Origin of the sequence: Luteimonas sp. 9C, from assembly GCF_902506295.1 — a bacterium.
Lineage (GTDB): Bacteria > Pseudomonadota > Gammaproteobacteria > Xanthomonadales > Xanthomonadaceae > Luteimonas.
This window is the reverse complement of sequence record NZ_LR733313.1, coordinates 55678-113348: the sequence shown is the minus strand read 5'-3', so window position 1 is coordinate 113348 and position 57671 is coordinate 55678. Positions and strand designations below refer to the sequence as shown.

At 65.3% G+C, this 57671-nt stretch carries 49 protein-coding genes and 2 tRNA genes (2 of these 51 only partly in view); 19 read left to right on the top strand and 32 right to left on the bottom strand.

The features are described from left to right. Positions 1-1209 carry the 3' end of an error-prone DNA polymerase gene (locus CURTO8I2_RS13545; RefSeq protein WP_159681788.1) on the top strand. The gene continues 2040 nt to the left of window position 1, outside the view, so only the last 1209 of its 3249 coding nucleotides appear in the window; its start codon lies beyond the left edge, outside the window; the stop codon is at positions 1207-1209. A 22-nt stretch (positions 1210-1231) separates the two neighbouring features. On the opposite strand, the gene CURTO8I2_RS13540 is transcribed toward CURTO8I2_RS13545, so the two are convergent. Continuing rightward, entirely contained in the window at positions 1232-2470 is a 1239-nt protein-coding gene (locus CURTO8I2_RS13540; protein WP_159681787.1) for an MFS transporter, read from the bottom strand. Positions 2471-2831: 361 nt separating this feature from the next. On the opposite strand from CURTO8I2_RS13540, the gene CURTO8I2_RS13535 reads away from it, so the two are divergent. Beyond that, positions 2832-3503, top strand: coding sequence for a class I SAM-dependent methyltransferase (locus tag CURTO8I2_RS13535; protein WP_159681786.1), 672 nt, complete (start codon positions 2832-2834; stop codon positions 3501-3503). Positions 3504-3953: 450 nt separating this feature from the next. Here CURTO8I2_RS13535 and CURTO8I2_RS13530 read toward each other — a convergent pair whose 3' ends face one another. From CURTO8I2_RS13530 to CURTO8I2_RS13510, 5 genes are all read right to left on the bottom strand, one after another. Then, a complete protein-coding gene (locus CURTO8I2_RS13530; RefSeq protein ID WP_159681785.1) occupies positions 3954-6080 on the bottom strand; it encodes a M3 family metallopeptidase in 2127 nt (708 codons plus the stop codon). 401 nt (positions 6081-6481) lie between these two features. After that, positions 6482-6557: transfer RNA gene (locus tag CURTO8I2_RS13525), tRNA-Glu, on the bottom strand. 51 nt (positions 6558-6608) lie between these two features. After that, positions 6609-6684: transfer RNA gene (locus CURTO8I2_RS13520), tRNA-Ala, on the bottom strand. Positions 6685-6779: 95 nt separating this feature from the next. Beyond that, a complete protein-coding gene (locus tag CURTO8I2_RS13515) occupies positions 6780-7289 on the bottom strand; it encodes a DUF1249 domain-containing protein (RefSeq protein WP_159681784.1) in 510 nt (169 codons plus the stop codon). Between the two features lie 100 nt (positions 7290-7389). Further along, positions 7390-8211: a pyruvate, water dikinase regulatory protein gene (locus CURTO8I2_RS13510; protein ID WP_159681783.1), complete on the bottom strand. Its 822-nt coding sequence runs from the start codon at positions 8209-8211 to the stop codon at positions 7390-7392. Between the two features lie 113 nt (positions 8212-8324). Between CURTO8I2_RS13510 and ppsA the strand changes: the two genes are divergently transcribed. Together ppsA and CURTO8I2_RS13500 are read left to right on the top strand one after the other, a co-directional pair. After that, entirely contained in the window at positions 8325-10706 is a 2382-nt protein-coding gene (gene ppsA, locus CURTO8I2_RS13505; RefSeq protein ID WP_159681782.1) for a phosphoenolpyruvate synthase, read from the top strand. Positions 10707-10842: 136 nt separating this feature from the next. After that, positions 10843-11679, top strand: a complete 837-nt coding sequence (locus tag CURTO8I2_RS13500; protein ID WP_159682121.1) for a mechanosensitive ion channel domain-containing protein — start codon at positions 10843-10845, stop codon at positions 11677-11679. A 45-nt stretch (positions 11680-11724) separates the two neighbouring features. Here the strand turns inward: CURTO8I2_RS13500 and orn are convergent, their stop codons facing one another. Beyond that, complete coding sequence (gene orn / locus CURTO8I2_RS13495; protein ID WP_159681781.1) at positions 11725-12288, bottom strand: oligoribonuclease; 564 nt, start codon at positions 12286-12288, stop codon at positions 11725-11727. Between the two features lie 98 nt (positions 12289-12386). On the opposite strand from orn, the gene CURTO8I2_RS13490 reads away from it, so the two are divergent. Then, positions 12387-12854, top strand: a complete 468-nt coding sequence (locus CURTO8I2_RS13490) for a DUF2721 domain-containing protein (RefSeq protein ID WP_236551161.1) — start codon at positions 12387-12389, stop codon at positions 12852-12854. Between the two features lie 183 nt (positions 12855-13037). Here CURTO8I2_RS13490 and tadA read toward each other — a convergent pair whose 3' ends face one another. The 5 genes from tadA to CURTO8I2_RS13465 all read right to left on the bottom strand — a co-directional run bounded on the left by tadA (position 13038) and on the right by CURTO8I2_RS13465 (position 16603). After that, positions 13038-13535 (bottom strand): tRNA adenosine(34) deaminase TadA, encoded by a 498-nt coding sequence (gene tadA, locus CURTO8I2_RS13485; RefSeq protein ID WP_159681780.1) that lies wholly within the window; start codon positions 13533-13535, stop codon positions 13038-13040. Between the two features lie 7 nt (positions 13536-13542). Further along, complete coding sequence (locus CURTO8I2_RS13480; protein WP_159681779.1) at positions 13543-13851, bottom strand: hypothetical protein; 309 nt, start codon at positions 13849-13851, stop codon at positions 13543-13545. Continuing rightward, the gene (locus tag CURTO8I2_RS13475) at positions 13830-15380 is read right to left on the bottom strand and encodes a cryptochrome/photolyase family protein (protein ID WP_159681778.1); all 1551 of its coding nucleotides are present in this window, start codon (positions 15378-15380) and stop codon (positions 13830-13832) included. The genes CURTO8I2_RS13480 and CURTO8I2_RS13475 overlap by 22 nt, the downstream gene beginning before the upstream one ends. After that, entirely contained in the window at positions 15373-15567 is a 195-nt protein-coding gene (locus tag CURTO8I2_RS13470; RefSeq protein WP_159681777.1) for a DUF2256 domain-containing protein, read from the bottom strand. The genes CURTO8I2_RS13475 and CURTO8I2_RS13470 overlap by 8 nt, the downstream gene beginning before the upstream one ends. Before the next feature lie 124 nt (positions 15568-15691). Then, positions 15692-16603 (bottom strand): LysR family transcriptional regulator, encoded by a 912-nt coding sequence (locus CURTO8I2_RS13465; RefSeq protein WP_159681776.1) that lies wholly within the window; start codon positions 16601-16603, stop codon positions 15692-15694. 333 nt (positions 16604-16936) lie between these two features. On the opposite strand from CURTO8I2_RS13465, the gene CURTO8I2_RS13460 reads away from it, so the two are divergent. From CURTO8I2_RS13460 to CURTO8I2_RS13435, 6 genes are all read left to right on the top strand, one after another. Next, complete coding sequence (locus tag CURTO8I2_RS13460; RefSeq protein WP_159681775.1) at positions 16937-18187, top strand: 3-methyl-2-oxobutanoate dehydrogenase (2-methylpropanoyl-transferring) subunit alpha; 1251 nt, start codon at positions 16937-16939, stop codon at positions 18185-18187. 2 nt (positions 18188-18189) lie between these two features. Beyond that, positions 18190-19227: an alpha-ketoacid dehydrogenase subunit beta gene (locus CURTO8I2_RS13455; RefSeq protein WP_159681774.1), complete on the top strand. Its 1038-nt coding sequence runs from the start codon at positions 18190-18192 to the stop codon at positions 19225-19227. 3 nt (positions 19228-19230) lie between these two features. Then, entirely contained in the window at positions 19231-20571 is a 1341-nt protein-coding gene (locus CURTO8I2_RS13450) for a dihydrolipoamide acetyltransferase family protein (protein ID WP_159681773.1), read from the top strand. Positions 20572-20574: 3 nt separating this feature from the next. Beyond that, entirely contained in the window at positions 20575-21987 is a 1413-nt protein-coding gene (gene lpdA / locus CURTO8I2_RS13445; RefSeq protein WP_159681772.1) for a dihydrolipoyl dehydrogenase, read from the top strand. A gap of 11 nt (positions 21988-21998) precedes the next feature. After that, complete coding sequence (locus CURTO8I2_RS13440; RefSeq protein WP_159681771.1) at positions 21999-23096, top strand: branched-chain amino acid aminotransferase; 1098 nt, start codon at positions 21999-22001, stop codon at positions 23094-23096. Positions 23097-23348: 252 nt separating this feature from the next. Next, positions 23349-23765, top strand: coding sequence for an H-NS histone family protein (locus tag CURTO8I2_RS13435; RefSeq protein WP_159681770.1), 417 nt, complete (start codon positions 23349-23351; stop codon positions 23763-23765). A gap of 32 nt (positions 23766-23797) precedes the next feature. On the opposite strand, the gene CURTO8I2_RS13430 is transcribed toward CURTO8I2_RS13435, so the two are convergent. From CURTO8I2_RS13430 to CURTO8I2_RS13410, 5 genes are read right to left on the bottom strand one after another with little or no spacing between them, the layout of a single operon-like run. Continuing rightward, entirely contained in the window at positions 23798-24700 is a 903-nt protein-coding gene (locus CURTO8I2_RS13430) for a hydroxymethylglutaryl-CoA lyase (protein WP_159681769.1), read from the bottom strand. Continuing rightward, complete coding sequence (locus CURTO8I2_RS13425; protein WP_201295558.1) at positions 24697-26721, bottom strand: acetyl/propionyl/methylcrotonyl-CoA carboxylase subunit alpha; 2025 nt, start codon at positions 26719-26721, stop codon at positions 24697-24699. The genes CURTO8I2_RS13430 and CURTO8I2_RS13425 overlap by 4 nt, the downstream gene beginning before the upstream one ends. Further along, on the bottom strand, positions 26718-27506 hold the full coding sequence (locus tag CURTO8I2_RS13420) for an enoyl-CoA hydratase-related protein (protein WP_159681768.1): 789 nt from the start codon (positions 27504-27506) through the stop codon (positions 26718-26720). Before CURTO8I2_RS13420 ends, CURTO8I2_RS13425 begins: the two co-directional genes overlap by 4 nt. Before the next feature lie 23 nt (positions 27507-27529). Further along, on the bottom strand, positions 27530-29137 hold the full coding sequence (locus CURTO8I2_RS13415) for a carboxyl transferase domain-containing protein (protein WP_159681767.1): 1608 nt from the start codon (positions 29135-29137) through the stop codon (positions 27530-27532). An 11-nt stretch (positions 29138-29148) separates the two neighbouring features. Then, on the bottom strand, positions 29149-30312 hold the full coding sequence (locus CURTO8I2_RS13410; RefSeq protein ID WP_159681766.1) for an isovaleryl-CoA dehydrogenase: 1164 nt from the start codon (positions 30310-30312) through the stop codon (positions 29149-29151). 132 nt (positions 30313-30444) lie between these two features. On the opposite strand from CURTO8I2_RS13410, the gene CURTO8I2_RS13405 reads away from it, so the two are divergent. Then, positions 30445-31056, top strand: a complete 612-nt coding sequence (locus tag CURTO8I2_RS13405; RefSeq protein ID WP_159681765.1) for a TetR/AcrR family transcriptional regulator — start codon at positions 30445-30447, stop codon at positions 31054-31056. A gap of 78 nt (positions 31057-31134) precedes the next feature. Here CURTO8I2_RS13405 and CURTO8I2_RS13400 read toward each other — a convergent pair whose 3' ends face one another. From CURTO8I2_RS13400 to CURTO8I2_RS13365, 8 genes are all read right to left on the bottom strand, one after another. Then, positions 31135-32433: a type II toxin-antitoxin system HipA family toxin gene (locus CURTO8I2_RS13400; RefSeq protein ID WP_159681764.1), complete on the bottom strand. Its 1299-nt coding sequence runs from the start codon at positions 32431-32433 to the stop codon at positions 31135-31137. Beyond that, positions 32430-32789 carry a helix-turn-helix domain-containing protein gene (locus CURTO8I2_RS13395; protein WP_159681763.1) on the bottom strand — a complete coding sequence of 120 codons (360 nt, stop codon included), beginning with the start codon at positions 32787-32789 and terminating at the stop codon, positions 32430-32432. The genes CURTO8I2_RS13400 and CURTO8I2_RS13395 overlap by 4 nt, the downstream gene beginning before the upstream one ends. A 519-nt stretch (positions 32790-33308) precedes the next feature. Beyond that, positions 33309-35102: an AIPR family protein gene (locus tag CURTO8I2_RS13390; protein WP_159681762.1), complete on the bottom strand. Its 1794-nt coding sequence runs from the start codon at positions 35100-35102 to the stop codon at positions 33309-33311. Positions 35103-35104: 2 nt separating this feature from the next. Further along, a complete protein-coding gene (locus tag CURTO8I2_RS13385; RefSeq protein ID WP_159681761.1) occupies positions 35105-36115 on the bottom strand; it encodes a PD-(D/E)XK motif protein in 1011 nt (336 codons plus the stop codon). Next, positions 36099-38972 carry a Z1 domain-containing protein gene (locus tag CURTO8I2_RS13380; protein WP_159681760.1) on the bottom strand — a complete coding sequence of 958 codons (2874 nt, stop codon included), beginning with the start codon at positions 38970-38972 and terminating at the stop codon, positions 36099-36101. Before CURTO8I2_RS13380 ends, CURTO8I2_RS13385 begins: the two co-directional genes overlap by 17 nt. After that, a complete protein-coding gene (locus tag CURTO8I2_RS13375; protein WP_159681759.1) occupies positions 38966-40441 on the bottom strand; it encodes an ATP-binding protein in 1476 nt (491 codons plus the stop codon). The genes CURTO8I2_RS13380 and CURTO8I2_RS13375 overlap by 7 nt, the downstream gene beginning before the upstream one ends. A 53-nt stretch (positions 40442-40494) precedes the next feature. Continuing rightward, the gene (locus CURTO8I2_RS13370) at positions 40495-42633 is read right to left on the bottom strand and encodes a sigma-70 family RNA polymerase sigma factor (RefSeq protein ID WP_159681758.1); all 2139 of its coding nucleotides are present in this window, start codon (positions 42631-42633) and stop codon (positions 40495-40497) included. Between the two features lie 99 nt (positions 42634-42732). Further along, on the bottom strand, positions 42733-44328 hold the full coding sequence (locus CURTO8I2_RS13365; RefSeq protein WP_159681757.1) for a DNA cytosine methyltransferase: 1596 nt from the start codon (positions 44326-44328) through the stop codon (positions 42733-42735). Here CURTO8I2_RS13365 and CURTO8I2_RS13360 point away from each other — a divergent pair. Then, on the top strand, positions 44279-44842 hold the full coding sequence (locus CURTO8I2_RS13360; protein ID WP_343161359.1) for a very short patch repair endonuclease: 564 nt from the start codon (positions 44279-44281) through the stop codon (positions 44840-44842). The two genes, CURTO8I2_RS13365 and CURTO8I2_RS13360, sit on opposite strands and share 50 nt — an antisense overlap. A gap of 214 nt (positions 44843-45056) precedes the next feature. On the opposite strand, the gene guaA is transcribed toward CURTO8I2_RS13360, so the two are convergent. From guaA to folD, 3 genes are all read right to left on the bottom strand, one after another. Next, on the bottom strand, positions 45057-46637 hold the full coding sequence (guaA, locus tag CURTO8I2_RS13355; protein WP_159681755.1) for a glutamine-hydrolyzing GMP synthase: 1581 nt from the start codon (positions 46635-46637) through the stop codon (positions 45057-45059). 120 nt (positions 46638-46757) lie between these two features. Continuing rightward, entirely contained in the window at positions 46758-48215 is a 1458-nt protein-coding gene (gene guaB / locus CURTO8I2_RS13350; RefSeq protein ID WP_159681754.1) for an IMP dehydrogenase, read from the bottom strand. 118 nt (positions 48216-48333) lie between these two features. Then, positions 48334-49209 carry a bifunctional methylenetetrahydrofolate dehydrogenase/methenyltetrahydrofolate cyclohydrolase FolD gene (folD, locus tag CURTO8I2_RS13345; RefSeq protein ID WP_159681753.1) on the bottom strand — a complete coding sequence of 292 codons (876 nt, stop codon included), beginning with the start codon at positions 49207-49209 and terminating at the stop codon, positions 48334-48336. Positions 49210-49444: 235 nt separating this feature from the next. On the opposite strand from folD, the gene CURTO8I2_RS13340 reads away from it, so the two are divergent. Beyond that, the gene (locus tag CURTO8I2_RS13340) at positions 49445-49774 is read left to right on the top strand and encodes a DUF1244 domain-containing protein (RefSeq protein WP_159681752.1); all 330 of its coding nucleotides are present in this window, start codon (positions 49445-49447) and stop codon (positions 49772-49774) included. Between the two features lie 231 nt (positions 49775-50005). Here the strand turns inward: CURTO8I2_RS13340 and htpX are convergent, their stop codons facing one another. Then, entirely contained in the window at positions 50006-50911 is a 906-nt protein-coding gene (htpX, locus tag CURTO8I2_RS13335) for a protease HtpX (protein WP_159681751.1), read from the bottom strand. Between the two features lie 133 nt (positions 50912-51044). On the opposite strand from htpX, the gene gluQRS reads away from it, so the two are divergent. The 4 genes from gluQRS (at position 51045) to phbB (CURTO8I2_RS13315) (ending at position 54223) form a co-directional block, all read left to right on the top strand. After that, the gene (gluQRS, locus tag CURTO8I2_RS13330; RefSeq protein ID WP_236551159.1) at positions 51045-51968 is read left to right on the top strand and encodes a tRNA glutamyl-Q(34) synthetase GluQRS; all 924 of its coding nucleotides are present in this window, start codon (positions 51045-51047) and stop codon (positions 51966-51968) included. 51 nt (positions 51969-52019) lie between these two features. Continuing rightward, complete coding sequence (phbB, locus tag CURTO8I2_RS13325) at positions 52020-52760, top strand: acetoacetyl-CoA reductase (RefSeq protein WP_159681749.1); 741 nt, start codon at positions 52020-52022, stop codon at positions 52758-52760. A gap of 157 nt (positions 52761-52917) precedes the next feature. After that, positions 52918-53409: a polyhydroxyalkanoate synthesis repressor PhaR gene (gene phaR, locus CURTO8I2_RS13320; protein ID WP_159681748.1), complete on the top strand. Its 492-nt coding sequence runs from the start codon at positions 52918-52920 to the stop codon at positions 53407-53409. A 67-nt stretch (positions 53410-53476) separates the two neighbouring features. Next, a complete protein-coding gene (gene phbB / locus CURTO8I2_RS13315) occupies positions 53477-54223 on the top strand; it encodes an acetoacetyl-CoA reductase (protein ID WP_159681747.1) in 747 nt (248 codons plus the stop codon). A gap of 25 nt (positions 54224-54248) precedes the next feature. Here the strand turns inward: phbB (CURTO8I2_RS13315) and CURTO8I2_RS13310 are convergent, their stop codons facing one another. The 3 genes from CURTO8I2_RS13310 to CURTO8I2_RS13300 form a co-directional block, all read right to left on the bottom strand. After that, positions 54249-54680, bottom strand: a complete 432-nt coding sequence (locus tag CURTO8I2_RS13310) for a hypothetical protein (RefSeq protein WP_159681746.1) — start codon at positions 54678-54680, stop codon at positions 54249-54251. A 48-nt stretch (positions 54681-54728) separates the two neighbouring features. Continuing rightward, on the bottom strand, positions 54729-55592 hold the full coding sequence (locus CURTO8I2_RS13305; protein ID WP_236551186.1) for a M48 family metallopeptidase: 864 nt from the start codon (positions 55590-55592) through the stop codon (positions 54729-54731). Positions 55593-55695: 103 nt separating this feature from the next. Then, entirely contained in the window at positions 55696-57522 is a 1827-nt protein-coding gene (locus CURTO8I2_RS13300) for a formylglycine-generating enzyme family protein (RefSeq protein WP_236551158.1), read from the bottom strand. Between the two features lie 109 nt (positions 57523-57631). Here CURTO8I2_RS13300 and rnd point away from each other — a divergent pair, with 109 nt between their 5' ends. Beyond that, positions 57632-57671 carry the start of a ribonuclease D gene (rnd, locus tag CURTO8I2_RS13295; protein WP_159681744.1) on the top strand. The gene runs 1088 nt beyond the window's last position, so 40 of the gene's 1128 nt are visible here — the first part of the coding sequence; it begins with the start codon at positions 57632-57634; the stop codon falls past the right edge of the window.

The following is a 57671-nucleotide window of genomic DNA, read 5'->3' as shown; positions in this document are numbered from 1 at the left end:
CTCGGGCCGACGCTCGGTGTGCCGCTGTTCCAGGAGCAGGTCATGGAACTGGTGATCCACGCGGGCTACAACGCCGACGAGGCCGATGGCCTGCGCCGTTCGATGGCGGCCTGGCGTCGCGGTGGCGACATGGAGCCGCATCGGCTACGCATCCGCGGACTCATGGAAGCCAAGGGTTACGCGTCGGAGTTCATCGACCAGATCTTCGAGCAGATCAAGGGCTTCGGTTCCTATGGATTCCCGCAGAGCCACGCCGCGTCGTTCGCGAAGCTGGTCTACGCCAGTTGCTGGCTCAAACGGCACGAACCGGCGGCCTTCTCCTGCGGCCTGCTCAACGCGCAGCCGATGGGCTTCTATTCGCCGAGTCAGATCGTGCAGGACGCGCGTCGTGGCAGCCCGCATCGTGCCGCGGTGGAAGTGTTGCCGGTCGACGTGATGGTCAGCGATCGCGACTGCACGCTGGTCGGCGGACGTCCGTGGCGCAGCGACGCCGATCCCGGCACGCAGCCCGACATCCGGCTGGGCCTGCGTCTGGTCGCCGGGTTGTCGGACACCATGGCCGAGGCGATCGTCGCTGCACGCGCGCGCCGTCCGTTTTCCAGCGTCCAGGACCTGTGCCTGCGCGCGGGGCTCGATGAAAAGGCACGCAGCGTCCTCGCCGAATCCGGTGCGCTCGCCTCGCTGGCCGGCCACCGCAATGCGGCGCGCTGGGCGGTCTCGGGCATCGAGCGGCAACGGCCGCTGCTGCCGGGCAGTCCGGACGAAGAGGTGGTCGAGTTGCCGATGCCGCGTGCGGGCGAGGAGATTTTGTCCGACTACCGCAGTACAGGTCTCACGCTCGGCCAGCATCCGATGGCCCTGCTGCGCGCGCAGATGGCGCGGCGCCGGATCATCGGCCTGCAGGATCTGCAGCAGCGACGGCACGGCAGCGGCGTACACGTCGCGGGCCTGGTCACCCAGCGTCAGCGACCGGCGACGGCCAAGGGCACGATCTTCGTCACGCTGGAAGACGAGACCGGCATGATCAACGTGATCGTCTGGCCGCATCTGGCGTTGCGACGTCGCCGCGCCCTGCTGGAATCGCGGCTGCTCGCGGTGCGCGGGCGCTGGGAGCGCGTCGATGGCGTGGCGCATCTGATCGCCGGAGATCTGGAGGATCTCAGTGGCATGCTCGGCGGCATGCAGCTGCCGTCGCGGGATTTCCACTGAGCCACGCATGCGCGCGGTGCGCTCAGTGGCGCTCCGTCCGCGGCAGCAGTGCGGTGGCGACACCGAGCAGGGGCAGGAAGGCGGTGAGCTGGTACACCCAGACGATGCCGCGCGCATCCGCCAGCTGGCCCAGCGCGGCCGCGCCGATGCCGCCGATGCCGAACATCAGGCCGAACATCACGCCCGACACCATGCCCACGCGACCGGGCACCGCTTCCTGCGCATAGACCACCAAGGCGGCGAACGCGGACGACATCACCAGGCCGATCACCACCGCGAGGATCGCGGTCATCGCCAGGCCGACATGGGGCAGGGCGAGCGCGAACGGTGCCACGCCGAGGAAGGAAATCCAGATCACCGCCTTGCGGCCGATGCGATCGCCGATCGGACCACCTGCGAACGTGCCCAGCGCGATCGCGCCCAGGAACAGGAACAGCACCACCTGGCTCTGCTGCACGCTCACGCCGAAGCGTTCGATCAGATAGAACGTGAAATAGCTGGTGAAGGAGGCGATGTAGACGAACTTCGCGAACATCAGCACCGCCACCACCGCGATCGCCTGCACCACCTTGCCGCGCGGCAGCCCTGTGCCGCGGTTGACCGCCAGACGCGTCAGCCGCGCCTGGCCGTGCACGACCGTCCAGTTCGTCAGCCGCAGCAGCACGAACACCGCGAGCGCCGCGACCAGCAGGAACCAGGCGATGGCGGACTGGCCGTGCGGAATCACGATCGCGGCGGCCAGCAGCGGTCCGATCGCCGAGCCGGTATTGCCGCCGACCTGGAACGTCGACTGCGCCGTGCCGAAGCGTCCGCCCGAGCCCATCCGCGCCACGCGCGAGGCTTCGGGATGGAAGGTGGCCGACCCCACGCCGACGATGGCCGCGGCGACGAGCAGCATCGCGTAGCTGTGCGCCATCGCCAGCACCCCGACGCCCACGAACGTCACCGCCATGCCGGTGGGCAACAGCCAGGGCAGGGGACGTCGGTCGGTGTACAACCCGATCCACGGCTGAAGCAGGGACGCGGTGATCTGGTAGGTCAGGGCGATGACGCCGATCTGCCCGAAATCGAGGTCGAAATCACCTTTGAGCATCGGGAAGATCGCCGGCAGCATCGCCTGGATCAGATCGTTGAGCAGATGCGCGAACGCCGCCGCGCCGACGACGCGGACCGCGAAGCCCTGGTGCGGTGTGGCGTGATCAGCGATGGCCACGGTCGCGGGTTCGTCACGCGCGGGGGAGTCTTGGACGGGCTTGGACATCAGGTGGATGGCGTGCGGGTACCGTCGCCTCGGCTGCGACCGAGTGCGGCGCATGGGGGCTGCAGATTAGACCCTCGTGGTGTCCGCGTCCCGCGTGATCGCGATACGGTCTGTCGCATTGCGGGCGTGCAGCTACGGATCCACACGCAACGAGCGGATTGCTGACCTGGGAAGACTTCCAGACCGCTTCGCCAACGGGGTTCGGAGGTCGTCACCGGTGCGATGCGTGCACGATTTCTTGCGATCGCCCGCTTCGGGCCCTCGAGGCGGCACGTCGAGAACGTGATCGATACCGGCAGAAACGCCCTAACGTAACAACACGTGTTACGTTATAGGCTCTTGCGCCTGGTTTGAATCCCGCATGCCTTTCTCAGACCCTGATGCAGTGGCCGACTACGTGAGCAATGTCATCCGCCAGGTGCCCGGCGTCCACGCACTGCACCGGATGGCGCACCTGCTGCTGGCCGAACGCGTGGCAACGGACGGGCATGTCTTGGTGCTCGGCGCAGGTGGCGGCATGGAACTGGCTGCATTCGCGGACGCCAGTCCCGAATGGCGATTTACCGGCGTGGACCCGTCCGCGGAGATGCTGGCGCTCGCGGCGCTGACGCTCGGATCGTCTGCGCCGCGTGTCGACCTCATCCGGGGCTACATCGAGTCAGCGCCGGACATCGCGTTCGACGGTGCGAGCTGTCTGCTGACCTTGCACTTCCTGGACCGCGAACAACGCCTGCACACATTGCGCGAACTCAGACGGCGCCTGAAACCGGGCGCGCCGCTCGTGATTGCACATCACAGCGTGCCCGACGATCCCGCAGAGAAGCGGCTCTGGTTTCGACGTTGGGCGGCGTTCGCTTCCGTCGGCACCGTCACCGACGCGGACACCGAAGCGCGCGCCGATCTGATGGCCAGCTGTCTGCCGACGTGTGCGCCCAACTTGGAAGTTGGAATGCTCGAGGCAGCTGGCTTCGAACGACCAAGCCTGTTCTACGCGGCGCTCACGTTTCGGGGCTGGGTCACGTATGCGGGGTAGTGTCCGGAAAGCACCTTCACAGTCGAGCTAGAACTTCGCATAATGTACATTATGTAAATTAAGGCATGCACCTGTTGGGCAGCGCTGTTGCTGCATGACCGCCAGTGTTCCAACTGGTCACGCTCGAGCCGCTGCTCCGGAGCTGATCAGGTTTGTTGCCGCGAAGCAGCCCATGTGCGGTGCCGGTGTTCCGCTGCGCGCATGGAGGCTGCGACTGTGGTCCTTATCAGGTCACGTCATTTAGCCCATCGGTACGATCGATCTGCGGAGTTCACCACTGCAACCGCGGATCAGCCTGTGGTCACCAGAACCAGGCATCTCCGGAGATCGGGCCGGTCACGTTTGACCGGCCCGGGACTCGCCGCCCGTTGAAGCTGCAGCGGCGCGCGTATCGGGCGACCCGGACCACCGGATCGCCCTCGCCTCACGCCTCGGCGAACCCCGCCGGCGTTACTTCAGTCCGCGGTTGCGCAGTAGCGCGTCGGCGGTCGGCATGCGGCCGCGGAACGCCTCGTAGCTTTCGGCCGGGTCGCGGGTATTGCCGACCTCGTAGACCTCGCGGCGCAGTTTGGCCGCGAGCTCCGGGTCGAACACGTTGCCGGCTTCCTTGAACGCGTCGAAGCCGTCGGCGTCCATCGCCTCGGCCCAGGTGTAGGCGTAGTAGCTCGCCGAATAGCCGCCGTCGAAGATGTGGCTGAAGTGCGGCAGCCGGTGGCGCATGCCGATTTCCTCAGGCACGCCCAGGTCGCGCAGCTGGGCGGCTTCCCAGGTCCGCGCTTCGAAGTCCTGTGGCAGCGCGGTCATCTGGTGCAGACGCATGTCCAGAATCGCGGACGAAAGCTGCTGCACGGTCAGGAAGCCCTGGTTGAAGGTCTGCGCTTTCAGCAGCGCCTCGAGCATCGGCTCGGGCATCGGCTCGCCTTCCGCATTGCGGGCATGCGCTCGCAGGATCGCCGGCTCGGTGATCCAGTGCTCGTAGACCTGCGACGGGAATTCGACGAAGTCACGCGGCACGGCCGTGCCGGAGAGGCTCGGATAGCGCGCCGTCGACAGCAGTCCGTGCAGGCCGTGACCGAATTCGTGGAACAGGGTCTGCGCCTCGTCCAGCGAAATCAGCGCACGCTCACCGCTCGCCGGCGGCGTGATGTTCTGGTTGTTGACGACGATCGGCGTGTCGCCGAGCAGACCGTTGGGTACGCGGATGCTGTTCATCCACGCGCCCGGGCGCTTGGTCGGACGCGCGAACCAGTCGGCGTAGAACAGGCCGACCTTCCGCCCGTCGGCTTCGCGGATCTCGAACACCCGCACGCCGTCGGCATAGACCGGGATGTCGGTACGCTCGTGCGCGGTCAGGCCGAACAGCTTCTGCGTGGTCTCGAACATCGCATCGACGATGCCGTCGAGCGGCATGTACTGCTTGACCTGCGCCTCGTCGAGCGCGAAACGCTCGCGGCGCACCTGCTCGGCGTAATAACGCCAGTCCCAGGGCTGGACTTCGGTCACGCCGTCCTTCGCGGCCAGCGCTTCGATGTCGCGCAGTTCCTCCTGCGCGCGCACCAGCGCCGGCTGGTACACCGCCATCAGCAGGTCCATGGCGGCGTCGGTGGTCTTGGCCATCGAGTCCTGGAGCACGTAGTCGGCGTGGCTCGGCGCGCCCATCAGCTCGGCGCGCTCGATGCGCAGCGCGACGAGCCTGGCGATCTCGTCACTGGTGTTGTTGGCGTTGTCGTTGTCGCCGCGGAACGTGAAGGCGCGCCAGATCTTTTCGCGCGCCTCACGATTCGGCGCCGCCGTCAGGAACGGTTCGGCGGACGAACGCGTGGCCGGGAACAGGTAATGCCCGGGCTTGCCGGCCGCTTCGGCCGCCGCTGCTGCGGCGCTCGTCTGATCGGCCGGAAGACCTTCGATCTCGGCCGCACTCAGCAGCACGTCGTTGGCCTTCTGGTCGGCGAGCAGCTTCTGACCGAATGCCACGCCCAGATTGGCGAGTTCCTCGTTGATCGCGGCGACGCGCGTGCGCGCCTCCGGGCTCAGCGCCGCGCCCGCACGCACGAAGCGACGGTGGGTTTCTTCGAGCAGACGCGTCTGCTCGGGCGTGAGCTCGAGCTGCGCGCGGGCCTTGTACAGCGTGTCGACGCGCTGGAACAGCGCCTGGTCGAGCATGGTCTCGTTGGACAGGCGCGCGAGCTTCGGCGCCACGTTCTTCTGGATCGCCTGGTTGGCCGGCGTCGCGTCCGCAGACGCCACGGTGAAGAAGGTGCTCGCGACACGGGAGAGCTGGCGCCCCGCCCGTTCCATCGCCTCGATGGTGTTCTCGAACGTCGGCGCGGCCGGATCGTTGGCGATGCGCTGGCTCTCTGCACGCGCCTCGGCGATCGCGAGGTCGAACGCCGGCTCGTAGTGTTCGGGCCGGATGCGGTCGTAAGGCGGCACGCCGTCGGGGGTATTCCATGCGCCCGTCAACGGATTGGCGGCCTGCTCGGCGCGTGTGTCGGCGGGTTGCGCTGCGCTCGGCAGGCTGGTGACCAGAAGCGTCGCCGCGATTGCGGTGGACAGAAGGCACGCGCGTAGAACCATAGTGTTGCTCCGAAGCTGGGCGTCTCGAGTGGTATCGATGCGACATCGTCGATCGACAGGTATTCGTGTGAATTTATAACATTCGACCCGCGCGTCGCCACGTGCGGATGGCATGAAGCGGCGTATCGGGTGCCTCGCGGACCGCCCTGCTCTGTCGGCCATCGCGTGCACGCGTGCGGGTGTGACCGGACGCGCGCGCGATCGCCCGCCTGCGTCGGCACGCATCTGCACACAGGCGGTTCGGCGTCCTGGCCCGAATCGGGAGGACTGTTCCGGCGCAGCGCGTCATCGACGCGTGCGGGGCATGGGCCGACGCAAAGTCGGCGGAATCGACGCGGCACGCCGACGGACGCAGACAGCAAAACGGGCAGCCCTTGCGAGCTGCCCGTCTGCTTGAAAAGTGGCGTCCCCACGGGGATTCGAACCCCGGTGTCCACCGTGAAAGGGTGGTGTCCTAGGCCTCTAGACGATGGGGACGCAGAAACCTGCATCATTCTATCGATCGGCCTTTGATCGACAGACAAATTGTGGTGGAGCCAGGCGGGATCGAACCGCCGACCTCCTGCATGCCATGCAGGCGCTCTCCCAGCTGAGCTATGGCCCCACGTTTGGGAGCGCGAAATTGTAGTGTTCCGTGCCGGCAACGTCAACAGAATTTCGCACTTCCTTCGTTCGCTTCGATTCGTTCCGGAGAACGTCTCAGCCGGTGGCGCCGGCCTTGCTGCGATCGAGCCGCGCATCATCCGGATTTGGACCCAGAGTTGCAAGCCCATGTCCCTGATCGTCGAGATACTGCAGCCACTTGCCGAGAAATGTGTTCATGCGCAGGCGGTGATCCACCACTTCGTCCGGCGGTGGAAACATGCCGATCACGTCCTGCCAGCGGCGCCCGACATAGCAATGCGTGGCTTCGACCTGCCCTGCATCGCGGTACAGACGCAGATGCGCGGACGGGTCCGGTTCGCCCGTGACCGGGTCGAGCATTGCGTAGCTCAGGCGCAGCTCCGTTGTGTATGGATGCTGCTCGACGACATCCAGAAGCACCGTCAGCGCGCCGGGCACATCGGAGCGGTAGCGGCCGGGTGCGAGGCTCGCGGGATCGAACAGGCGCACCAGGCGCTCATGGTTCTCCGCGTACAGCGCCATCAGCCAGCCGAAGCGCCCCATCGAGGGCACGCGCGGGCGGCGGCGGGTCAGGACTTTTTCCATGGATCGATGCTACATCCGCGGCGATGAATCCGTCAGGATCGAACGACGGCGTGCGGGATGGGGTTCCGGGTCCGCCATCCCCATCTCCGAAACGACGTCCTCAGTACATGACGCGCTCGATGCCCAGGGTCGACAGAACCTTGCTGGAGATCTCCTCGATCGAGGTGTGCGTGGTGCTCAGAGAGGGCATGCGCTCGGCGCGGAACAGGGCCTCGGCCGCGCCCACTTCGTGCTTGCAGGTCTCCAGCTTCGCGTAGCGCGAATTCGGCCGGCGTTCCTGGCGGATCTGCGCCAGGCGCACCGGATCGATCGTCAGCCCGAACAGCTTGGCGCGATGCGCGCGCAGCCGCGGCGGCAGGCGGTCGTGTTCCAGGTCTTCCTCGGTCAGTGGATAGTTCGCCGCACGCACGCCGTGATGCAGCGCCAGATAGACACAGGTCGGCGTCTTGCCCGCGCGCGACACCGCGACCAGGATCACGTCGGCCTCGTCGTAGTTGGTCGCCATGCCGTCATCGTGGGTCAGCGCGAAGTTCATCGCGTTGATGCGGCGGTGGTAGGTCTCGAAATCGACCATGCCGTGCGCCCGGCCCACGCGGGATTCGCGCGTCTCCAGCAGTTCGCGCTCCAGCGGTTCGATGAATGGCGCGAACACGTCGAGCACGAGCGCCCCGCTCTCCCCGAGCACCAGTGCCAGTCCGGTGTCGACGCAGGAGCTGATGACGATCGGACGTACGCCCATCGCCTCGCCGCGGGCGCGGATCAATCCCGCGACTTCGCGCGCGCGCGCCTCGTTGTCGACGAACGGGATCCGGTTGGTGCTGAACTGGGTGCCGCTGAACTGGGTGAGCAGGCTGTGGCCGATGGTTTCGGCGGTGATGCCCGTGCCGTCGGACACGTAGAACACCGGGCGGGGACTGGACATGCGGACTCCGGAAGTCACGGATGAGCGCCGCGGCGCCCGGGAGGGCTAAAATAGCCGTTCGATGCCGGGCTTGCCCGACCTCCTTCTCGATCAACGCGACACGGAGTCTCACCTTGAGCGCCAACATCCTGTGGCTGCATGACCTGCGCCTGTCCGACCTCGCCCAGGTCGGCGGCAAGAACTCGTCCCTCGGCGAGATGATCGGCAACCTCGCCAAGCTCGGCGTTTCGGTGCCCGGCGGTTTCGCCACCACGGCGGATGCATTCAAGGCGTTCATCGCCCACAACGATCTGCACCAGCGCATCTTCGATCGCCTGGCGCCGCTGGACGTCGAAGACGTCGCTGCGCTGACCGCGGCCGGCAAGGAGATCCGCGGCTGGGTCATCGACGCGCCGCTGCAGCCCGATCTCGATGCGGACATCCGCGCCGCCTACGACAAGCTGGCGTCCGAGAACGGTGGCGGTGACATCGCCGTGGCCGTGCGTTCGTCGGCGACTGCCGAAGACCTGCCCGATGCCTCGTTCGCCGGCCAGCAGGAGACGTTCCTCAACGTCACCGGCGCCGACGACGTGGTGGTCAAGGTCAAGGAAGTCTTCGCCTCGCTCTACAACGACCGCGCGATCGCCTACCGCGTGCACCACGGCTTCAAGCACGAGGACGTGTTCCTGTCGTCGGGCGTGCAGCTGATGGTGCGTTCGGACATCGGCGCCTCCGGCGTGCTGTTCACGCTCGACACCGAATCCGGCTTCCGCGATGTGGTGTTCGTGACGTCCAGCTTCGGTCTCGGCGAGATGGTCGTCCAGGGCGCCGTGAACCCCGACGAGTTCTACGTCTACAAGCCCACGCTGCGCGCCGGCAAGCCGGCAATCCTGCGTCGCGGCATCGGCAGCAAGCAGCTGCGCATGGTCTATTCCGATGTACCGGGCGAGCGCGTGCGCATCGAGGACACGCCGGCCGATCTGCGCGACACCTTCTCGATCTCGGATGAGGACGTGCAGGAACTCTCGCGCCAGGCGCTGATCATCGAAGCGCACTACGAGCGCCCGATGGACATCGAATGGGCGAAGGACGGTGCCAGCGGCAAGCTGTTCATCGTGCAGGCGCGCCCGGAGACGGTGAAGTCGCGCGCCAAGAACACCCAGATCGAGCGCTTCTCGCTCGAGCAGCGTGGCGACGTGGTCTGCGAAGGCCGCGCGATCGGCCAGAAGATCGGCGCCGGCGTGGCGCGCGTGGTGCGTTCGCTCGACGACATGAGCCGCGTGCAGCCCGGCGACGTGCTCGTCGCCGACATGACCGATCCCGACTGGGAGCCGGTGATGAAGCGCGCTGCGGCGATCGTCACCAACCGCGGCGGCCGCACCTGCCACGCAGCGATCATCGCCCGCGAACTCGGCGTGCCCGCCGTCGTCGGCACCGGCAATGCGCTGGACACGATCGAAGACGGCCAGGAAGTCACGATCAGCTGCGCTGAAGGCGACACCGGCTTCATTTACAGCGGCATCCTGCCGTTCGAGCGCATCACCACCGATCTGACCTCGATGCCCGAGGCGCCGCTGAAGATCATGATGAATGTCGCCAACCCCGAGCGCGCGTTCGACTTCGGTCAGCTGCCCAATGCCGGCATCGGCCTGGCGCGCCTGGAGATGATCATCGCCGCGCACATCGGCGTGCATCCCAACGCCCTGCTCGAATACGACAAGCAGGACGCCGAGACCAAGAAGAAGATCGACGCCAAGACCATCGGTTACGGCAGCCCGGTCGACTTCTACGTCAACCGCCTGGCCGAAGGCATCGCCACGCTGACCGCGTCGGTCGCGCCGAACCCGGTGATCGTGCGTCTGTCGGACTTCAAGTCCAACGAATACGCGAACCTGATCGGCGGCACGCGCTACGAGCCCGAAGAAGAGAATCCGATGATCGGCTTCCGCGGCGCCAGCCGCTATGTCGATCCGTCGTTCACCGAGGCGTTCGCGCTCGAGTGCCGCGCGGTGCTCAAGGTCCGCAACGACATGGGCCTGGAGAACCTCTGGGTCATGATTCCGTTCGTGCGCACGCTCGACGAAGGCCGCCGGGTCATCGAAGTGCTGGAGAAGTATGGTCTCAAGCGTGGCGAGAACGGCCTGAAGATCATCATGATGTGCGAGCTGCCGTCGAACGCGCTGATGGCCGACGAGTTCCTCGACATCTTCGACGGCTTCTCGATCGGCTCCAACGACCTCACCCAGCTCACGCTGGGCCTGGACCGCGATTCGTCGATCGTCGCGCACTTGTTCGACGAACGCGACCCGGCCGTCAAGAAGCTGCTGTCGATGGCGATCAAGGCTGCGCGTGCCAAGGGCAAGTACATCGGCATCTGCGGCCAGGGCCCAAGCGACCACCCGGATCTCGCCCAGTGGCTGATGGATGAAGGCATCGAGTCGGTGTCGCTCAATCCCGATACGGTCGTGGACACGTGGTTGAAACTCGCGAAATCGCGGGCCAACGCGAAAGCCTGACGTTTCGTTGACCCCGCATCACGCATCCTGATGTGGCGAAGAGCCCCGCTCCGGCGGGGCTTTTTCGTTTTTTTCATCTGATCGACGGAGGAAACCCGTGTTCCAATTCGACCGCGTGAACTGGGAACAGCTTGCGATGCTGTGGGCGCCCACCCTGCTCAAGGCTGCCGCCGTGCTGCTCATCGGCCTGTGGCTGGCGCGCAGACTGACCAACCTGGTGCCCAAGGCGCTCGGGCGCTTCGGCCTCGACCCGATGCTGGGCGACTTCACGCGCAACGTGGTCTACATCGCGTCCGTGGTGATCATCGTCGTGGTCGCACTGGGCACGCTGGGCGTGCAGACCGCGCCGCTGCTGGCGGTGATCGGCACCGCGGGCCTGGCGATCGGCCTGGCGCTGAAAGACTCGCTGTCCAATATCGCCGCCGGGGTCATGCTGGTCACGCTGCGGCCGTTCCGCGTGGGCGACGTGGTGAACGTGGCGGGCCAGACCGGCACCGTGCGCGAGGTGCGCATCTTCCAGAGCGTGCTCGAAGGTCCCGACAAGCAGCTGTTCACCATCCCCAACAACCTGATCACCGCGGACGTCATCACCAATCTCACCACGCAGGGCGTGCGCCGCGTGGAGCTGGTGATCGGGATCGGCTACGGCGACGACATCGAGCAGGCGCGTCAGGTCGCGCTCGCCCAGGTGCGCGCGGACGCCCGCGTGCTGGACGAGCCGGGCGCCGATGCAGTGGTCTACGAACTGGGCGACAACTCGGTGAACCTGGGCATCCGCTGCTTCGTGCAGTCGTCCGACTGGTTCGGGACCAAGACCTCGCTGCTGGAGCGCATCAAGGTCGCGTTCGACGGCGCTGGGATCAACATCCCCTACCCCCAGCGCGATACGCATCTCTATCTCTACGACGAGAGCGGCAAGCGCACGTCGCTGCCCGCCCCCGCACCCGCCAACGACGCGCCGGACGCCGCCTGACCGGTGCCGAAGCGCCCGCGCCGCATCGCGGCCGGGCGCGACCGGCTACAGGCCCGAGAGCGGCCCCATGCTGCGACGATAGTGACGCAGCTCGTCGATCGAATCGCGCACGTCACTGAGCGCGGTGTGGGCCGAGTGCTTGGTGAAACCCGACAGCACCTGCGGCGCCCAGCGCCGTGCCAGTTCCTTGATCGTGCTGACGTCGAGATTGCGGTAGTGGAAGAACTGCTCCAGCGCCGGCATCTGCCGGTGCAGGAAACGACGGTCCTGGCAGATCGAGTTGCCGCACATCGGCGACTTGCCCGGCGCGGCCCACTGCTGCAGGAACTCGAGGGTGCGCGCCTGCGCTTCGGCAAGCCCGACACCCTGTTCGAGTGAGCGTTGCCACAGCCCCGAACGGCGGTGCTGGCTGCGGTTCCAGTCGTCCATCGACTCCAGCACGTCGAGCGACTGGACGATGGCGAGTTCCGGACCTTCCGCGAGTACGTTGAGCTCGGCGTCGGTGACGATGGTCGCGATCTCCAGGATCCGGTCATGGTCGGTATCCAGACCGGTCATTTCCAGGTCGATCCAGATTAGCCGGCCCTCGATGGCCTTGTCGGCATTCATGCGTGCATTCGCCTTACGCGGAGTGACGGCGCATGATATCGCAGCCGCCCGGATGACCTGCCCGCGTGTTTCCCTCCGAGATCCTGTCGAATCCTTCCGTGACGCACTACGCCATCCTCACCGCGATGCTCGCCCCGGCGTTCTTCCTGACCGCCACCGCCTCCCTGCTGGGATCCGCCAATGCGCGGCTCGCCCGCGTCATCGACCGCACGCGCTCGCTGCTGCGGGATCTGGCGGAAGACGAAGGCAACGATCCCGAAGACCGCCGCGTGCTCGAGGCGCGCATCCTGCTGCAGCGCCGTCGTAGCCGCATCATCCTGCGCGGCAGCCAGCTGCTTTACGTGGCCATCAGCTGCTTCGTCGGTACCAGCCTCACGGTCGCGGGCGATTCGTTCTTCGACCACCGCTTCGGCCAGGCGCCGACCATCCTCGCCGCGCTGGGCGTGCTGTCGATGTTCGCCGCCAGCCTGCTGCTGGCGCGCGAGGCGTCGATGGCGGTGCATGCGGTCAACGAGGAGATGGACGATGCCCACCGCAGGGCGAACCGCCGCAGTCCACTGATCTGATTTTCTGTCTTGCTCCCGTTGGAGCGACGTGCCCGCCGGGATGGAAGCTGCACGATAGGCGGATGAGGGTTTTTTCGCTTTGGCCGGAGATGCGCTGCCCCCACCCGACGCGCTGCGCGCGGATAGAGGCGCTGGGTCCGGCTGGTCTGTAGAGCGCGCCTTGTCGAATTGAACCGCGCGCGATCAGCGCGGCGGCAAGCCTCGCTTGGCGCGGAAGTAGTTCGTCAGCATCGGTCCGGCGACATCGGCCAGAACGCCGCCAAGGACCTCGATGCGATGGTTGTGGCGCGCATCGCCGAGCACATCGAAGACGCTCCCTGCGGCGCCGGTCTTGGGATCGAACGCGCCGAACACCACCCGCGCCACCCGCGCATGAATCATCGCCATCGCGCACATCGCGCAGGGTTCGAGCGTCACGTACAGCGTGCAGCCGATGAGCCGGTGGTTGCCGAGCGCGGCGCCCGCACGGCGCATCGCGACGATCTCGGCGTGCGCACTGGGATCATGCTCGGCGATGTTGCGGTTCCAGCCTTCGCCGAGGACCGCGCCGCCGGCATCGACGACCAGCGCGCCGACCGGAATCTCGTCGTCTTCCTGCATCGCGCGTTCGGCCAGGGCCAGGGCGCGCGTCATCCAGACAGCGTCGGAGTCCGCGGCGTCGGGGCTGTCAGGTGTCGACATCGGCCCCTCAGCGCGCATTGCGGAGATGCGCGGCAGGCGCGAGTACGAAAACATTCGCCAGCGCGCGCGCCGCTCCGGCGTCGCACGCCGGGCTGCCGTGCAGCGAGGTGGCGTCGATCGTGCGGTGCCCGCATGCCAAGGCCCGCGTGGCGTGCGACCGGCGCGTGTTGCGGGCGGCGCGCAGGCTGCCGGAAACGCCGAGACTCCTGACCATGTCGCACCTTGCCGTCGCGCTGACGGCGACGTGCCGCAGTCCGGCGGCGACTTTACCGCAGCGCGATGCGGCGGCGCGGCTCAACGCGAATCGCGACGCCATTGCGCGGCTTCCGCGCGGATCAGCGCGCGCTCCGCCGCGTCCAGGCGTTCCAGGCTGCGCACCTGCTGCGCGGTGCGCGGATTGGCGGCCAGCAGTGCTTCGTGGCGCAGCATGAAATCCCAGTACAGGCGCGTGTACGGGCATGCCTGCGGACCGGTGCGCAGGCCCGGGTCGAACGGACAGCGGCGGCAATAACTGCCGGCGCTCATGCGCTCGATGTAGCGGCCGCTGGCGATGTAGGGCTTGCTCGACATCAGACCGCCATCGGCGAACTGGCTCATGCCGAGCACGTTCGGCATCTCCACCCATTCCACCGCATCGACATACACCGCGAGAAACCAGCGGTGCACCTGCGCGGGTTCGACGCCCAGCAACTGTGCATACAGACCGATGACCATCAGGCGCTGGATGTGGTGGGCGTAGCCGAGGTCAAGCGTCTGCCGCAGGGCGTCGGCCAGGCACGGCATCGGCGCGTCGCCCGCCCAGTAGAAGCCGGGCAGATCGCCGCTCGCCTGCAACGCATTCGACTCCGCGTAGCGCGGCATCTGCGTCCAGTACACACCGCGCACGTATTCGCGCCAGCCGAGGATCTGGCGGATGTAGCCCTCGGCCGCCGCGAGCGGCGCCCTGCCCGCCCGCCATGCGGCCTCCACCGCGTCCACGACTTCCCGTGGATGCAGCAGCTTGAGATTCAACGCCGATGCGATCTGCGAATGCCACAGCCACGGCGCGTCCGGCCACAGCGCGTCCTGCCAGCGGCCAAAGGCCGGCAGGCGCTCGTCGATGAAGCGCTCGAGCGCGTGCAGCGCCTGCACACGGGTCACCGGCCAGGCGAACGCATCGAGACTGCCGGGGTGATCGCGGAGACGCGCGCGCACCAGATCGAGCACGTCGCGCGTGATCGCATCGGGTTCCACCTGTGGAGGTGCGGGTACGGCGCCCGGCCCCTGTGCGTCGAACGGCGCGCGGTTGTCGGTATCGAAGTTCCAGCGGTTGCCCGCGGGCGCGTCGCCGTCCATCAGCACGCGATGCGTGCGGCGCATGTGCCGGTAGAAGGTCTCGAGCCGGAGTTCAGGCTGGCCACGCGCCCACGCGGCGAATGCGCGGACGTCGCAATAGAAGTGCCGGTCCGGTTCGATGACCAGTTCGACATCTGTGGCCGATGTCGCGTCGCGGATCGCCTGCAGCACGCGCCAGTCGCCCGGCGCGGTCATACGCACCGTCTGCGGCCGCAGGCGGGCGATCGCCGCGGCCAATTCCGCGCCGAGGGCGCCGCGGTTCTGCGGATCGTCGAGCGTGCGGTAGTCGACCGTCCAGCCGTCGGCACGCCGGTCCTGCGCGAAGTGCCGCATCGCGCTCAGGAACAGCGCGGTCCGCATCTTCGTCGACCACACATGGGTGGATTCTTCGGCGACCTCCGCCATCCAGACGACATCGCACGCCGGATCGCAGCCATCGAATGCGGCCGCGGACGGGTCGAGCTGGTCGCCGAGCACGACGATGAGATGGCGCAAACGGGACTCAACCATCGCGGGATGTCTCCGGCGTGGTTGCAGCGCGCTTGTTGCGCCTGCAGCGTTCCGAGCAGTAACGCACCTCGTCCCAGGTCTTCGCCCATGCACGGCGCCAGGTCATCGTGCGCCCGCAGACCGCGCAGGGCTTGCTGGGCAGATAGGCCTTGTTGCCGGCGAACTCGTTGTTGCGCTTGCGTGGCATCGCTACCCTGCCCTGTCCGTGCAACGACGCGATGATCCGGAGCCGCGTCGCAGCGCCTGCGATTGTCCGGGCGCCGAGCGCTCGAACGCCGCGCCGCCGCTGCGGGCAGCGGGACCATGCGGGCTCAGGCGCCGCATGCGAACACCAGGAACTGGTGCAGCGCCTCCGCTGGCGTGGACAGGGCGTCGTCGGTTCGCCAGACCAGACCGACTTCCATCGGCGGGATCGCGTCGTCCAGCGTCCGCACGTCGATCCGCCGGCCTTCCAGCGACCACGGTCGATACACCATGTCCGACAGGATGCTCACCCCGAAGCCATAGGCGACCAGGCCGCGCAGCGCTTCCAGCGAGGACGTGCGGAAGGCCACGTTGGGTTCGCGCTGCACCGACTGCCAGTACCGAAGCGCGGAGGCCTCGCCCTCGTCGACCTTCAGCATGATGTAGGGATGCGCGGCGACATCGGCCAGGCTGATGACCGGCAATGCGGCAAGCGGGTGCGACTCGGCCAGCCACAGCTGGCGGCGCGAGCGGATCAGCAGCTGCCGCTTCAGCGTGTAGGGCTCGACCATGTTGGAGATGATGCAGAGCCCGAAGTCGAGCGCGCCCTCGGCGACGCCGCGCTCGATCTCCTCCCGGTCCATGTCGATCAGGTCGATCTCCACCAGCGGGTACGAGCGCTTGAACCGCGCCAGCAGGCTGGGCAGGAAGTAGCCGAGCACCGTGTAGGACGCCCCGACCCGCACCGTGCCGGCCAGGGTGTTGGCCAGGAACATCGGCTCGCTGAGCGCGTCCTGCAGGGTGTCGAGGATGTGGCGCACGTGCTGGTGGAAGCGATGGCCTTCCGCGGTCAGCGCCACGCCATGCGGCATCCGGTCGAACAGGCGCAGGCCCAGCAGGGTCTCGAGCTGCGCGACGGCGGTCGTGATCACCGACTGCGAGACATGCAGCTTGCGCGCAGCCTGCGAGAACTGCCCCAGCTCCGCGGCCTCGGCGAAGTAGCGCAATTGCCGCAGGGACATGTTGGCGGGAATCTGCATGTCGGCCTCCATCCGGCCCGGGTATCGGAATTCACGATACCTCATAGTCAATTAAACAAATTTACGATGCAGGTCGCCCCCCGTAGACTGCACCGCTGGCGGACTGCGTCACCGTCCATGCCGCCTCGAAAGCCGCGGGCCGACGCCCGCACGACCGGGAGAAGCGTTCTTTGTACCGTGCCCCGCTCCGTCCATGCCTGCGCGCGCTGCCTGCGCGTGCCCGCCCGTCGCACGCGGCGCTGGCCCCTGCCCGTTCCGCTTTCGCCATCGCCTGCGCCCCCCGCCGCCGGCATGCCTGCAGCTCCATGACCCATGCCCAGCGAGGCCCCTGACATGTCCACATCCCCGAATCCGGCCGCGACCGAGCCCTTGCGGTTGCACGTGCCCGAGCCGAGCGCCCGCCCCGGCGAGGCGACCGACTTTTCCTATCTGCAGCTCAGCCCCGCCGGCGCCGTCGAAAAGCCCGCGCTGGACGTGCCCGCCAGCCAGACCGTGCCGCTGACCAGCCAGCTGATCCGCGTGCTCGACGACAACGGCGACGCCGTCGGTCCGTGGGCCGCCGACATCGATGACGCCGTGCTGCTGCAGGCGATGCACGCGATGCTCAAGACCCGCGCATTCGACGCGCGCATGCTGATCGCGCAGCGGCAGAAGAAGACCTCGTTCTACATCCAGTGCACGGGCGAAGAAGCCATCGCGGTCGGCCAGACGCTGGCGCTGCGCGATGGCGACATGCAGTTTCCGACCTACCGCCAGCAGGGCATCCTGATCACGCGCGAGGTCCCGCTGGTCAGCATGATGTGCCAGATCCTGTCGAACGCCGCCGACCCGCTGAAGGGCCGCCAGCTGCCGATCATGTATTCGTACAAGGACGCGGGCTTCTTCTCGATCTCCGGCAACCTGACCACCCAGTACATCCAGGCCGTGGGCTGGGCGATGGCCTCGGCGATCAAGGGCGACACCAAGATCGCGACCGCATGGGTCGGCGACGGCGCGACGGCCGAAGGCGACTTCCACGCAGCCCTCGTGTTCGGCCACGTCTACCGCGCGCCGGTGATCCTCAACGTCGTCAACAACCAGTGGGCGATCTCGACGTTCCAGGCGATCGCCGGTGGCGAGAACACCACCTTCGCCGCGCGCGGCGCCGCTTACGGCATTCCGTCGCTGCGCGTGGACGGCAACGATCTGCTGGCCGTCTACGCCGCGTCGCGCTGGGCCGCCGAGCGCGCGCGCAGCAATCTCGGTGCGACGATGATCGAGTGGGTGACCTACCGCGCCGGTCCGCACTCGACCTCGGACGATCCGTCCAAGTACCGCCCGGCCGACGACGCCCAGCACTTCCCGCTCGGCGATCCGATCGATCGCCTGAAGCAGCACCTCGTCAAGCGCGGGCTGTGGAGCGACGAACAGCACGAACAGGTACGCGCCGAACTCGACGCGGAAGTCTCACGTGCGTTGAAGGAAGCGGAAACCCACGGCCTGCTCGGCAGCGACAACCGTCCCGGTGCGGCCGACATGTTCGAGGAGGTCTACAAGGACATGCCCGAGCACCTTCGTCGCCAGCGCCAGCAGTTGGGAGTTTGACCATGAGCGAAACCCAGAACAACGGCGGCTCGCCGATGACGATGATCCAGGCGCTTCGTTCGGCGATGGACGTGATGCTTGAGCGCGACGACAACGTCGTCGTGTTCGGCGAGGACGTCGGCTACTTCGGCGGCGTGTTCCGCTGCACCGACGGCCTGCAGGCCAAGTACGGCAAGCAGCGCGTGTTCGATGCGCCGATTTCCGAAAGCGGCATCGCCGGCGCCGCGATCGGCATGGCCGCCTACGGCCTGCGCCCGGTCGCCGAGATCCAGTTCGCCGACTACATCTATCCAGCCTACGACCAGATCGTCTCGGAGGCCGCGCGCCTGCGCTACCGCTCGGGCGGCATGTTCACCTCGTCGCTGGTGTTCCGCACGCCCTGCGGCGGCGGCATCTACGGCGGCCAGACGCATAGCCAGAGCCCCGAGGCGATCTTCGCCCACGTGGCTGGCCTGCGCACGGTCATGCCGTCCAATCCGTATGACGCCAAGGGCCTGCTGATCGCCTCGATCGAGAACGACGATCCGGTGATCTTCCTTGAGCCCAAGCGCCTCTACAACGGCCCGTTCGACGGCCACCACGACCGCCCGGTCGTCGCCTGGTCCAAGCACGCCGACAACCTGGTGCCCGAGGGCTACTACAGCGTGCCGCTGGACAAGGCCGCCATCGTCCGCGAAGGCAAGGCGGTCACGATCCTGACCTACGGCACCACCGTGTGGGTGGCGCAGGCCGCGGCCGAGGACGCCGGCATCGACGCCGAGGTCATCGACCTGCGCAGCCTGTGGCCGCTGGATCTCGACGCGATCACCGAGTCGGTGAAGAAGACCGGCCGCTGCATCGTGCTGCACGAGGCCACGCGCACCTGCGGCTTCGGCGCCGAGCTGGTCGCGCTGGTGCAGGAGCACTGCTTCTATCACCTGCAGGCACCGGTCGAACGCGTCACCGGCTGGGACACCCCCTATCCGCATGCGCAGGAATGGGACTACTTCCCGGGCCCGGCCCGGGTCATCGAAGCGTTGCAGCGCGTGCTGGAGGACTGAGCCATGGGACATCACGTCATCAAGATGCCGGACATCGGCGAAGGCATCGCCGAAGTCGAAGTGATCGCCTGGAAGGTCGAAGTCGGTGGCCAGGTCGCCGAAGACCAGGTCGTGGCCGAGGTCATGACCGACAAGGCCATGGTCGAGATCCCCTCGCCCGTCGCGGGCACCGTCGTGTCGCTGGGCGGCAAGCCCGGCGAGATGATGGCCGTCGGCAGCGAGCTGATCCGCCTGGAGGTCGAAGGCGCCGGCAATCTGAAGGCCGGTGCGGCCGAGCCGGCACCGGCGGCCGCCAAGCCTGCCGAAGCGAAGACTGAGACACCGAAGGTCGAGGCGCCGAAGCCAGCACCGGCGCCCGAGCCGAAGCCGGCCGCTGCACCTGCGAAAAGCGCGGCACCTGCACCGGCGGCAAAGTCCGATACGCGCGGCGCGGTCACCAACAGCGTGCTCGCGGCCGGCGAACAGCCGCTGGCCTCGCCTGCCGTGCGTCGCCGCGCCTGGGATCTGGGCATCGAGCTGCGCTACGTGCCGGCGACCGGTCCGGGCGGCCGCATCCTGCACGCCGATCTCGACGCCTACGCCGAGGCCGGCGGCAAGGCGCAGCCGGTCGGTGGTGGCGCGGGCGGCAGCGGCTATGCGCGTCGCACCGGCGAAGAACAGGTGCCGATCATGGGCCTGCGCCGCAAGATCGCGCAGAAGATGCAGCAGTCGTGGTCGAACATTCCGCACATCACCTATGTGGAAGAGATCGACGTCACCGAAGTCGAGGCGCTACGCGCCAAGCTCAACGACCGCTGGGGCAAGACGCGCGGCAAGCTGACCCTGCTGCCGTTGCTGGCACGCGCGGTGGTGCTCGCGGCCCGCGACTTCCCGCAGATGAACGCCCGCTTCGATGACGAAGCGAACATCGTCACCCGCTACGAGGGCGTGCAGCTCGGCATCGCGACGCAGAGCGCAGTGGGTCTGTCGGTACCGGTGATCGCGCATGCCGAATCGCTGGACCTGTGGCAGACCGCGGCCGAGATCGGCCGTCTCGCCGCCGCCGTGCGCGAAGGCAAGGCGACGCGCGACGAGCTGTCCGGTTCGACGATCACCATCAGCAGCCTCGGCCCGGTCGGCGGCGTGGTGTCGACGCCGATCATCAACCACCCGGAAGTGGCGATCGTCGGCGTCAACCGCATCATCGAACGCCCGATGTTCCGCGAAGGCCAGGTCGTCGCGCGCAAGCTGATGAACCTCTCGTCTTCGTTCGACCATCGCATCGTCGACGGCATGGACGCGGCCGAATTCGTGCAGGCGATCCGTCAGCGCCTGGAAACCCCTGCACTGCTGTTCGTGGAGTAATTGATGAGCCAGACCCAGACCATCGAAACCCAGCTGCTGGTCATCGGCGGCGGCCCCGGCGGTTACATCGCCGGCATCCGCGCCGGCCAGCTCGGCGTCAAGACCATCGTCGTCGAAGGCGTCAATGCGGGCGGCACCTGCCTCAACATCGGTTGCATTCCGTCCAAGGCGCTGATCCATGCTGCCGAGGAGTTCGCCAAGGTCGCGAGCTACGCGGCCGGTACGTCCCCGCTCGGCATCAGCGTGCAGGCACCGGCGCTCGATCTGGCCAAGACCGTCGAGTGGAAAGCCGGCATCGTCAGGAAGCTCACCGGCGGCGTCAGCGCGCTGCTGAAGAAGAATGGCGCGCAGCTGATCAAGGGCTGGGCCACGATCGTCGACGGCAAGACCGTCGAAGTCGCGGGCGCCGGTGAAGATGGCGGCGCGCTGCGCATCAAGTGCGAGCACCTGCTGCTGGCGACGGGTTCGGACGTCGTCGAGCTGCCGTTCCTGCCGTTCGGCGGCAAGGTCATCTCCTCGACCGAAGCGCTGTCGCCGACCTCGCTGCCGAAGCATCTGATCGTCGTCGGTGGCGGCTACATCGGCCTCGAACTCGGCACTGCCTACCGCAAGCTCGGCTGCGAGGTCACCGTGGTCGAAGCGCAGGACCGCATCCTGCCGGCCTACGACGCCGAACTCACCAAGCCGGTCGCGACTCACCTGCAGAAGGCGGGCGTCAAGGTGCTGGTCAAGCACAGCGTGCTGGGCCTTTCGGACAACGGCGCGCTGCGCGTGCGTGATCCCGACGGTGCCGAGCTGACGCTCGACGCCGACCAGATCCTGGTCGCGGTCGGTCGTCGCCCGAAGACCGATGGCTTCAACCTCGAATCGCTGGGTCTCGATCTCGCCGGCAAGGCGATCAGGATCGACGACCAGTGCAAGACCTCGATGCGCAACGTCTGGGCGATCGGCGATGTCGCCGGTGAGCCGATGCTCGCGCACCGCGCGATGGCGCAGGGCGAACTCGTCGCCGAAGTGGTCAGCGGCAAGAAGCGCCACTTCATGCCGGCGGCGATTCCGGCGGTGTGCTTCACCGATCCGGAAGTCGTCGTCGTCGGCCTGTCGCCGGACGACGCCAAGGCGCAGGGTATCGAGATCAAGACCTCGATGTTCCCGTTCGCCGCCAACGGTCGCGCGATGTCGCTGGAATCGACGGACGGCTTCGTGCGCGTGGTCGCGCGCGCGAACGATCACCGCATCCTCGGCTGGCAGGCGGTCGGCGTGCAGGTGTCGGAACTGTCGATCGCGTTCGTGCAGTCCATCGAGATGGGCGCGACGCTCGAAGACATCGCCGGTACCATCCACCCTCACCCGACGCTGGGCGAAGCCGTGCAGGAAGCCGCACTCCGCGCACTCGGCCACGCCCTGCACATCTGAGTGTCCCGCGCATGACTGATGCAACGTTCCCGACCTTCCGCCACGTCCCCTCGCAGCAGGCGCGCGCGCAGGCCGACCGCGAGAAGATCCTTGCCGATCCCGGTTTCGGCACGCACTTCACCGACCACATGGTGGCCATCGACTGGACGGTCGACGACGGCTGGCACGACGCGCACGTGCGGCCCTTCGGCCCGCTGACGTTCTCGCCCGCCGCCGCGGTACTGCACTACGGCCAGGAAATCTTCGAAGGCATGAAGGCGTTCCGGCATGCCGACGGTTCGGTGTGGACCTTCCGTCCGGCGTCCAACGGCCGTCGCCTGCAGCACTCGGCGCGTCGCATGGCGCTGCCGGAACTGCCGGTGGATCTGTTCGTGGAATCGATCAGGCAGCTGGTCAGGACGGACGAAGCCTGGGTGCCGGGCGGCGGCGAGTCGAGTCTGTACATCCGGCCCTTCATGATCGCCAACGAGGAGTTCCTCGGCGTGCGCCCGGCGCGTCGCGTGGCCTACTACGTGATCGCCAGTCCCGCCGGCGCCTACTTCAAGGGCGGCATCAAGCCGGTCTCGATCTGGCTCTCGCGCGACTACGCGCGCGCAGGCCGCGGTGGCACCGGCTCGGCCAAGTGCGGGGGCAACTACGCGTCGTCGCTGCTGCCGCAGCGCGAGGCCGTCGAGAACGGCTGCGCGCAGGTGCTGTTCCTCGACGCGGAAACCAACACGTACGTCGAAGAACTCGGCGGCATGAACGTGTTCCTCGTCCAGAAGGACGGCAGCGTCATCACCCCGTCGCTGACCGGCAGCATCCTCGAGGGCATCACCCGCGACAGCGTGATCCAGCTGCTGCGCGATCGCGGCCACACCGTGACCGAGCGCCGCGTCGAGATCGCCGAGTGGATCGAAGGCGTGCGCTCGGGCGAGATCGTCGAGGTCTTCGCTTGCGGCACGGCGGCCAGCATCTCGCCGATCGGCGTGCTCAAGGGCCACGATTTCAGCGTCGGCGATGCGGACGCGCAGCCGGGGGAGATCACGATGGCGATCCGCAAGGATCTGCTCGACATCCAGTACGGCCGCGCGCCGGACCGGCATGGCTGGCTGACGCGACTGGTCTGATCCATCGCGTCACTCGATAAGAAAACGGCCCGCCTTGCGGGCCGTTTTTCTGTGTGGTGCGTGCGCCACCCGGGCGTGTTCCCGAGAGGCCCGCGCTGACCGGCGTGAGCGCGGCGCGGGACGTCGGAGCGTGGTCGGAGCCCGGTTCGCGCAGGCGATCCAACCGGGCACAGGATCGAGGATGTCGTGCATGGCCGCTTCCGCGCGAATCATGTGTTGACAGCGCGACGGGGCGGCCCGAGGCTCGCCGGCATGAAGATCGATGTCGATGCACTTACCCTTCGCGAGCTCGATGCATTGCTGGCCGCTGCCGAGCGACGCAAGACGGTGCTGGCCAGCCGGCGACCCGTCGCGGTCGTGCGCAGCGCACTGATCGCATATGCCGAGTCGCAGGGGTATGCGATCGACGAACTCGTCGACGTCGCGTCACCTGCGCCCGCCGCCCGCAGGCCCGCGAAGAAGCAGAAGCGCGCGAAAGCGGCGGTGAAGTATCGCGATCCGCAGAACAAGCGGCACACCTGGTCCGGTCGGGGCCGGATGCCGCGCTGGCTCGCAGAAAAGACGAAGCGTGGCCAGAGCGCCGCGGACTTCCTCATCCCGGGCCTCGCCCGACCGACTGCGAAGAAAAGCAGTCCGATCGGGCAGCGGACCGTCTACAAGCAGGGCTGACTCCCGGCAACGGCCGCAGCAGGCCGGTCGGATCAGGCCGCCGCGTTCGCCAGTGCCACCGTCGCCAGCTTGCTGGCCGGCTTGCGGCCCAGTTCGCCGCTGATCCACACCGCGGTGTCGGTCACGGCCGGCAGATCGATACCGGTCCGCAGGCCGAGGCCTTCGAGCATGTACAGCAGATCCTCGGTGGCGAGGTTGCCGCTGGCGCCCTTCGCGTACGGGCAGCCACCGAGTCCGCCGACCGCGCTGTCGACGACGCGCACGCCGGCGTCCAGGCACGCCAGCACGTTGGCCAGCGCCTGGCCGTAGGTGTCGTGGAAGTGCACGGCGAGCTGCGCCATCGGCACGGCCTGCGCGCAGGCCAGCAGCATCTCGCGTGCCTTCGCCGGCGTGCCGACGCCGATGGTGTCGCCGAGCGAGATCTCCTCGCAGCCCATCGCGTGCAGGGCGCCGGCGACGCGTACGACGTCGGCGAGCGGCACATGGCCCTGGTAGGGACAGCCGAGCACCGTCGACACGTAGCCGCGCACCGACACACCCGCAGCGCGTGCCTGTTCGACGACCGGCGTCAGCCGCTCGAGCGAACCGTCGACATCGATGTTGGTGTTCTTGAGATTGAACGCGTCCGAGGCCGCGGTGAACACCGCGATGTGGCGCACGCCGGCGGCCAGTGCCCGCTCCAGACCTTTCGCGTTCGGCACCAGCACGGGATAGGCGACGTTGTCACGGCGCTGGATGCCGGCGAGTACGTCTTCGGCGTCGGCCAGCTGCGGCACCCATTTCGGGCTGACGAAGCTGGTGGCCTCGACCACCTGGAACCCGCAGACCGACAACCGGTCGATCAACGCGATCTTGGTCCCGGCCGGTACCAGTGCCTTCTCGTTCTGCAGGCCGTCGCGCGGACCGACTTCGACGACACGGACGAAGTCGCTCATGCCGCGGACTCCGCATCGCCCTCGACGAAATCGACCAGCACCGCGCCGTCGGCCACCAGATCGCCCTGTTTCGCGAGGAACGCCTTGACCACGCCGTCGTGCGGCGCCTGCAGCGTGTGTTCCATCTTCATCGCTTCCATCACCAGCAGCGGGGTGCCTTTGGTAATCGGCGTGCCGACCGGCGCCAGCAGTTCGACGATGCGGCCCGGCATCGGCGCGATCACGGCGCCGGCGTGCGCTTCCGCGCCCGCGTGTTGATGCAGGGGATCGACGTGTTCGAACACGAAGCGGTCTTCGCCGCGATACAGCACCACCTGACTGCCCTGCACCAGCACGTCCACGTTGCGACGCACGCCGTCGAGGGCGGCGGTCAGCGTCGGCGAGGACCATGCGACGGTCGCGGTCTGCATCGGTGACCCATCGAAGCCGATCTCGACGCGATCGGCATGCGGTTGCAGGGCGAGCTTGCGGGTCTCGCCGCCAGCGGACAGTTCGATGTAATGCGGCGCGCTGGCGCCGATCCGCCAGCCGTCGCGCAGCGCCCACGGCGACGTGTTTTCGCCAGCCGACAACGCATGCGTCCGCGCCCACAGGCCGAGTGCCGCGAGCATCCACGCCGCGTCGTCGGCCACGGGCAACGGCGCCAGCAGCGTGTCGATCTCACGCGCGACGAGGCCGGTATCCAGACGCGCGGCGGAGAAATCCGCCTGGCGCGCGAGGCGCCCGAGGAATACCGCATTGGTCGTCACGCCGACGACGCGAACCGCATCGATGGTCTGCCGCAGACGCTGCAGGGCACGTGGACGGTCCTCGTCCCAGACGATCAGCTTGGCGATCATCGGGTCGTACCACGGGCTGATCGCGTCGCCCTGCTCCACGCCGGTGTCGATGCGCACATGCGCGCTCGCTTCGGGGAACTGCATGACCTGCAGCGTGCCGGTCGACGGCAGGAAGCCCTTCAACGCGTCCTCTGCATACAGACGCGCTTCGATCGCATGGCCGCGGTGGTGGATCTGATCCTGACGCAGCGGCAGCGCCTGACCGGCGGCTGCGCGCAGCTGCCATTCGACGAGATCGATGCCGGTGACCAGTTCGGTGACCGGATGTTCCACCTGCAGCCGGGTGTTCATTTCCATGAAATGGAAGTCACCGCCCTCGCCCACGATGAACTCGATCGTGCCGGCGCCGATGTAATCAACCGCGCGCGCGGCCGCGACCGCAGCCTGTGCCATCGCCTCGCGCTGCGCATCGCTCAGCTCCGGCGCGGGCGCTTCCTCCAGCACCTTCTGATGCCGGCGCTGCACCGAGCAGTCGCGCTCGAACAGATGCACCACGTTGCCGTGGCTGTCGCCGAAGACCTGCATCTCCACGTGGCGCGGCCGCACGATGTAGCGCTCGATCAGCACGCGCGCGTCGCCGAACGAACTCTCGGCCTCGCGCTGGCACGACAGCAACGCAGCGGCGAAGTCCTCGCTCTTCTCGACCAGTCGCATGCCCTTGCCGCCGCCGCCGGCGCTGGCCTTGATCAGCACCGGATAACGGATTTCATCGGCACGCTGCTGCAGGAACGCGGGATCCTGGTTGTCGCCGTGATAGCCCGGCGTCACCGGCACACCGGCGGCCTGCATCAGTGCCTTGGCTTCGCGCTTGTCGCCCATCGCCTGGATCGAAGACGGCTTCGGTCCGATGAAGACCACACCGGCATCAGCACAGGCCTGCGCGAACGCGGCGTTCTCGGACAGGAAGCCATAGCCGGGATGGATCGCCTGTGCACCGGTGCGGCGTGCAGCGTCGAGCAGCTTGTCGGCGCGCAGATAGCTTTCGCGCGCAGCCGACGGGCCGATGTGCACGGCTTCATCCGCCAGCCGCACATGGCGCGCATTGCGGTCGGCGTCGGAATACACCGCTACGGTGCGGATGCCGAGCCGGCGACAGGTGGCGATGATGCGGCACGCGATCTCGCCGCGATTGGCGATCAGTACGGTGTCGAACAGCGCGCCTTCGGAAATTCCAGTGGTCATCGGGCGTCCTTTGCGCGGCGCGCGGACAGGAACGCATCCAGGCGCGTGCGGGCTTCGTCGGTGGCGCGGATGTCGGCGATGCGCGCGGCGGTGTCGGCGATCAGCGCATCGCCGATGGTCTGGCCATCGAGATCGCGGATCAGCCGCTTGGATTCGGCCTGCGCATTCGGACCGCCCTGCGCCAGCGCCTGCACCAGCGTGTCGATCGCGGCGTCGAGGGCGTCGTCTGCGACGATCTCGTGCACCAGTCCGATCTCGTAAGCCTTCGCCGGCTGGATGAGTTCAGCGGTCAGGAAATAACGCGCGGCCTGGCGCGGGCCGATCGCGCGCAGCACGTAGGGACCGATGGTCGCGGGAATCAGGCCGAACTTGACCTCGGACGTGGCGAATACCGCCTTGTCGCTGGCGACCGCCATGTCGCAGGCGGCGACCAGCCCCAGACCGCCGCCGATCGCCGCGCCATGCACGCGCGCGATGGTCGGCTTCGGCAGCTCCGCCAGGCGGCGCAGCATGCACGCCAAGGCTTCGGCCTCGTCGCGATTGCGCGCGACGTCGTAATCGGCCGCGCGGCGCATCCAGTCGAGATCGGCGCCGGCGGAGAAACTGCGGCCGCGTCCGGCCAGCACGACGACGCGCACGCTGTCGTCGGCGCCCAGCGTCTGCAGGCCGCGATCGATTGCATCGATCAGGTGTTCGTCGAACGCGTTGTGACGCTCGGGGCGATCCATCCACAAGGTCGCCACGGCGCCGTTGCGTTCGATCCCGATGTTCGGTGTGTCGGTCATTGCGGTGTCCTCGTCGCGCCCGGTCACATCCGGAAAATGCCGAACCTGGTTTCTTCGTTCGGTGCGTTCAATGCCGCCGACAGGGCCAGCCCCAGTGCGCGACGGGTCTTGGCCGGATCGATGATGCCGTCGTCCCACAGTCGTGCGCTGGCGTAGTACGGATGGCCCTGCTGCTCGAACTGTTCGCGGATCGGCGCCTTGAACGCATCCTCGTCTTCGTCCGACCACGTGCCGCCCTTGGCTTCGATGCCATCGCGGCGCACGGTGGCCAGCACGCCGGCCGCCTGTTCGCCGCCCATCACGCCGATGCGGGCGTTGGGCCACATCCACAGAAAGCGCGGCGAATACGCACGGCCGTTCATGCCGTAATTGCCGGCGCCGAAACTGCCGCCGATGACGACGGTGAACTTCGGCACTTTCGCGCAGGCGACCGCGGTGACGAGCTTCGCGCCATCACGCGCGATGCCGCCGTTCTCGTATTTCTTGCCGACCATGAAGCCGGTGATGTTCTGCAGGAACAGCAGCGGAATGCCGCGCTTGGCGCACAGCTCGACGAAGTGCGCGCCCTTGAGCGCGCTCTCGGAGAACAGGATGCCGTTGTTGGCGACGATGCCGATCGGATAACCGTGCAGATGCGCGAAACCGGTCACCAGCGTGGTGCCGTAGCGCGCCTTGAACTCGTCGAAACGCGAGCCATCGACCAGCCGCGCGATCACCTCGCGCACGTCGTACGGTTTACGGGTATCGGCCGGAATGACGCCGTAGAGTTCTTCGGCCGGATACAGCGGCTCTTCCGACGGCTGCGTCAGCAGTTCGCCCTGCTTGCGCCAGTTGAGCGAAGCCACGATGTCGCGCACGCGCGACAGGGCATCGAGATCGTCTTCGGCGAAGTGATCGGCCACGCCCGAGATGCGCGTGTGCACATCGGCGCCGCCCAGCGATTCGGCGTCCACTTCCTCGCCCGTCGCGGCCTTCACCAGCGGCGGGCCGCCGAGGAAGATCGTGCCCTGTTCCTTGACGATCACCGTCTCGTCGCTCATCGCCGGCACGTAGGCGCCGCCGGCGGTACATGAGCCCATCACGCAGGCGATCTGCGGAATGCCCTGCGCCGAGAGATTCGCCTGGTTGTAGAAGATCCGGCCGAAATGATCGCGGTCCGGGAACACCTCGTCCTGCATCGGCAGGAACGCGCCGCCGGAATCGACAAGGTAGATGCACGGCAGACGGTTCTGCTGCGCGATCTCCTGCGCACGCAGATGCTTCTTCACCGTGATCGGGTAATAGGTGCCGCCCTTCACCGTCGCATCGTTGGCGACGATCATGCATTCGACGCCGCTGACCAGGCCGATGCCCGCGACGACACCCGCACTCGGTACCTCGCCGCCATACATGCCGTGCGCCGCCATCGGCGCGACCTCGAGGAACGGCGCGCCGGGATCGATCAGTGCATCGATGCGATCGCGCACCAGCAGCTTGCCGCGCTTGCGGTGCTTCTCGCGCGCGGCCTCGCTGCCGCCCTGGGCGATGCGCGCATGGGTGGCACGCAGATCGTCGAGCGCCGTCTGCATCGCGGCCGCGTTGGTCTGGAAGCTCTCACCGGCCGGATCGATCCGGCTCTGCAGGATGGCCATCGGTGCGCGCCTCAGCTGGTCTGGCGGAACAGTTCGCGGCCGATCAGCATGCGCCGGATCTCCGACGTGCCCGCGCCGATCTCGTAGAGCTTGGCGTCGCGCCACAAACGGCCCGCCGGGTACTCGTTGATGTAGCCGTTGCCGCCCAGCGCCTGGATCGCCTCACCGGCCAGCCATGTGGCCTTCTCGGCGGCGTAGAGGATCACGCCGGCCGCATCCTGGCGGGTGATCTTGCCGGCGTCAGCCGCCCTGGCCACCGCGTACACATAGGCGCGGCAGGCGTTGTAGGCGACGTACATGTCGGCGATCTTGCCCTGCATCAGCTGGAAGTTGCCGATGGCCTCGCCGAACTGGTGGCGCTCGTGCACATACGGCAGCACCGTATCCAGGCCCGCGGCCATCAGGCCGAGCGGACCGCCCGCCAGCACCAGGCGTTCGTAGTCGAGACCCGACATCAGCACCTTGACGCCGCCGCCGACCTCGCCGAGCACGTTCTCGACCGGCACTTCGCAATCCTCGAACACCAGCTCGCAAGTGTCGGATGAGCGCATGCCGAGCTTGTCGAGCTTCTGCGCGGTGGAGAACCCCTTGAAGCCCTTCTCGATGATGAAGGTGGTGATGCCCTTCGGGCCGGCGGCCGGATCGGTCTTGGCGTAGACCACCAGCACGTCGGCGGTGGGCCCGTTGGTGATCCACATCTTGTTGCCGTTGAGCACGTAGCGGTCGCCGCGCAGTTCGGCGCGCAGCTTCATGCCCACCACGTCCGAGCCCGCGCCCGGTTCGCTCATCGCCAGCGCGCCCACGTGCTCGCCGCTGCACAGCTTCGGCAGGTACTGCTGCTTCTGCGCCTCGCTGGCGTTCTTGCGCAGCTGGTTGAGGCAGAGATTCGAGTGCGCGCCGTAGGACAGACCGATGCCGCCCGACGCGCGCGAGATCTCCTCCATCGCCACCACGTGGGCCAGATAGCCCAGGCCGGTGCCGCCGTACTGTTCCTCGACGGTGATGCCCAGCAGGCCCTGCGCGCCGAGCTTGGCCCACAGCGCGTGCGGAAACGCATTGTCTTCGTCGGCGTGCGTGGCGAGGGGCGCGATCTCCTGCGCGGCGAAGTCCTGCACGGACTCGCGGATCATCTCGATCTCTTCGCCGAGTTGGAAATCGATGGACGGAATACGCATGCTGGACTCCAGGTTCCCGGGACGACGACCCGCACGGCAGCACGCCTGCGTGGTGGTCCTGACCGGGACAGGCTAACGGGTTCCGGGCAAAAATTGAACTAGAATTCAACAATTGAACCAAGGATCACGATTTTGAGTTACCGGCGTTCGGACCTGATGGAAGAGCGGATGACCCGCAACCGTGAGCGGATCGTCCAGGCCGCGCGCACGCTGGTGTCGGTGGGCGGGTTCCGGGGTGCGCAGGTGGCGGCCGTCGCTGCCGAGGCCGGCGTGTCGACCGGGCTGATCTACCGCTACTTCCCGTCCAAGACGGAACTGTTCGTCGAAGTGCTGACCGTCGCCATCGATGCCGAGATCGTGATCCTGCGCGGCGCGGCCGCCGCCCACACCGATGCCCGCGATCAGCTGGGCGCCGCCATCGAAGCCTTCGTGCGCCGCGCCCTCGCTGGCCCGGCGCTGGCCTACGCCTTCATCGCCGAGCCCGTCGACCCCGAAGTGGACGCCGAACGTATCCGCGGCCGCCGCCGCTTCGGCGAAGTCTTCCGCGACATCCTGCTGGCCGGCATCGAACGCAAGGAGTTCCCTGCCCAGGACGCCGACGTCACCGCCGCCTGCATCGTCGGCGCGTTCACCGAGGCTTTGGTCGGACCGGTCGCGCCGATCCTCAAGGAGAAGACATCGGGGCCGGCGCTTGTAGATTCGATCCGGGCAGTGTGCTTGCGGGCGGCGGGGTCCATCCGGTAGCCCGCACCACCTGATATTGGCGATAGCGTCCATCCGGCTGGTAACAAGAACGTCGCGACGTTTCCACCACCACGAAACTCAGAATCGCAGCCGGTGCACGCCGCCGATCTGCTGGATCTGCTGCGCGTCCACCCCGGCCTGAACTGCGAACGCCGGCCAGTCTTCAACCGCGGCCCGCACGTCCTCCAGCATCTTCTTCTCGCGTCCGCGCGTGAGGCCGGCGACCGCCGCTGCCGCCTTGAAGTCCTCCAGCGTGAACCCATCGCGCTTGCCGTTGACCCGCATCTGGTGCGTAGCGGTCCAGTCACCGTCGGGGTTGTAGCTGTAGCTCACGTCGAAGGCCGGCGCCAATGACCACTGACCCTGCCTGTCCATCAGGAACGCGATGTTCTTGACGTGGTCGTCCTGGTTGCGCGCCACCACGTTGAACAGCATGCGGCGGAACTGCTGTTCGAGGGCCGCCATCGGCAGGCCCAGTTGCCGGATGACGAGGAAGGCCTGCTCATAGGAATACGCGCCGGGCAGGTTGTAGTCGAAATGCGCCAGCGCGCCGAGCGACTGCATGTGCAGCTTGTGGCCGTCGTCGAGCCGGTCGAAGCGGCGCGTCATGAAATGGCGGCGTCCGCCCTCTTCCAGCAGACGGCACTCGCTCATGTCGATGCCGGCGGCCTGCGCCATCAACGCGTAGGCGTATTCGATGGCGCCGTAGCCCTGTGGATCGAGCAGTTCCTTGTCCTTGTTGCCCGACACCCCGTCGAACTTGAGCAGCCAGTGACTGAAGCCCGGATCAGCCTGCACCTGGCCCGAGCGGACCTCGTGGGTCTCCGCATTCCAGGCGATCAGCGCTTTCGCGCGCGCACCACCGGCCGATGTGCCCACGCGCAGGATGTCCTGCATGGCCTTCTGTCGTGCAGGACGTTCGAGGCTGGCGGCGAGCCCTTCGCGATGGGTCAGGATGTCGGAGGCCAAGCCGACCAGCGCGGCGACGTCGAGCGTGTCGGAGCGGCTGGCCTTGGGGCCGCTGACCGGCTTGAATTCCAGCGCGCCCATGCCGCGCGCGCCGGTGTAGCAGAGGCGTTCGACGGCGTTGAAGCTCTGCGGCGTGCGGCCCTGCATCGCCAGCCATTGATCGATCAGCGCATTGCCGAAGCGATCCGGCAGGGAATCGGCCAGCAGGCCCGGCAAGCCGTGGAACGCGGGCTTCGGCAGTTCCGGGAAGGCGTAGATCCGCGGCTGCAGCGGCATGTGCAACGGCGAAAGCTCGACACCGCTGCCGAGGAACTCGGGGACGTAATCGAATGCGGCCGTGGTCTCGCCGTCCTGCACCGAAACGGCGCCGATGGTCCGGCCCCAGAGCTGGACTTCGGCGATGGTCATGCCTCCCAACTCCAACCTTTGCCCGGCTTCGCCTTCGCTGCCGGAGCATCCTTGCCAGTCCCCGATGCGCGCTGGCGTGTGCGGCGCTGCTGCCGCAGCTGGGCCACGGGGCTGTCCACTGGTTCGGGTACCAGTTGCGCAAGCCTGCTTTCCAGCCCGAGCACCCCGCAGACCCGCAGGAACGTGGACAGTTGCGTGGCCGTGGCCCCTGCTTCCAAGCGTTCGACTGTTCGCTTGGACACGCCAGCCTGTTCGGCCAGTTCCGCTTGGGTCAGGTTGCGCGACACGCGCAGGGCTGCCAGCTGGCTGCCCAACTGAGCGAGCGACACGACATGATGGCGGGCAGGAGTGCTCATATGTCGCCGAATATGACGACTAAAAGCTGAATAGTCAAATAAATCGACATTTAAGACGATTTATAGAGCCGCGTAAAATATCTTGATTCCTCATGGCGCCGCCTGCCCTCACCGACAGCCGCGAACAGTTGGGCGTCGCCATCGAAGCTTCCGTGCATTGCGCCCTCGCGGGCCCAGTCTTGGCCTACGCTTTCATCGCCGAGCCCTTCGACCCCGAATTGAACGCCGAACGCGTCAGCTTCGGCGAAGTTTTCAGCGACATCCTGCTGGCTACATCGAACGCAAGGAGTTTCCCACCAAGACGCCGACGTTGCCGCCGCCTGCATCATCGGCCCGCTCACCGAAGCGCCGGTCGGGCAGATGGCGCATTCTCGAAGAGAAGATGTCTGGGCCGGCGCAGCTGGTGCAGTCGATTCGGGACATATGTTTGTGGGCGACGGGTCTGTTGGATAGCCACGGTGTATCCGCGCGCTCCGAGCAAGAGGTGAACTCGGAGCCGTCCCCCCTGTCTGTTGACTCCTACAACCTTCTCACCTCAGGAACTTCGATCACGGCAGACCCAAAATTGGACGACCTGATCAATTCCCAGCATTCCTGCTTCTTTGCCCACTCAGACACCATGCGGCCATTCGAACTCTCGTGAAGAGCCCGGTTGACTTGGGGCGCCAGAGTACGGACCACCTCTTTCAAAGCCTCAGATAAGTCTTGCTGCAACCAAATCCGATCCAGATCGATCTGATCGCCATATTTGTGAGCCAAGGCTGCTATGACGTAGGTCGCCACATTTCCTTGAAAGGCCGGAAACATCGGCCGCACCAGTGCTTGAACTTTTCGATACAGGATTGCCTTCGCGACCATGTGTTTGAAGATTCGAACGTCTGGCAAGACTAGAAGGCTGTCTTCTTTATCCTTCAACCCAGCGGTGAATTCAGTGAAGTTCTTCTGCGATCCTAAGCTCACCAAATGCGGCTTTCCATCCCATGCGTTCAGATACTTGGCCAGATCGGTCTTCGTGATCTTCCGAGAAGGCGGGATGACAACCGACTTGAGTTGGCGATAGCGAGCCGGCGTTGCGCCCTCCCTAGCAAGCGTGGTCGAGTAACTACCGGCTGCACGTTCGTAGAACCAGCGCCCGACACCGTCCGGACAATAGGTCGTGGCGGCCAGTTTTTCGAGCTCAACATGGAAAGGCGTGTTTGCAGAGAGATCAGACTGTCTGACCGCGTTCTGGCTGTTCGCATAGCGCGATATGTCCGCGATCATCGCCTCCTCAGCAGCTGAGTCATCCGACTTCAAAATAATTACCTTGGCAGGCACTCGTACTTTCGTCAGATCCACGCCGGAGTGTTTCTTGGCGGTGAAGTAGATGGACGCCGTTGTCTGTCCACCATTGACGATCTGCATACCTTTAAGCCATGCCAAACCTGGGCTCCCGTCATCGGCCCTCGCGAGATGCGCCTCGTCGGCAACGATGACGATGCCGTTGTTGTAAGCCATGAACCTGTCGGGATCGGAGCGCAGCGTTTCTCGGATTCCACGATTGACCTTCCCTGTGGCACTGAGGAAGGACCGTACGTTCGCCTCCAGAAGTCGAGCACCGAACTTCTCATAGATGAATCGAAGAGCTTCGCCTGGAATTACTGTCAAGGCGTAGTCGTAATCCGATTCACCTGGAACGTAAACGCACGGGATTGCGCCGCCTGCCAAGTCCAAGAAGTTCACTACGAGTTCGTCACGGGGCTTGCCCTCCGACCAATGCCTATGCAGACGCTCGATGTCCATGACCTCAAGTTTGATGGTCTTGCCTTGGATATCCCTCGACTTGAAGCTCTTAGACTTCGCTACTGCATCAGTCAGAACATAGATCCGGATCTGGTCCAGTTTGGCGTAACTCTTCTGGATCGTCATAGCCAGTTCAAAAGCATCGTTCGCCGGATCGATAGCTGACGCAAGCTTCCCTTCGGCGCACTTCGCAAGAAAGCGTAAGCACTGCTCTGCCGCCGCCTTGGTTTCGCTGTCAGGTATCGATTGGACGCTCTCCGTCCCACTGTAGAGGCTCACGAAGAGATCGATCTGATCAGCCTCTTCCGAGATCGAGTAACCGCTGATCTTGACGTTCGCATTGCCCGACTTCGCCGTGTAGTGACAGACCTGCGGCTCGAAGGTCATCCCAATCTCAGCCATGTGCGTCATGACAATTTCGGCGTACACAGACTCCTCGTATGGATAAGGGGATCCGGATTCCCCAAGCCGCTCCGCTATCTCTTCCTGTACGTCCAACCTCGTCTGGACGAGGAATTCTTCGAGATCCATCTTCAGATCACTCCAGTTGAGGCAAGTATGCTTTCCAGATCGTCTTTGGATGATCCAGGATCAAGTTCGATCTCATATCGTGCCGCTCGTACGCTCGACGGAACATTTGCATGCACGAGACGAGGAAATTCTTCGTCCACGGTCAGATAGCGGATCTCAACTAGATTGAATCGACGTTGGTAGTGATCTGACACCTCATCAATGTATCCAGCAAGACCAAGACGCTGCTCAAACAGTGCCAGCGTATAAGAATCGATCCCGACTCGATTTCTTGTACGTTCAACCAATTCTGGCAGGGAGGATCCTGCGGCATCGACTTCCAGCCGCACTGCGGCAATGTGAAGCGGGGACACGATGACGTTGTCGAGCTGCTCAAGGCTTCCGATCTTCGCGAGGAAGGAGCCGGACGAGACCGTCGTCTTCACCTCGATAGCACCGCTCCCCAGCACGAAGTCGTGCAGACCGCCGCCGGGACCAGACCAAGATTCAAGTGCAGGATGCAGATCCAAATGACGCTCCAGTTGATGCAACACCATGAGCTCTCCATAAAGACCTGTCTCCTCCTCGGGCGACAGCACGCCGTCACTGGCCCGGCGCATGAACTCTTGCCACGCAGACACGCGCTTCAACGTCGCAGATGCGAGGTCATCACTCCCTTTGAGTTCCGACTCCCTTATGACTTGGATGATATCTACCACCATCATCTCGAAGAAATGCAGTTGCGCTCCCGGATGGCGATAAATGGCAAGCCAAGGTCGCTGGGCGTCAGCAATCGTTCTGGCTAGTACGACGCGGAAGCCACGGCCTTTCGGAAGCGCCTTCTCTTTGGGCAGCGTTGCACCTTTTAGATCGAGAAGGACGGCCTCTGCATTCTCGGGAAATCGACGTGCAACGTAGACCCTGTATCGCTCGCCCTCTTCGAACGGTATCGAGGTCCATCCAGCTTCAGCGTGATCTGCGTCCAGAGCCCTCCACGCCGAACTGATCTGCGCCACATCATCCTGCGGGTGCATATTCTTGCTCCCAGAGGACATTGTTCACCTTGTACTCGACCTTCCGGTCCGACTTGCTTCCAGGAAAACTGATGCCGAAAGCAACAACCGGAACCCCGACCTTTGATTCGTTGGCCCCCTCTGGATCGAGTACATAAAGGATCAGCAGACCACGTTCTGGATGGGCAGACACACCTCCCCCTTCCGTTCCAAGACCCTTCACCTTACGGATGGCAGGTCCTGACGGATGGGTGGGCTCCTTGACCGACTCTGCGTCCTGCGTGTCTGGCTTCCGCGCAAGCTTCGTTACGTCGAGTGCCGCCTGCCATTGATCAGCGTCAAGATCTATCGACTCGTCCTTAGGGTCGAGAAGAACGCCGATGGCATATCGTCCGGGAATACCCTCGCCCTTGCGATTAACCATGTTGACGTCGACACCCGGCGCGACAGCGAGTGTGGTTCCGCTTTGGTTCCCCAAGACCGCTACTGTCCATTCCGTAAGCTCATTCCCAGCAATCATCGAGCGGATGAACTCCGCGAGAACCGCGCTTTGTACGCGGTATGCCTGCGGGTGTGTTCTCAGTGAATCGATGAAGTCTGCAACTTCTACACCGGGCACACTCTTCCAGAGATATCCGGCCCATCTCTGTTTATCGCCGTTTCGTAATCTTTCCGGATTCGTCTCCGATGGAACTCCCAGTGACTTCAAGAAGCGTTCCGTAGTCTCCAGGTTCTTTTCCAGGATTTCCTTTTCCTGAAACAACGATACGGATTGCATGAGCTGCCCACTAAACGAGACCATCAGACTTCTCGCCGTCCGCATCTTCAATTGGGAAGTCACCGTGAGCACGGAATGCGACTGGACTTTCAAACCATACTCCCGGGGCGTACCACCCGAGCTCGCCATCAGGTCGAACTCCTCCCTGAGCTCGGCGGCCGCGTCGGTGATGTGACCAAACCATTCGACAAGATCGTCTGTCGTGTACAGACGACAAAGATCAACGTAGCCGGGGCGATAGCCAAACCAACGCCCCATCTGCATCAGTGTGTCGTACATCTTGGAGGCGCGCAGAAAGTAACTGGTGCAAAGCCCTTCCAAGGTAAGGCCCCGCGCAAGCTTGTCTCCGCCAATGGCGATGACTTTCAAACCCTTGCCGTCGTTTTCGGCGTAGTCGAGCACATCCTTCGCCGTACCGTTGATGGTCCGGACTTCGATGTCTTCGATGACCTCGGGCAGGACAGCGACTAGCCGCTCCCATGCGATCTTCAGATTCGCGGGGACCATATCCCTGTCCACCAAGGCGTCAGTCGCAGGCACGAATTCAATTTCCCATTGCCGGCGAAGGCGCTCGAGGATCGGCTGGTGATCAATCCTTCGCACGATCCTTTGTTTCAACCGTTTTATGTACTCATCCACCTGCGCATAGACTTCGTTCTGCACCGAGGTGAAGCGCGTTACGTGGATTAGCATCGAACTGTGCTCACGCCCCTGATCTCTGCAGACTCTCGCAGCACAGGCCAGCAGGAAGGATTCGATCGCCTTCCGCAGGCTGGGCGGAAGTCCTTCTTCCGCGCTCCAGCGAGGAACATGGCCGTTACGATGCTTCTGTGGCATCCACCCGGAATCTTCGCTCTCGGTCGCGTAGTCGTTCACCGTATGGATCAAGGGAAGCGCGCCTTCGCGCCCCGCAGGTGAGGGTCTGCCGAACAGCACGGATGGCCCTATGTAGTCCGAGGGTGCGGCGAGGTTGTGGATGAAGGCCGCGGGAAAGAGATCAGGCCCCTCTTGCTTCGTCTCCCCACGCTCATGGATGAAGATATTGGCGAATGGCGTAGCGGTGTATCCCACATAAGCCGACCGTGAGAAAGAATTGAGAATTCGTCGGATCAGCTTGTTGATTGCTGTCGGATTGTGCTCTTCATCAGGCTTTCCCGTATCGGGATCGAAGGTCTGTTCTTGGGTATCCACAGATGCGTGATCTGCTTCGTCATCAATCACCAAGAGCGGAAGCTTGGTCACGATCTTCCTGACGCGTGGAAGCTTGTCTCCAGAGACATCCACATCTTCATCGTGAGTTTTCGTATCGGCCACGTGGTTTTGTATCCATCTCAGGAGCTCGCTGAGAACCGATTTGTTCTTCTTGACCACAAAAAGCCAAGGACGCTGCTCAGGCGATATCGCGAGATGCTTCGCCACCTTCTTGCCGAAATCGCCCGAGTTAGCGCGCGTCGTCGCGCAGTTGGGCGCGATGCTCTTGTCAAAATCACGTTCACCCACACCGACAGGACGGAGGGAATCTCTTGCACTTGTGTCATACCCGAGGAACCCTTCCTCCAACCTTATCTGCGTCTGGGACCTCAGATTGTTGTGTAGGCCGGCAAGAACGATGATCACCTTGTACTGGGCGTCAGCAGCCTTACTAATCAGACCGGTGTAATGCGCAGTTTTCCCAGACTGGACATGGCCCACGACAAGCCCTCGCCTGTCCCAAGGTCCATGTCGCAAAGGATCCTCCAGCAGTCCGAGCACCTTGTCCGTCGAAACGTCGACAGCATCGACCGCGGTCCAAGAGAGCTTTCTCTCTAGCATCTCGCGGTAGCGCTGCCAGTAGAGCCAATCCCTCTTTCGAGCCGAGTCCAACCACGCGACATGCCCGACATTGCTAGCCATGGTCACGTCCTCGCCAACCCAGAGGCTGAAGCGCCTGATGAGTTCTTCTGTCACCGCATCGCGGTCCAGCCCATCCTTCCACTTCGGCATCATCTGGAGGACAAAGTCGATCTTTTGGCTGATGAGAGGCGGCGTAATTGGTTCACCTTCGGCGACCAAGAGCTCTTGGACGAACTTGACCACCGTGATCTCGTTTGCGGTCAGCATGACGGCGAATCTCCGTATTCGGGTACCAGATCAGGCAGTCTCTCAACCAGATCAAGGTGAAGGTTGAAGGGTTCGGTAAGCGCCAACTGCCGCTTCGCCGCTGAAGGGGACATGCCTTTGCGAAGGACAAGGTTCCGGTACATCACCGCTAGGACTCCACTTACTTCTTCGCTGGGCTGGTCGGCAAATCCGGTACGCGGCGTCTCGGTCGCCTCGGCGGTATCCAGCCAGATGCGTTGAACCGGGATGGTCTCCTCAAGTACGCGCAGCATCGCTACGACCTGGGCTGAAAGATCACCTGCATCCTCCAGAACAGCTTTGACTGCTGGATGTTCGCGTTGGACGCGATAGCGGATGCCTCCTAGAAAATGCTCCGCGAGCCAAGCTTGTCCAACCTCATCTCCACTCGTACGACGCAACGGCTTCCCGCGATGAGCGAAGACCTTCCTGGCCCGATCCCTGATGTCCTCCGCAAGCCGGGCAATGCGCTCGCGAATCGCGACTGGTGGCCTCGCCGTCGATTTGCGTATGTCGATCTTCCAATCAGCATCCGCGCTGTTGGGAATGTCGAGACGAATACGGGCGAGCCGGAAAGACTCCTCTTTCGTCCACGAACGCCCCTTCCCAAGCCCAAGCCAGCTGCCTGCAAGCAGCAGCCGTTGGTTCCGGTAGACATAGAATCCTTGCTGTGCAGTCCACCCGTCTGGCCCTGCGGCTTGTTCCAGCTCCTTCGCACGAAGCTTGTCCTTGTGGGGAAGGACATGCCCTTGGAGCCGGATTACTCCATACGCGGTCTCGATACTGACCGGAGGTGAGGTCCAAGTCGCCGGATGGGATGCGAGAAATGGATCCCAAGGAGCGATGCGTTTGCCATTGATGCTGATCAGAAGATCCTGACCGCTCCCATCTAAGTAGCGATGAAACACCATCGCGAGATGTCGCTCGACACGATCAATTAGCTCCAGGAAGTCTTGTTCTGTGCTGCTCTTGGGGACAAGGCGATCCAGAATCTCCCATACAACCAAGGTTCCGGTCTCGGTCGACCGCTCAACGTTGACCCGCGTCTCCGATCCAGGCGCCGCACTCTCTAGAAGGTCCCAGCCGCCATCATCCCCGGCGGCAAGTAAATCAAGGTCCCAGCGGAGTACGGACTCCTCAGCATTCTTCCAGCTCGACACGGTAAGTCGTCGACACTGTGAGAAGGACGCCGTCTTGAGCCCTAGGCCGAACCGGCCAAGATCTGTGGTTTCTCGATCGTGTATCGGATTCTTGTCACCCAGCCGCATCGCGGACTCAAGTTCGGCATCGTCCATGCCCACCCCATCGTCCAGAACAGATACCCAGCTGTCCTGTCCAGCCCAACCAAAGGTGACGTCCACAACGCCGGCGCCAGCGGAGATGCTGTTGTCGATGATGTCCGCCAACGCGGTCCCTGATGTGTATCCAAGCCCTCGCAAAGCCTCGATCATGGCGCTTGCGCGCGGAGGAACCCGACGCCTTCCAGCGCGTAGTCCAGTGGTGCTCATATGGCTAGTCCTTTGAGCCGCTTCGGCCGCTCTTCGCCAAAGAAGGAGCGGAGGACTTCTGCCCTAGAGGGGTGGCGCAGAAGGCTAAGCGCCTTGCTCTCAATTTGTCTTATGCGCTCTCGCGTGACGCCGTAACGCTGCCCTACTTCCTCCAGCGTTCGATGATTTCCATCATCCAATCCAAATCTGAAACACAAGACCTCAGCCTGTTGTGGCTTGAGAGTGCCAAGGACGTCGCGGACGGAATTTGCAAGTGCCTCGGAATTGGCAAATGCATCTGCCACCTGCGTTTCATCGTCCAACTCAAGCGCCTCCTCCAAAAGACAACTAGCTTCATCCCAACTGCATGCGTTGGGGATCGTAAGCATCTTCATAACCTCTCGTTCCGGATAGCCAGTGCGCTCCGCCAACTCGGTGACCGAGGGTTCGGCAGCACCTGATTGCTCCAATGCGCGACGCACAGCATCGAGCTTGTTCATTTTTTCCCGCATGTGCACGGGTACGCGGATCGAGTGCGCCGTATCGGCTATCGCCCGGGTGATAGCTTGACGGATCCACCAGGTTGCGTAGGTAGAGAACTTGAAGCCACGGCGATGATCAAACTTTTGAACAGCCCGCAGAAGGCCCAGATTGCCTTCCTGTATGAGATCCATGAGTGGGTAGCCCGATCCCAAGTATCGTTTCGCGATAGATATGACCAACCGATAGTTGGACTCGGTCATCTCGTCGTGGAGCCGTTTGATGGCGTCGATGGATTCCGCGAGGGCGGGAATATGAGTTCCCGCGAGATCTGCAGCTCTGCTTACTAACCGGATGAATTCTGCCGTCGGCTCAAGTGCCTCCAGAGCGATCTCGATGCGATACGGCAGATGTCCAGCATCAACAGAGGCCGCTATCTCATGCCGCAGGTGTTTCGTCCGCTCAAAAAATTCTTCCCGAGGTCGCTCGTCATGCGGCGAATCGCTTCTTCCAGTTGGGGGAGTGTCTTCTTCATGTTCGACTGAAGCAGCATCTTCGTCTGATGACGCCTGCTCTCCTTCGCTGAAGATCCGACTGAGTTGCGCCTCCGGCTGTTGGCCGGAAAGAATTGACTCAGCCAGTTCGAGTGCCTTGATGCTGGCTGCTGGGGACGCTGCGATAGCACCGATGGCGCGACGCACTGCCGCTTCAACTTCTCGACCGATGCGCTGTTCGTCCTCACGTGAAAGAAGACGCTTCGTCCGAATGTACGAAATGAATCCGGAGAGGGGATCGTTCACCTTGGATGACATGTCTCCCAGATAGGCGAATCCTTCCTCCAGACAGTCGACGTACGAGTCGGGCACATCGACCCATTCGAACGGCGAGAGCCATTCCTCCGGCTCATCGTCAACAACTGCTCCCAACTCCCCGATCAGCCTCATGAGGTGATCATGGAACTCCGCGTCGCCGCAAGATTGGTCACTACTTACCGGCGCATAGTCCGAGAGCCGGTCTGCCGCCACGACGCCGTACTCCAACGCGTCAAGCAGAACCGACTCGATCATCTCCCTCTCGTACCTGCCAAGAGTTCTGAGGCGACGACGATCACGAAGCACCAGAGGCAGATCCACCTCAACGTCGGACCAGCCTTCATCCCAATCGACAACTTCGTGATCGGCCATCAACTGATGGACCAGTACTGTCTGCTTCACAAGCAGTGCATCGTTACCGGGTGACGAACAAGCGTCCTCAGTCTCCCAGTCTCCGAACAGGAGTTCGGAGCTTGGTTCGACGACATCCTTCTCGACAGCGGTCTGTCCGACTGGCGGAAAATGAGACTCCACCACTCCCCCCATCTTTCCCAATGATGACGAGTGCTTCTTAAGAAGCTCAGTCACCGCCGAGAATCCATTGGCTTCCGCGTACATCTCCGCGTTGCGTCCTGCGTCGTCCCTCGCTTGCACATCCGCCCCTCGGCTAATCAGCAAGGAACACAACGCAAGGCTGCCCTTCTCGGCCGAAATGATCAGGGGCGTTCTGCCCTGTATGTCCCGACCTTCAATCGGGCGACCTGCGTCGAGATGCTGCCCGACGGCTTCCAAGTCTGTGTGGGACAAGGCGAAGCGCAGAAGCGGATGCATGACGTTATGGGCAGATGGTTTCTTTGCCTTCATTCACGCGCGCTCGCGAACAAGCTATCGGGCTCAGGAGCAGCGAAGTACAAGATGTTCCCTTCAATCCATTCCGACCATCCATGCTCCATACGCCGAACCTCAGTACAGCATTGCCCAGACCACCTTGGCGATCTGACGAGCCAATCTGGGCGGCACTGCATTTCCGACCTGGACAAATTGCTGTGTGCGGTTCCCCAGGAAAAGGTAGTTGTCAGGAAACGTCTGAAGTCTTGCCGCTTCCCGTACCGTCAGGCTTCTGCACTGGGTAGGGTCCCAGTGAATGAACGCGTGTCCATCCTTTGAGAGGTGACTGGTGACTGTGCTGGAAGGAGAACCCCTTTTTTGCACACGAAACCTGTCGGCAAAATCACCTGACATCCAGTTTTCATGGTTGGGAGCGAGAACATTCGGAAAGTCGACACTCTTGGGAGACACACCGTAGGCCTGTGCATACGCCGCACAGAACAGATAACGCCCCAGATCAGATTCCATGTGTCCGCGCGCACGATGGTTGAACACGATCCCCGGGCCTTCGCCACGCAACTCCAATGCCAAAGCGCCGGTGCGACCCGGGAGGTACTTCGTGGACTCCCTAGGAAGATCGTATGCAGGCAGTATTTCGGACAACACTTTCGCCACAGGACCAAGCGGTCCCCGCGTCGCTGCGATGACCTTCTTGCGTTCTCGCTGCACGGCATCGAACCATTCGAAAGAGTCATCCGGACGTCGGCTCAATCCGCTGCGCAGCTTGGGCAGCCCGGCCAAGGCGTGTTCCACCTTGATACTGTCGTCTTCATCTAATCCTTTAGCGGATGCGACCTCCGGACGGAGACAGTCCTCACGTATCCCCATGATGATCACGCGATGCCTTGCCTGGGGCAGACCATGGCTCTCACCACGAATGATAAAGGCAGCCGGATCAGCGGCAACAAGATCGCCTGTACGTTCGGTACCTTCCGGAACATGGATTGGCAGCAAAACATAGCGTGCGGATTTCCCAGCACCGAGTGTTGGATGTCCTAACGCAGCTGACGGATTCGCAAGATCCCTCTGGATTGCGGAGAACATCTCCTGACTTCCCACTCTCGAAGAAAGGATGCCCTTGACGTTCTCCATGATGAAGACCGCCGGCTTGAAGCGCGCAAGAATTGCGAGATATTGCTGGTAGAGGAAATGGCGGGGATCTCCTTTTGTGGAGAAGCCCTCCACCTTGCGCTGGCGAGCCCGACCCACCAGCGAGTAAGCCTGGCACGGCGGCCCTCCAATGAGGATCATCTCGTCGTAGCCATCCCGCACGTCATTGATCCTTTGGAATAGCGCTTCGTTGTCCGCGGGTCGGCCCAGAGTGAGATTCAGCGCTTCAGCATTCGCCTCCCGCCAGAGTGCCGCGAGTCTTCCGGACTTGAAGTGCTCCTGCGGCGTTACTGCCGAGTCTGAGGCGACAAGCCGAAGATAGTCCCAGTACTCGTTCGGGACCTCATCTTCGTGCTTCAGGAGCAGTCTGTAGAACGCCCGCAGGCGGAGCGTGGTATGCGCCGAGACTTCCATCTCCGCCGAGACAGCAAGCTCGAAGGGATGCAGTCCAGAGCCCTCCACAGCTTCAAAGCTGCTGAAGCCTTCTCCAAGCCCTCCCGGTCCCGCGAAGATGTCGATCACACCGATCGTGCGGTGGTTGTGCTTACGTGCTACTGACAAGACTGGACTCTACGAAATGGTTGACGTCATGAGCGCTGAGAAGCGCTCGCTTCTGATGAGTCGGATCCGAGGCAAGGACACTATGCCGGAGATCACTATCCGTCGGATCCTCTGGCGGGACGGGTTTCGCTACCGCCTCCATACCAGAGCGCTCCCTGGACGACCGGACCTCGTTCTCCCGGGACGACGGGCGGCGATCTTTGTTCATGGCTGCTTTTGGCACGCGCATAGGGGCTGTTCCTACTTTCGACTGCCCAAAACGCGGCCGGAGTTCTGGGAAGAGAAGCTGCGGCGGAACAGGGAGCGCGACAAGGCGGCGACAAGAGACTTGGTGGACGCAGGCTGGCGAGTCGCCATTGTCTGGGAATGTGCGGTGCGCGCGGACGCAGCAGCCGTCGGCTACCTGCTCGGAGCTTGGCTGAGACAAACTGCTCAATATTTGGAGCTAGGTGCTGTCGACCACGCAGTTGTCGGGAGCAGCGAAGCTCCCAACGATCACAATCCTTCGTACTGATCACGCACCGCCCCTGCAGTGTGACTTGCTCTCATTCTAGATCGGCGTCGTCTCACCCGCCGATACCGCGCGCAGCGTTGTGGTCAAGCATACGCTTGACAATTGCACAGCATCTCCTAGAAGCGTCAACTTGACGACCTAGTCCAAAGAATCCCTAGCAGACGCGTGAAGACCTGCGATATGCAACCTCAAAGGTTGCTGATAAAACGCTGCCTCACTCCCACTCAATCGTCGCCGGCGGCTTCCCGCTGATGTCGTAGACCACGCGCGAGACACCGCGGACTTCGTTGATGATCCGGTTCGAGACGCGACCGAGGAAGTCGTACGGCAGGTGCGCCCAGTGGGCGGTCATGAAGTCGATGGTCTCCACGGCGCGCAGCGAGATCACCCACTCGTAGGCGCGGGCGTCGCCGACGACGCCGACGGACTTGACCGGCAGGAATACCGCGAAGGCCTGACTGGTCTTGTCGTAGAGGTCGGCGCGGCGCAGTTCTTCGATGAAGATGTGGTCGGCCTTGGCCAGGATCTCGGCGTACTCGGCCTTGACCTCGCCGAGGATGCGCACGCCCAGGCCCGGGCCCGGGAACGGGTGGCGGTAGACCATCTCGCGCGGCAGGCCGAGCTCGACGCCGAGCCTGCGCACTTCGTCCTTGAACAGCTCGCGCAGCGGTTCGACCAGGCCCATCTTCATATGCTCGGGCAGGCCGCCGACGTTGTGGTGGCTCTTGATGACGTGGGCCTTGCCGGTCTTGCTGCCGGCCGACTCGATGACGTCGGGATAGATGGTGCCCTGCGCCAGCCACTTGGCGTTGGTCAGCTTGTTGGACTCTTCGTCGAAGATCTCGACGAACAGGTTGCCGATGATCTTGCGCTTGGCTTCCGGATCGCTGACGCCTGCGAGCGCACTGAGGTAGCGGTCGCGCGCGTCGACGCGGATCACACGCACGCCCAAGCCATGCGCGTTGGAGGCATCGGCGAAAGTCGCCATGACCTGGTCGCCCTCGCCCTGCCGCAGCAGGCCGGTGTCGACGAACACGCAGGTCAGCTGCGTGCCGATGGCCTTGTGCAGCAGCGCGGCGACGACGGACGAATCCACGCCGCCCGACAGGCCGAGGATCACCTCGTCGCTGCCCACCTGCTCGCGCACGCGCGCGATCTGGTCGTCGATGATGTTGGCCGCGGTCCACAGCGTGGCGCAGCCGCAGATGTCGACGACGAAGCGGCGCAGCAGCGCGAGGCCCTGTTTGGTGTGCGTGACTTCGGGATGGAACTGCACGCCGTACCAGCGCTTGTCCTCGTTGGCGAACGCGGCCACCGGCACGCGGTCGGTGCTGGCGGTGACGGTGAAGTCCGGCGGCGCGGCGCTGACATGGTCGCCGTGGCTCATCCACACGTCGAGACGCTGGGCGCCGGCGTGATCGCTGAGGCCGTCGAACAGGCTGTCCTTGGCGACGATGGCGACTTCGGCGTGGCCGTATTCGCGCGCGTCGGCGGCTTCGGTCTCGCCGCCCAACTGCTTGGCCATGGTCTGCATGCCGTAGCAGATGCCGAGCAGCGGCAGGCCGGCGTCGAACACCTGTTGCGGCGCGCGCGGTGAGCCGTGTTCGGTGGTCGATTCCGGGCCGCCCGACAGGATGATGCCCTTGGGCGCGAACGCGGCGATCTCGGCCGGATCGTGGTCCCAGGCCCAGATTTCGCAGTAGACGCCCAGCTCGCGGATGCGGCGGGCGATCAGCTGCGTGTACTGCGCGCCGAAGTCGAGGATCAGGATCTTGTCGCTGTGCAGGTCGGTCATCGGCGTGGACTTTGTCTGGAGTGTGGTGGCGCGTGGCGCTGGGAAATACGGTGTGTGGAGGCCGGATACGAAACGGGATCCGCTTTCGCGAATCCCGGATCGGTGCGTGATGCCGCGGCCTCAGCCTGCCTGGTAGTTCGGCGGCTGCTTGGTGATCGTGACGTCGTGCACGTGACTCTCGCGCTGGCCGGCGCCGGTGATCTTCACGAACTTCGGCTGGGTGCGCATGTCTTCGATCGTCGCGCAGCCCACGTAGCCCATGGTCGCGCGCAGGCCACCGGCGAGCTGGTGGACGATGCCGCCCAGCGCGCCGCGGTACGGCACGCGACCTTCGATGCCTTCGGGCACGAGCTTGTCGGCGTCGGACGAGTCCTGGAAGTAGCGGTCCTTGGAGCCCTGCTCCATCGCGCCCAGGCTGCCCATGCCCCGGTAGCTCTTGTAGCTGCGGCCCTGGAACAGTTCCACTTCGCCCGGGGCTTCCTCGGTGCCGGCGAACAGGCCGCCGATCATCACCGTCGATGCGCCGGCGACCAGCGCCTTGCCGATGTCGCCCGAGTAGCGGATGCCGCCGTCGGCGATCAGCGGGATGCGGTCCTGCAGCGCCTCGGCGACCATGTCGATCGCGGTCACCTGCGGCACGCCCACGCCCGCGACGACGCGCGTGGTGCAGATCGAACCCGGACCCACGCCCACCTTCACCGCGTCCGCACCGGCATCTTCGAGCGCCTTGGCCGCGTCGCCGGTGACGATGTTGCCGCCGATCACCTGCACCTGCGGGTAGGTCTTCTTGACCCAGTTCACGCGGTCCAGCACGCCCTGCGAATGGCCGTGCGCGGTATCGACGATGATCACGTCGACGCCGGCCGCGACCAGCGCTTCGACGCGCTTCTCGGTGTCGCCGCCCACACCCACCGCGGCGCCCACCAGCAGCTGCTCGTCGGCATCCTTGGCGGCGTTGGGGTTGTCGACGGCTTTCTGGATGTCCTTGACGGTGATCAGGCCGCGCAAGGCGAAATCCTCGTTGACCACCAGCACCTTCTCGATGCGGTGCTTGTGCAGCAGCGCCAGCACCTCGGTGTCGCTGGCGCCTTCGCGCACGGTGATCAGCCGGTCCTGCTTGGTCATCACGTTGCGGACCGGATCGTCGAGCTTGGTCTCGAAGCGCATGTCGCGCCCGGTGACGATGCCGACCAGCTTGCCGCCGTCCACCACCGGCACGCCGGAGATGTTGCGCGCGCGGGTCAGGCGCAGGACCTCGCCGATGGTGGTGTCCGGGCCGACGGTGAAGGGCTCGCGGATCACGCCGGCTTCGAAATTCTTGACCTTCGAGACCTCGGCGGCCTGGCGCTCGACGCTGAGATTCTTGTGCACGATGCCGATGCCGCCCATCTGCGCCATCGCAATGGCCAGGCGCGCTTCGGTGACGGTGTCCATCGCCGCGGAGACGATCGGCAGGTTCAGGCGCAGGTCGCGCGTCAGGCGGGTGGCGAGCCGGACATCCTTGGGCAGGATCAAGGAGTGGGCGGGGACGAGCGAGACGTCGTCGTACGTGAGTGCTTCGGCCTGGATGCGCAGCATGCGGGGTGCCGGGGAGGAGGAAGCGCGCCATTCTAGCGCGTTTGCCCCGTTCACGCAGGCAACGCAGCGGTCCGCCGGCGTGCCGATCCGCGGGCCGGCAGGGCCGGCGCGAGGCGCCTCAGTGCGCCGCTTCGGCGGCTTCCAAGGTGTTCTGCATCAGCGTGGCGACGGTCATCGGCCCCACCCCGCCCGGCACCGGCGTGATCCAGCTGGCGCGCTGCGCGGCGGCGTCGAAGCCCACGTCGCCGACCAGCCGGCCGTCCTCGATGCGGTTGATGCCGACGTCGATCACCACGGCGCCCGGCTTGACCCAGTCGCCGGGAATCAGCGACGGGCGCCCCACCGCGACCACAAGGATATCGGCCTCGCCCACGTGCCGGCGCAGCACGTCCGGCGGGGTGAAGCGGTGGCAGGTGGTGACGGTGCAGCCGGCGATCATCAGTTCCAGCGCCATCGGCCGTCCCACGTGATTGCTCACGCCGACGATCGTCGCGCTGGCGCCGCGCACCGGGCGGTCGGTATAGGCCAGCAAGGTGGTGATGCCGCGCGGCGTGCACGGGCGCAGGCCGAACTGGCGCAGCGCCAGGCGGCCGACGTTCTCGGGGTGGAAGCCGTCGACGTCCTTGCGCGGATCGATGCGGTGGATAATGTCGGTCGCGTCCGGAATGCCCGGCAGCGGCAGCTGGACCAGGATGCCGTGCACGGCGGGATCGGCATTGAGCGTGTCGATCAGCGCGATGAGTTCGGCGTGCGTCGTGCCGACCGGCAGGTCGTAGTCGAACGCCTGGATGCCCACTTTCTCCGCCGCCCGGCGCTTGTTGCGCACGTAGGACTGCGAGGCCGGATCGCCGCCCACCAGCACCACGGCCAGGCCCGGGCGCGAGCCGCCGGCGGCGACGCGTGCATCCACGCGCACGCGCAGCTGGTCGAGCAGGGTGTCGGCAATGCGCTTGCCGTCGAGGATGCGGGCCGGGGTGGGATCAGCGGCGGTCATGCGGAGGTCGTGCTTCGAGGGGCGGCTATTGTCCCCGATTTCGCGGGTGGGAGCCTCGCGGCGCTGTGTATGTCCCTCCGCGGGAACGCGCGCATACGGGAGCGCGCGCGCGCGCGGTGCCTCTCGACTGGAACGCCTTTCGCGCGCGAGCGCGCGCCCACGCAGGTTCAGTCTGACTTGCAGGGGGTGTGCGACGCCCCGATCCTGTGGGGCTTCCCGCACCCGGAGTTTTCCCATGGCCGATGCCATCCCCACCCTGTCCGACGACGCCCGCACCCGCGTCGAAGCCGCCGCGTTCCGCCGCCTGCTGTCGCATCTCAACGAAGCGCGCCCGGACGTGCAGAACATCGACCTGATGATCCTCGCAGGCTTCTGCCGGAACTGTCTGGCGGACTGGTATCGCGATGCGGCCGATGCCGAGGGCGCGTCGATGGACAAGGCAACCGCGCGCCAGGCGGTGTACGGGATGCCGTTTGCGGATTGGAAGGCGCAGCACCAGAAGGATGCGACGCCGGAGCAGCTGGCGGCGTTCGAGGCGGCGCAGAAAAAGCACGCGGACGGCTGAAGAGCGCTGCGATTTGCTCCTTCCCCCGCGAGCGGGGGAAGGCTGGGATGGGGGCAAACGGTCAGTCCACTCGCGCCGCTGAGGTCTTGGTAAACACAGCGCCCCAATTTGGGCGCTCTAGACCTGACGGTTCGCCCCCACCCAACCCTCCCCCGCGCGCGGGGGAGGGCTTCAAACAAAAAAAGCCCGCCTTTCGGCGGGCTTTCGTTTAGATCAGTACGGACCGATGAATCAAGCCACGATCCCCTGACGCACCGAGTCGCGGCTCGGCGGCGCGTTGCGCAGCGAGGCGATGCGCTCCTCCAGCGGCGGGTGGCTCATCAGCAGCTTCTTCAGACCGGTCCCGACGCCACCGCTGATGCCGAACGCGGCGATGGTCTTGGGCATCGTGCTCTGGCCGTAGGTCTGGGCCAGGCGCTCGAGTGCGGCAATCATCTTCTCGCGGCCAGCCAGTGCGGCGCCGCCTTCGTCGGCGCGGAACTCGCGATAGCGCGAGAACCACATCGCGATCATCGACGCGAACAGGCCGAAGATCATGTCCAGCACGAACACGATCGCGAAGTACGCCAGACCACCACCGCCATTGTCGCGGCCACCACTCAGGTAGCCGTCGATCGCGCGGCCGACCACGCGGGCGAGGAAGATCACGAAGGTGTTGAGCACACCCTGCAGCAGGGTCATGGTCACCATGTCGCCGTTGGCGACGTGCGCGACTTCATGGCCCAGCACGGCTTCGGCTTCATCGCGGGTCATCGAACGCAGCAGGCCCGTCGACACCGCGACCAGCGCGTTGTTGCGGTTGGCGCCGGTGGCGAAGGCGTTGATCTCGGGCGCGTCGTAGATGGCGACCTCGGGCATGCCGATGCCGGCCTGCTCGGCCTGGCGGCGCACGGTGTTGACCAGCCAGCGCTCCGACTCGTCGCGCGGGTCCTTGATGACATAGGCGCCGGTCGCGCGCTTGGCCGACCACTTCGAGATCGCCAGGGTGAAGAACGCACCGCCGAAACCGAACAGGGCCGCGAACACGAACAGGCCACCATAGGTGGACGGGTTGATGCCGAAGATCGCCATGACGATGCTGACGAGTGCCAGCACGGCGAGGTTGGTGGCGATGAGAAGACCGAAACGCTTGAACATGGATGACCCTTGAGTCCGGATGACGCCTGCGCCAGGCGGAGGATGGATACGTGACGCACCAATCTGCGTGCACCGGGCCGCGATTTCAATTCGCCGTGATGCAAGGCACAGTGCGGGGCCCATGACAGTTCACGTGCCAGACAGTTTGTCGCCAACGCCGAGTGCGCCGACCTATCGCGGCCGCTATGCGCCCTCGCCCACCGGTCCGCTGCATGCCGGCTCCCTGCTGGCTGCACTCGGCAGCTGGGTGCTGGCGCGACAGGCGCACGGACACTGGGCAGTCCGCATCGAAGACGTCGACCGGCTGCGCGAAGTCGCCGGCGCGGCGCAGGGGCAACTCGCCACGCTGCAGGCCTTCGGCCTGGTGCACGACGGCGACGTGCTGGCGCAGCACACGCGCGACGCACGCTATGCCGCCGTCGTCGACGATCTGCTGGCCAAGGGCCACGCGTTCGTCTGTCATTGCAGCCGCGCCGATCTCGCCGCGCACGGCGGTCGCCACCTCGGCGTGTGTCGTGCAAGCGGCACGCGTCCCGACCCGGCGATCCGTCTGCGCGTGCCGGCGGACACGCGCGTCGACTTCAACGATGCGATCCGCGGGCCGCAATCGCAGCAGGTGGACGTGGCGGTCGGCGATTTCGTGCTGCGCCGCGCCGACGGGTTCTGGGCGTATCAGCTGGCGGTGGTCGTCGACGACGGCGACCAGGGCATCACCGACGTGGTACGCGGCGCGGATCTGCTGGACTCCACTGCGCGCCAGATCCTGCTGCAACGCATCCTCGGCCTGCCGACGCCGCGATACGCGCATCTGCCGCTGCTGCTCGATGCGCAAGGTCGCAAGCTGTCGAAATCGCTGCAGGCCGTGCCCGTCGATGCACGTGATCCGATGCCGGCCCTGCGCTTCGTGTGGCAGGCACTGGGCCAGGCCGCGATCGAGGCGGACACACCCGCCGAATTTCTCGCAGGCGCCGTCGCGCGTTTCGAGATTGCGCGTGTGCCGACGCGCGACCTCGTGATTGCTGCGTCGCACAACACTGCTGCAACCCACGATGCATAGACTGCAAAACCCGCTGTCGCACCGGCAGCACCCCCCACAGACGAGGACGGCATGAGCGGACGCGTGGCATTGGTGACAGGCGGCACGGGTGGTATCGGTACGGCGATCGTCAAGCGACTGGCCGACAACGGATGCCGCGTTGCGACGAACTACCGCAACGCGGAGAAGGCGCAGGCCTGGCAGGCGCAGATGCGCGAAGCCGGCTACGACATCGCGATCGCGCCGGGCGACGTGTCGCATCACGAGGATGCCGAACAGATGGTGCGCGCGGTCGAAGCGCAGCTCGGTCCGATCGACGTGCTGATCAACAACGCAGGCATCACCCGCGACGGCACCTTCCACAAGATGGAAGCGATGCAGTGGCAGGACGTGATCAACACCAACCTCAATTCGGTCTACAACGTCACGCGCCCGGTGATCGAGGGCATGCGTCAGCGCAAGTGGGGCCGGATCATCCAGATCAGCTCGATCAATGGCCTCAAGGGCCAGTACGGCCAGGCGAACTACGCTGCGGCCAAGGCCGGCATGCACGGCTTCACGATTTCGCTGGCGCGCGAGAACGCCAAGCTCGGCATCACCGTCAACACGGTCTCGCCCGGCTACGTCGCCACCGACATGGTGATGGCGGTGCCGGAAGAAGTGCGCGCGAAGATCGCCGCCGACATCCCGACCGGCCGCCTGGGGCGTCCGGAGGAAATCGCATACGCGGTGAACTTCCTGGTGGCCGATGAAGCCGCGTGGATCACCGGCTCGAACCTCGACATCAACGGCGGTCACCACATGGGTTGGTGAACCGGTCTGCGCATCGCGCGCGAACCGTCCGCACCATACGTGCGCGGACGTTTCGCGGCGCGACGCGGAGGCGCCCTGTTCAGCACCAGAGTCCAGTTGCGCCCCCCACCCCGCTACGCCATGCTGCGCGGCACCAAAGGATCAGAGTCTTCGCTTCATGAGCAATGCCGTGCGCATCATCAAGAAGTACCCGAACCGTCGCCTCTACGATACGGAAATCTCCAGCTACATCACCATTGAAGACGTCCGCCAGTTGATCGTCGACGGCGAGGACTTCGAAGTCCGCGACGCCAAGAGTGGCAACGACATCACCCGCTCGGTGCTGCTGCAGATCATCTCCGAGCACGAGTCCGATGGTGAGCCGGTGCTGTCGACCCAGCTGCTGAGCCAGATCATCCGCTTCTACGGCGATTCGATGCAGGGCTTCATGGGCAACTACCTGGAGCGCTCGATGCAGACGTTCCTCGACCAGCAGCAGCAGTTCCGCCAGCAGATGGGCGGCCTGCTCGGGCAGACCCCGTGGGCGATGATGAACCAGCTGACCGAACGCAATCTGGAGTTGTGGAAGGAATTCCAGAAGACGATGGTCCCCGCCACGGCGCCGGGCACCAAGCCTGCCGATCGCGATCCGCCCAAGCGCGGTCGCTGAGTTTTTCGCAATACCGACACGGCGCGGACACCGCGCCGTTTTCGTGTCCGCTTTCCGGAAACCGCACATGACCCAGACACCACGCGTCGCCCTCGTCACCGGCGGCCTCGGCGGCATCGGCCGCGCCATCTGCCGCCAGCTCGCCGAGCGCGGCGTCCATGTCATCGCCGCCGATCTGCCTGCCGATACCGCGCGGCTCGAGGCGTTCGCCGCCGACATGACCGACCTGCCGGTCACCACGCTCGCCGTCGACGTCGGCGATGCCGCCGCCTGCGCGGCCGCGATCCGGGAGGTCGAGACGCAGCATGGCCGGCTCGACATCCTCGTCAATGCCGCCGGCATCACCCGCGACGCGACGCTGCGCAAGATGGACACCGCGCAATGGAACGACGTGCTGCGCATCAACCTCGACAGCGCGTTCCATCTGTGCCGCGCCGCGGTCGAAGGCATGGTCGCGCGCGGCTTCGGCCGGATCGTCAACATCAGCTCGGTCAGTGGCCAGACCGGCAACTTCGGCCAGACCAACTACGCCGCTGCAAAGGCCGGTCTGCACGGCCTGACGATGTCGCTGGCCCGCGAGGTCGCGGCCAAGGGCATCACGGTCAACAGCCTGTCGCCCGGCTACGTCGAAACGCCGATGACTTCGAAGATGCCGCCCGACGTGCTAGCGCGCACCATCGCCAGCGTGCCGGTCGGCCGCGTCGGCCAACCGGACGACATCGCGCGCGCGGTCGTGTTTCTGACCGCAGACGACGCCGGTTACATCACCGGCATCAACCTGCCGGTCAACGGTGGCTTGCTCATGGGGTTCTGAAGCAAGCGACGCCTGACTCTCCGCTTCAGAATGCCTTCTGGACAGTATCCGGGTCGTAAGGGGAACACACTCCGTTGAAAGTCCCGGCCCCGCTGACGAGTCGAAGTTCGCCGTGAACGCGATCGATCTCCACGCGAGGAGAGCTCAGCGCACCAGCCCGATAGCGCGCACTGATCTCGTCTGCCCCAACGACGACATCCCGCAACGGGAACCACGTGTCGGCTTGGCGGAACCCGCCGACAATCTGCCGAGGGATCTGGATCTCCCCGCCCGTGCCGTTGATATGCACGAAGAGGCGGGCGTTGTACCCGTTTTGGGTGCCGGTTAATCCGCCGCCTTCGCATGCAAGATTAAGGACGAGCGGCTTGCCACTGTCTGGATCCTGAGCATAGGAGGTGTGGGACGTGACGAGTGCCGTCGCCACAAGTGTCAGCGCCAGGACGTAAGCGGTTCTCATAAGCTCTCCATGTTCGTAAGGGCCGGGGCTTCTGTGTCGAGCTGTGATTCAGTTCCGCTGCGGGAGCGACGCTGAATTTCCCTGCGCGTCTTCGCAGAATTTCGCGCGGTATTCGAGCGCCTTGGGCATCAGCGATTCCAGGGTCTGGATGCGGGTGCCGGGGTTGGGATGCGTGGACGAGAATTCCGGTGGCGCCTGGCCGCCACTGGCTTCGGACATGCGCTGCCACAGCGGCACCGCTTCGCGCGGATCGAAGCACGCGGCGGCGGCCAGCATCAGGCCGATGTTGTCGGCTTCGGTCTCGTGCTTGCGCGCGTAGGGCAGCAGGTAGCCGTAGCCCATCGCGGCCATGACCATCTGTTGCTGCTGCGGGTCCATGCCGCTCATCGCGCCGGCCATCTGGCCGACTTGGGTCAGCTTCTGCTGGGCCATGCGCTGGGCGCCGTGACGCAGCAGGGCGTGGGCGATCTCGTGGCCCATCACGACGGCCAGCGCATCGGCGTTCTCCGCGACCGGAATCAGGCCGGTGTAGACGGCCATCTTGCCGCCCGGCAGACAGAACGCGTTGGCCTGGTCGGATTCGAGCACGTTGACTTCCCAGTCGAAGCTCTCCGAGAACCGCGTGGGTTCCAGCCCGTGCTCCCGCGCGAGTTCGGCCTCGACCACGTCGACCTTGGCGATCAGGCGCTCGGCGATCAGGCGGACCTCTTTCGAGATCTCGCTGTCGGGATCGACGGGGCGCTCCTGGCCGAGGATTTCCTGGTAGGCCTCGAGGCCCAGCGCCTTCTCCTGATCGACATCGAGCGCGCGATCGATCAGCACGGTCTCGCCGGTGACCGGGTCGACGCTCTGGTTGGAGAAGTAGTAGTACGCGCCGTAGCCCGCGAACAGCAGCAGGACGATGAAGCGCATGCCGAAGCGGCGCCGCGGCGCGCGACCGGGCTGACGACGGTCACCGCCGCCGAATGGATTCTGTCTCATCTCGTCTCCCCGGAGCCGGTCGCCCGGCCTGTCGTCAAAGTTCGCGCACTACGCGGAAGCCGAGTCTGGCATTAGTCGTGTCAACCTGCGCGAGTGCCCGCCAGCTGGTGCGGGTCTGCGCCGGCGAACTGGCCCAGGAGCCGCCGCGGATCACCTGGTCGCGGCAACCGGGATTGACCCACGCCGACCCGTCACCGGGCGCGCGCCGGTAGGTAGCATGCCAGCAGTCGGCCATCCATTCGCTGACATTGCCGGCCAGGTCGTGCACGCCCCAGGTGTTGGGTTCGAAGCTGCCGACCGGCGCCGGGCCCCAGTAGCCGTCTTCGTAATCGGGGAAGGCATTGCCCCAGGCGCGGCCGCCCGGTGAGCGGTCCAGTGCGCCGGTCATGTTGCCGGCGCCGTCAGGGGGCGTGCCCTCGCCCCATGGATAGCGTTCCGCGGTGCCGTTGCGGAACGCGTATTCGAACTCGGCCTCGCTCGGCAGCCGGTAGCGACGACCGCTCTGCGTCGACAGCCAGTCGACGTAGGCCTGGGCGTCCTTGGCGCTGACGTGCAGCACGGGCATGGTGTCGCCGGCCGGTCGGCCGACGTAATCGGAGCGCCAGTCCACGTTGCTGCGACGCAGGAAGTTGCCGGTGCGCTCGTCGTAGGCCAGCGAGAACCCGCGTCGCACGGCGCGCGACTGGTAGCCCGTGGCATCGACGAAGCGCCGGAACTCGCCGACCGACACTTCGCGCACGCCCATCGCGAAGCCGCGTTCGAACCGCACCGCGTGGCGCGGCGATTCGTTGTCCGCGGCATCGCGATCGCCGGGCAGCGCGCCCATCATGAAACCGCCGTGCGGCAGCACCACGACCTGCGGGCCACGGGCACCGCCCTCGAGCGCATCGGTGAACACCTGGCCGGGGCGGAAATCGCCGTAGTGCACGGCGCGGTCGATGCGCTGGCGCAGATCGCTGACCACCGGATCGCCGGTCCGGGCGATGCCGATGATCTGCGCCAGACGCTCGCGCGCGACGACGACGCCGTTGATGCCGCCCAGGGCATCGACACCTTCGTCGCGGAGCCTGCGGATATGCGCCTCGCGCATGCGTTCCAGGCGCTGCCCGGCGTCGGAGACGGTGGGAAAGCCGGGCCGGATCGTCGCCGCATGCGCCAGCCAGCGGGTGCCGCCGCTGTAGTCCGCGGCATCGGCGGCCACTTCGGCGCGCCGGATCATCGCGCTCTCGACCGCCGCCATGCCCTGCAGGGCGCGCGGCTGCCCGGGACGCAGCGTCGCCGCCTCGCGGAACAACGCCAGCGCGCCGCCGCCCGCTTCGCCGAGTTCGCCGGCCTGCAGGGCGCGTTCGGCGCCGCGGTTGAGTTCCCAGAGACGGTCGCTGACGTCGACGCGTTCCAGATAGCGCACCACGTCGGCGTCGCCCGCATCGAGATAGCGCGCGACCGCGGCGAAATCGTGTGCGGCGCGCAGGCCGGCGATCGAATCGAGCGTGTCGGCCTCCACCAGCGCCTGCGCGCCGAGCGCGAGCAGACGGGTCCGAGCCTGCCGCAGGCCGCTGAGCGCCGCGTCCGCGCTGTCGGGGCGCCGGGCGAGTGCCAGATAGAGCGGGATCGCCGAGGTCGACGTGGCGTAGAGATCGTCGGCGTCGAGCGCCGCACGCGCCTGTGCCAGCGCATCGGCGTCGCCGTCTTCGGCGATCACCACCGGTGGCGGCGTCCAGTTGAGTTCGGCCACCACGGCGTCGTCGCCGCTGATGGTCACGCTGCCGTCGACGGTCGTGGCCTCGCTGTCGGAGCGGTCGCCCCGGCAGCCTGCCAACGCGAGCACGCCCATCAGGCCGACGACGAAGAAACTGCGCAAACCGGGCTCCCTGGACCGCATCGCGCCAGATTAAGCCATCGCGGCTGTGGCGGCGATGCGACAGCGCCGGCGATTGCCGCCACCGGTCCGCGCCGCTAGGCTTTCGCGCATGTCATCTCCCAACTCTGCCTGGATCGACGATCCAGCGA

Excerpts from the sequence above, each read along its gene's own strand:
- CURTO8I2_RS13540 (WP_159681787.1), bottom strand. The coding sequence starts at position 2,470 with ATGTCCAAGCCCGTCCAAGACTCCCCCGCGCGTGACGAACCCGCGACC.
- CURTO8I2_RS13535 (WP_159681786.1), top strand. The coding sequence starts at position 2,832 with ATGCCTTTCTCAGACCCTGATGCAGTGGCCGACTACGTGAGCAATGTC.
- CURTO8I2_RS13530 (WP_159681785.1), bottom strand. The coding sequence starts at position 6,080 with ATGGTTCTACGCGCGTGCCTTCTGTCCACCGCAATCGCGGCGACGCTT.
- CURTO8I2_RS13515 (WP_159681784.1), bottom strand. The coding sequence starts at position 7,289 with ATGGAAAAAGTCCTGACCCGCCGCCGCCCGCGCGTGCCCTCGATGGGG.
- CURTO8I2_RS13510 (WP_159681783.1), bottom strand. The coding sequence starts at position 8,211 with ATGTCCAGTCCCCGCCCGGTGTTCTACGTGTCCGACGGCACGGGCATC.
- CURTO8I2_RS13500 (WP_159682121.1), top strand. The coding sequence starts at position 10,843 with ATGCTGTGGGCGCCCACCCTGCTCAAGGCTGCCGCCGTGCTGCTCATC.
- orn (WP_159681781.1), bottom strand. The coding sequence starts at position 12,288 with ATGAATGCCGACAAGGCCATCGAGGGCCGGCTAATCTGGATCGACCTG.
- tadA (WP_159681780.1), bottom strand. The coding sequence starts at position 13,535 with ATGTCGACACCTGACAGCCCCGACGCCGCGGACTCCGACGCTGTCTGG.
- CURTO8I2_RS13480 (WP_159681779.1), bottom strand. The coding sequence starts at position 13,851 with ATGGCGTCGCGATTCGCGTTGAGCCGCGCCGCCGCATCGCGCTGCGGT.
- CURTO8I2_RS13475 (WP_159681778.1), bottom strand. The coding sequence starts at position 15,380 with ATGGTTGAGTCCCGTTTGCGCCATCTCATCGTCGTGCTCGGCGACCAG.
- CURTO8I2_RS13470 (WP_159681777.1), bottom strand. The coding sequence starts at position 15,567 with ATGCCACGCAAGCGCAACAACGAGTTCGCCGGCAACAAGGCCTATCTG.
- CURTO8I2_RS13465 (WP_159681776.1), bottom strand. The coding sequence starts at position 16,603 with ATGCAGATTCCCGCCAACATGTCCCTGCGGCAATTGCGCTACTTCGCC.
- CURTO8I2_RS13460 (WP_159681775.1), top strand. The coding sequence starts at position 16,937 with ATGTCCACATCCCCGAATCCGGCCGCGACCGAGCCCTTGCGGTTGCAC.
- CURTO8I2_RS13455 (WP_159681774.1), top strand. The coding sequence starts at position 18,190 with ATGAGCGAAACCCAGAACAACGGCGGCTCGCCGATGACGATGATCCAG.
- CURTO8I2_RS13450 (WP_159681773.1), top strand. The coding sequence starts at position 19,231 with ATGGGACATCACGTCATCAAGATGCCGGACATCGGCGAAGGCATCGCC.
- lpdA (WP_159681772.1), top strand. The coding sequence starts at position 20,575 with ATGAGCCAGACCCAGACCATCGAAACCCAGCTGCTGGTCATCGGCGGC.
- CURTO8I2_RS13440 (WP_159681771.1), top strand. The coding sequence starts at position 21,999 with ATGACTGATGCAACGTTCCCGACCTTCCGCCACGTCCCCTCGCAGCAG.
- CURTO8I2_RS13435 (WP_159681770.1), top strand. The coding sequence starts at position 23,349 with ATGAAGATCGATGTCGATGCACTTACCCTTCGCGAGCTCGATGCATTG.
- CURTO8I2_RS13430 (WP_159681769.1), bottom strand. The coding sequence starts at position 24,700 with ATGAGCGACTTCGTCCGTGTCGTCGAAGTCGGTCCGCGCGACGGCCTG.
- CURTO8I2_RS13425 (WP_201295558.1), bottom strand. The coding sequence starts at position 26,721 with ATGACCACTGGAATTTCCGAAGGCGCGCTGTTCGACACCGTACTGATC.
- CURTO8I2_RS13420 (WP_159681768.1), bottom strand. The coding sequence starts at position 27,506 with ATGACCGACACACCGAACATCGGGATCGAACGCAACGGCGCCGTGGCG.
- CURTO8I2_RS13415 (WP_159681767.1), bottom strand. The coding sequence starts at position 29,137 with ATGGCCATCCTGCAGAGCCGGATCGATCCGGCCGGTGAGAGCTTCCAG.
- CURTO8I2_RS13410 (WP_159681766.1), bottom strand. The coding sequence starts at position 30,312 with ATGCGTATTCCGTCCATCGATTTCCAACTCGGCGAAGAGATCGAGATG.
- CURTO8I2_RS13400 (WP_159681764.1), bottom strand. The coding sequence starts at position 32,433 with ATGACCATCGCCGAAGTCCAGCTCTGGGGCCGGACCATCGGCGCCGTT.
- CURTO8I2_RS13395 (WP_159681763.1), bottom strand. The coding sequence starts at position 32,789 with ATGAGCACTCCTGCCCGCCATCATGTCGTGTCGCTCGCTCAGTTGGGC.
- CURTO8I2_RS13390 (WP_159681762.1), bottom strand. The coding sequence starts at position 35,102 with ATGGATCTCGAAGAATTCCTCGTCCAGACGAGGTTGGACGTACAGGAA.
- CURTO8I2_RS13385 (WP_159681761.1), bottom strand. The coding sequence starts at position 36,115 with ATGCACCCGCAGGATGATGTGGCGCAGATCAGTTCGGCGTGGAGGGCT.
- CURTO8I2_RS13380 (WP_159681760.1), bottom strand. The coding sequence starts at position 38,972 with ATGCTGACCGCAAACGAGATCACGGTGGTCAAGTTCGTCCAAGAGCTC.
- CURTO8I2_RS13375 (WP_159681759.1), bottom strand. The coding sequence starts at position 40,441 with ATGATCGAGGCTTTGCGAGGGCTTGGATACACATCAGGGACCGCGTTG.
- CURTO8I2_RS13370 (WP_159681758.1), bottom strand. The coding sequence starts at position 42,633 with ATGAAGGCAAAGAAACCATCTGCCCATAACGTCATGCATCCGCTTCTG.
- CURTO8I2_RS13360 (WP_343161359.1), top strand. The coding sequence starts at position 44,279 with ATGTCGATCACACCGATCGTGCGGTGGTTGTGCTTACGTGCTACTGAC.
- guaA (WP_159681755.1), bottom strand. The coding sequence starts at position 46,637 with ATGACCGACCTGCACAGCGACAAGATCCTGATCCTCGACTTCGGCGCG.
- guaB (WP_159681754.1), bottom strand. The coding sequence starts at position 48,215 with ATGCTGCGCATCCAGGCCGAAGCACTCACGTACGACGACGTCTCGCTC.
- folD (WP_159681753.1), bottom strand. The coding sequence starts at position 49,209 with ATGACCGCCGCTGATCCCACCCCGGCCCGCATCCTCGACGGCAAGCGC.
- CURTO8I2_RS13340 (WP_159681752.1), top strand. The coding sequence starts at position 49,445 with ATGGCCGATGCCATCCCCACCCTGTCCGACGACGCCCGCACCCGCGTC.
- htpX (WP_159681751.1), bottom strand. The coding sequence starts at position 50,911 with ATGTTCAAGCGTTTCGGTCTTCTCATCGCCACCAACCTCGCCGTGCTG.
- phbB (WP_159681749.1), top strand. The coding sequence starts at position 52,020 with ATGAGCGGACGCGTGGCATTGGTGACAGGCGGCACGGGTGGTATCGGT.
- phaR (WP_159681748.1), top strand. The coding sequence starts at position 52,918 with ATGAGCAATGCCGTGCGCATCATCAAGAAGTACCCGAACCGTCGCCTC.
- phbB (WP_159681747.1), top strand. The coding sequence starts at position 53,477 with ATGACCCAGACACCACGCGTCGCCCTCGTCACCGGCGGCCTCGGCGGC.
- CURTO8I2_RS13310 (WP_159681746.1), bottom strand. The coding sequence starts at position 54,680 with ATGAGAACCGCTTACGTCCTGGCGCTGACACTTGTGGCGACGGCACTC.
- CURTO8I2_RS13305 (WP_236551186.1), bottom strand. The coding sequence starts at position 55,592 with ATGCGCTTCATCGTCCTGCTGCTGTTCGCGGGCTACGGCGCGTACTAC.